Source organism: Lottiidibacillus patelloidae (genome assembly GCF_002262935.1).
GTDB lineage: Bacteria > Bacillota > Bacilli > Bacillales > SA5d-4 > Lottiidibacillus > Lottiidibacillus patelloidae.
Genome location: NZ_NPIA01000006.1, coordinates 173015 through 229903, shown reverse-complemented (window position 1 = coordinate 229903; position 56889 = coordinate 173015). Strand labels below are relative to the sequence as shown.

Sequence of the window (56889 nt, the reverse complement as noted above, 5' to 3'; positions counted from 1 at the left end):
CACTTTGTTTGAGATAAAGGAAACATCGAAAAGGAAAGGCGACTGTTCATCAACGATGGAACTGGAATACTACGAATGAGATAAAGGAAACACAAAAAGTGTAGCGTTTTGATGTTGACTTATCGTAAGTGAGTAGAATGAAGTTCTCAAGTTGATAGGAGCCTTTTCTAGACACCACTTCACTGATCGATGTTGACTTATCGTAAATAAGAAGTGTGAAGATTACTAATCGAATAAGAAGTGTGAAGATTACTAATCGTTGTGAGCCGCAGCTGGACAAAATAAGAAAAGCTGAAGCTTTCGTCCAGCACCAAAATGAAAAGTGTGAAGTTTTCTTATGACTAACAATGCTTTAAGAACAAAAAAAGACACAGACGGCGCACGCCTGTGTCAAAATATATATAACCTAAAGGGGGGTATTTACTATTTATAGTATACCTCTTAATTATTTCACAAATGTTACAGTGGAGTTAAAGAAAAATTACGATTACTTAGCTGCTAATTCTTCCATTAATTCCTCAATGTAATGTTGTGCTGTTTGTGCAGCAATACTACCATCACCAGTTGCAGTTACAATTTGACGAAGAGATTTTTCACGAACATCTCCTGCCGCAAAAATACCAGGTACACGAGTCTCCATCTTTTCGTTCGTCTCAATATACCCTGCATCATTCGTAATTCCTAATTTTAAGACAGATTGATTTAACGGTAACATACCGATGTAAATAAAGACTCCATCCGTTTTAAATTCTTTTGTTTCTCCATCTTCCGTACTCTTTAAAGTAACACTTCCAACTTTACCGTTATCGCCATTAATTTGCTCTACTTCATGGTTCCAAATAAAGTCAATTTTTTCGTTATCAAAGGCACGATCTTGAAGTATTTTCTGTGCACGAAGCTCATCGCGACGGTGAACGATAGTTACTTTAGATGCGAAGCGAGTTAAATAAACTCCTTCTTCAACAGCCGAATCTCCTCCACCAACAACTACAAGCTCTTTCCCTTTAAAGAAAGCCCCGTCACATACAGCACAGTATGATACTCCGCGACCACTTAATTCTTTTTCACCAGGTGCGCCTAATTTTTTATATTCTGCACCAGTAGTTACGATAACTGCACGCGCTTTATATTCCTTTGCACCTGCAATGACAGTTTTATATTCTTTACCATCAATAATTTCTTTTATATCACCGTATGCATACTCAGCACCGAATTTTTTCGCATGCTCAAACATTTTTGTCGAAAGATCAGGCCCTAAAATATGATCATAGCCAGGATAGTTTTCTACTTCTTCTGTATTTGCCATTTGCCCACCAGGCATACCTCGTTCTAACATCAATGTATCTAAATTTGCACGCGATGTATAAACAGCGGCTGTCATCCCGGCAGGACCAGCACCAGCAATAATTACATCATAAATTTTATCTTCACTCATGAATAACACTCCTTAATACTCACTGTAATTCCTTATACTAATATCTAATCAAATTGCGAGTGCAATGTAAAAATAAATGCTCAAAACAGTGCGATCTATTCGTTAGTGTTCTCTTCTATTGATAAGATATGTTCTAATTTTTTAAAGTGATTGCGCAGTGTTGAAACAGACACATTGCATTGCTTGGCGATATCACTTTGCGTCACTTTCATATTTGTTTTTTTGCGCAAATAATATATGACTGCACTTGACCATGCTTCTATATTCTTCACTTTTACATTTAAGAAAATAATAAACCACGTGTTAAATACATCTTCTAACGAAAGCTCTTTATATTGCTCTAAATTCTCTAAAAGAGTAAAACTTTGTACGACATGTACATCAATGTGATTAAGATCGCCGTTGCTCGTTAACTTCAAGTGAAATAACTCTGCTAATTGACGACATAACATCGGTTCTTTTTTATTAGCTGCATACGTAAGAAGTGCTTTCTCTGATTCTTGATCACTTAATTTATAAATAGTAAACAAAATACGGCACTTTGTTTTCATTGAAGCGTTATAAAGTTTATGAACTAAAGCTGACCTAAATGATGGTGAGTTTTTTAACTTATCCAATACAGATAATGCTTCAGAAAAATCAAAAGAAGAATTCTCCAACTTTTCTTCTGAAAGAACCGCTTCCTTTGGTGATAAAAATGGATCAGGTAAAGAAGTTAAGCGATCCTCATCTTCCTCTTCAAAAGCGCGCTTCCATACTTTTTCAGCCACCTGTTTTTTTCCAAGCTGAACAGCACATACCGTTAGCCAATAATAATACATCGGATTTCCATCGTAACCAACTTTATATAATGAATATAACCACTTATAACCTAAATCATATTGTTTTAAGATCGCGAAAGTAATCCCTAACTTATGGCGTTGCTCTTCATGGAAAGGGTGAACATTTTTCAATAATTCTACAACTTCTTCACTCGTCGTTTTCATACCAGAATAATGGTAAATGACAGCTAAATGACATAGTGCTTGGACATTACCTTCATTGCGTTCCAACACATTAAATAGCGTTTCAATTGCTGTTTCAATTTGATGACTATAAAAATAGGCTAGTGCCATTTGATTATAAGCTGGCCAATGGTTTGGATGTTCCGCAATCAGTTTTTGTAAATCTTCGATTGCTGCGTAATATTGGCCACTTTCAATTAGCCTATTCGCTGCTTCTTGTTTCATAATTAATTCTTCTTCATCCCAGTTAGGTTCATCTGTACCGAGCTCTTCGTATATCATTTCTAATAAATCTTGTAGCTCAAGCTCATACTCACCATTAGGGTTTGTTTTCAAGTATTTTTTCGCATATCCTTCCGCTTGACGAAAGTCACCTAAATAAGCGTAATTTGCTGCTAATAAATAGAAGCATTCCGCCATGTTCGCATCGAGGTCGCGTAATATATAATGTAATAATTCAATTGAACGGTTTAATTCTCCTAAGTCAGCCAGTACCACTGCTAATTGGCACTGATAAGATGCTTGGTTAGGATCAAAATGAACTGCTCTCTCAAAGTTTTTTTTCGCTTTAGATAAGTCTTGTTCATAATAGGCACGTTGACCACGTTTAAAAAAGTAACTGCCATCTTGGATAAAATTAACAACCTTTTTATTGACTCGTTTCCCCATAGAACCTCCGAGTTTTTTTCAATATTGTTCCAGTGAAGAGTATAGCACAAAATCGTACGAATAGTGATGGTAAAATTGTTGCATTAGTGGCATACATAGGAAAAACCGCCTCACTGAAGCGGTTCATTTTTTTGCTTTTGTTCCATTTCTTCTTTCGTATATATAATTTTCATTGGATTACCGCCAACAAATGCTCCAGCTGGTACATCTCGGTGGACAAGCGTTCCTGCAGAAACAATGGCTCCATCTCCTATACTCACTCCAGGAAGTATTGTTGAATTTGCCCCAACCATTACTTTATTTCCAATTACTACTTCACCTATACGGTATTCTTCTATTAAATATTCATGAGCTAAAATGGTTGTGTTGTAGCCAATAATGGAATTACTACCGACAGTTATTTTTTCGGGAAACATAATATCTGGCATGACCATTAAAGCAAATGCTGTTTGCTTACCGACCTTCATACGTAAGAATGTTCTGTAAAGCCAATTTTTAATACTTAATAATGGGGTATATCGTGCAATCTGAATAATAATAAAATTTTTAAATACTTTCAAAAATGGGACAGTATTATAAATTTGCCAAAGAGAATTTGCATTTTCAACTTTATAGCGTTTAGTTTTTCTCACTACTTTTTCACTCCGAGAATATCGAGTAAATCAGACGGATGATCTAACATGAAGTCAGGGTTATACTTTTGTAAAAATTCTTTTCCTTTAACTGCCCAAGATACACCTGCTGTTTTCGTCCCAGCATTTTGACCAGCTTCAATATCATGGTAGTTATCGCCGACCATAATTGTTTTCTCTGGTTTGGAACCTAATTCTGCAAGCGCCTTTTCAATCGGTTCTGGATGTGGTTTCGGATGTTCGACATCATCAAGTGTAATAACACAATCAAAAAACTGTTCGAGCTTCGTTAATTTTAAGCCCATTGTCACGGGAACTCGAACTTTTGTCGTAACAATTCCAAGCTTATAGCCCTCTTTATGTAATCGTTCAACTAACTCATAAATCCCTTCAAATTCCGTCACAAGTTCATCATGTTTCGCTAAATTAAACGTCCGATATGTTTGGCACATTTCTTCTGCTTTTTCTGGTAAGACCGACTCAAAACTATCATAGAGTGGTGGCCCAATAAATTGCAGCACATCTTCACGGCTATATTCATTCGGCTTATATTTATCAAGCGTATGTAAAAACGAAGAGATAATTAAATCATTCGTATCAATTAACGTACCATCTAAATCAAATAATAGTGTATCAATTTTCATTATGATGCTCCTTCTTCTTTGACAATGTTTCTTTTTCCTTCATATCTTTTCCAAATGAACGCAATGACAATCGTCAAGATAATTGCTGTTATTAAGCGCACTAGAAGAAGCGGCCAAACTGGAATGCCTAATGGAATAAAAATTAGTGTATCTTCTATTACTGCATGACAGGAGACTAGAAAAATAAAGGCTAAATATAAATCTTTCTTGGCCACGCCATCTTCCTTTACAGCTTGAATCATAACGCCTGCTCCATAAGCTAATCCAAACAATAATCCTGCAGCTAGTGTCGTCGCAGTATTTTTTTCCATACCTAACAACTTAGTAACGGGTTCCATCCATTTTGAAAATGTTTGTAGCCAGTGCCAATCTTTCATATATTGAATGGCAATCATTAATGGAATAACAATTAATGCAAGTTGCAGCGTACCGAGAAATGCTTTTTCCAATCCAAGTATTGTAATGTTAAACCAGCCTGTAACTTCCTCCGTAGGTGTAATAAAGCCGTAGCTTGCGATTTCACTGCCACCTTTCCAAACGAGGTTAATGACAAAAGCTGAAAAGAAAGATAAAAACAGGCGTACAGCTACCATTACGGAAAACTTCACACCAACTCTTGTTGCAACAGTTGATTCAATTATTAAGTTATGACTAAAGGAAAGCATAACAGCCAAAATAAATACTTCTTTTACAGATAACTCCATCGTTAAAATTGCGCCGATACCTGCATATAAGTTCAAGAAGTTCCCTAATACAATTGGAATTGCCGCTTCCCCCGGAAGACCGATCCAACTCATCATCGGTGTTAATGCTTTCATTAGCAATTGTAATACTGGAGTTTGACTTAAAATTGTTACTAAAACGGTTATCGGAAAAATGACCTTTCCTAATGTCCAAGTCGTCTGTAAACCGACATTTAGACCTTTTTTAAATGAACTCATTTCCGCCATCTACCCTTCGTGTAAATATCGCTTGTTAGAGTATCCTTTTTTGCGACGGTAGATGATTAAAGCAACAGCTAAAATAATTAGTCCAATAGAAATTGCTTGCGCGACACGTAAGCTTTCTGTCAGCATTAAACTGTCTGTACGTAAACCTTCAATGTAAAAGCGTCCGAATGAATACCAAATGACGTATGTTAAGAATATTTCACCACGAGGTAAATTTACTCTTCTAAGAATTAGTAATAATGCTAAACCAAGGAAGTTCCATACTGATTCATATAAAAAGGTCGGGTGAAACCAAATTCCGTTCGAATGCATTTGATCCATAATAAAGTTAGGTAAGATTGAATAAAAAAGATCAACTTGTTCTTGTGTTAACGGACCACCATGAGCTTCTTGGTTCATAAAATTTCCCCAACGTCCAACTGCCTGGCCTAAAATAATACTAGGTGCTGCAATATCTGCTAGTTTCCAAAATGAAAGTTTTTTCACTTTCGCAAAGACTATCGCAGTTAAAACTGAGCCAATTAATGCGCCGTGAATTGCTAATCCGCCTTCCCAAATCGCAAAGATTTTCCCAGGATTCTCAGCGTAAAAGTCCCATTTAAAAATTACATAATATAGACGCGCACAAAGTATCGCAATCGGTGCTGCAATCATTAATAAATCAATAAAAGTATCTTTAGGTAACTTTCGCCTATCGCCCTCTCTAGTAGCTAATAATAAACCTAATAGAGCTCCTGTTCCGATAATGATTCCATACCAATAAACAGTTAATGGACCTATTTCAAAAGCTATCTTACTTAATGGTTCAATCCCGTCTCTCATCGTTCTCCCTCTTCTCTACTTATTTATCTTTTTCTATTTCACTAGTTAACCTTGTTGAAAATTGTTCGGCTGCATTAACACCCATCATCTTCATTCGGAAGTTCATTGCTGCTACTTCCGTAATAACAGCCAAGTTTCTTCCTGGTCGAACTGGCACTGTTGTTTTCGTAACATATGTATCAATAATTTTGATCTTTTCATCCTCAATACCTAAACGGTCATAAAGCTTTTGAGGTTCCCACGCTTCTAAATGAATGACTAAGGAAATTTTCTTATGACTTCTAACTGCTCCAGCACCAAACAATGCCATAACGTTAATAATACCTAATCCTCTAATTTCTAATAAGTGGCGAATCATATCAGGAGCTGAGCCAACTAATGTTTCATAGTCTTCCTGCCTAATATTAACTGCATCATCTGCGATTAGTCGATGACCCCGTTTCACCAATTCAAGTGCTGTTTCACTTTTACCAACACCACTAGCACCCGTAATTAAAACACCGATCCCGTAAATCTCAACCAATACTCCGTGTTTTGTCGTCGATGGTGCCATCATACCTTCTAAGTAGTTTGTTAATTGACTACTTAACTTCGTCGTTTTTAAAGCCGAACGAAAAATAGGTACTCCACTTGCTTGAGCTGCTAGTATTAACTCTTTTGGAGCTTCATTTTCTCTTGTCAGGATTATTCCAGGTGTTTCTTTTTGACAAAGTTGATTAAAACGTTCCATTCGAACTTCAGATGGGAGCTCGTTAACAAATGATAATTCCGTTCTACCGAGCAATTGGATACGCTCTGGAGCATAATGTGTGAAATACCCTGCCATTTCAATCCCTGGTCTTGAAATATCACTTGTTGTTATTTCTCTCTCTAGTCCATCTTTACCTGCAACTAGTTCAAGGTAAAACTTTTCCATAATATCTTTCATTTGGACATTACTCAACAGATGTATCCCTCCATTATTTTGTTAAATCTTCCATTATTGTAGCATTTATTACTATTATTGACGAATGTTTAAACAAAGCTCCAGTAATATCATTTTTTTAAATTCGCAAAAAAAAAGACCCTTGGCATGAACCAGGATCATTTGCTAAAAATATTCATTATCTTATTCTACATACCAAACTGGGTCAGTTACAAAACTTCCTTGGATACCTAAACTTCCAATATCATTTATTAGTCGACCACCTGCATCATCCAAGCGCCAATAGTGAACTAATCCAGGCTCACTACCCGTTGAAATAGCTTCCATATCCACTTGTACTTCAGTTACAGATTGCGCTATATTCCATACTCTCACATCGCGAATCGCACCTTTAAAGTAGCGTTTCGTCGAATAATTAGCATCATCATTATGCTTACCAATTGCAATGAAGTCGCTAGCATCAAGAATACTAGGTACTTGAATATCAGACGCATCACTTGTGTAAATTAAGTTGCCATCAACATACGCTTTTATCAGTAACTCCGTACCTACAACATCATACACGACAGCAACGTGGTACCATGTATCGGCGGCAAACGAAAAAGTGTTTTGATCAATGAAGATAAAGCCGTTTTCATATTCGATATTCATTTCAGATCCACTGTTCCAGACATTTACGCCAAAGCCATTTCCATGGTGGCCTGGTCTATCATTACTAATAACATTATTAGGGAAGGATGTTCCGTCACTTCGAAGTTCTGGTTTCACCCAAGCACTTAATGTTAATGGATATTGTTTCAGCGCATCACTTTGCACCTCAATTTCATCATTTGTTCCGTCGAAGCTTAAAGCATGAATAAAAGTTTGCTCAGGTTGAGCATCACTTGGTTTCGGATTATTTTTTACTTGTTCCGCATTTACAGTGATATTTAAATCTACTTCTTTCCCTTGATAGAATGATTGATCGGGAACATCATAGTCTTTTGGAAAATCATAGATTACTTTCACCCATATTTCTGCATTCGTATCCATTAACCAATTTGTATCTCCTGGAATGAAAGGTGTCCATGTTACGCCATTATCAACAGACTTCTTATATAAAAAGGACAGGCCTTTAGAACCACTTTGATCCCCGCCATTTAAAAGTAACCCTGAAAACGTAGGATTGAAGTCTACTCTAGCTTTTAAAGTACCACTGTTAGTAACTTTAATTATTTCACTACCACTATCTCCTGGCTTTATATTAGTAAGGTTTATGAAATAATTCGTGCCAGTTGTTCCATCACTTTCTTTATCTAAATTAACTTCAAGTGTTCCTGTAGACAAAGAATTACTAACACTTTTACTATCTTTTAAAAACGCTTGTGTACCAGCAATTGTTAAGACCATCCCGAAAGTTAATGCCAAAAATGCTATAACAACTTTTTCTTTAAACATAACAACCTCATCCTCCTTCCTATATGTATGAGGGTGTTTTACTATTAAAGGTAATTCAAATAAATGGAAGATAAGCTATAGACCATATTTGCGCTATAGCTTATTCTCTAATATTTAGTTGCTTCCGAATAATTTAGTATGGATGATGAAGTTTGAAGGTGTTGCAGGTGAACTTGTAAAAGGATATTGGTTCAAAGAATCTGTTCCATAGCCTAGAACTCTATTAACACCTGTTACATCAGTTCCCCACATACTTCCTTCAGACCAACCAATTGCATCGCTATTTTTAGAGATATCTATGATTAGATTGTTTCCATCCCAGACAAATTCACTTAGCACAAAATCATACCAACTATCGGTTGCCCAACTACCCGTTGGAATATCACTATGATGTACTAAGGTCAACCCTTCTTGCCAGTATGACAGTTCAGTCAGGGTTGTGTTTTTCAACCTTATTCTAAAATCTCCAATATTTACATTAGCGTCAGGGTAGCTAAATCCAGATTTAAAAGCTATTTTCTCTAAGTATGCGCCTGGGGATAAGCCTAATGCTTCTAATTCCTCTTTATAAACTATGAATTGATATCGCTGACTCGCATGCCAATTATTAAATGGTAGACTTCTCCAGTCGTTATCATACGTTGGACCTGCATTCAAATAGTCTATTTGCCCCGACACAACAGTACCATTATTCTTTGTTTGCTCTGCACTTAACATAATTTTCAAGGCAGCCGTTGTACCTTGATAGATATTTTCAGTATCAATTGGTAAATGGACATCTACTTTAATCGGAATAGAAGCTCCAGCTGCTAACACTAAATTGGCATTATTTGGGTTCGTAATTGGCGTCCAAATATCATCACCATTATCATCCACACCGTCGTGTTTATAATAAGAAACTTCTAATTTTTCACCTAACGTCCCCGCATTTATATCAAATTCGTGAGCTAGATCAAATCTTAATTCAAGTGTTCCTGCATTTGTTACCGTCATCATTCTTTCTTCCTTATCACCTGGCGCCATATTTGTCACTTCAAAATAATACTCACCTTGCGTACTATCCTTATCTAAGGAAATGGTAACTGTACCAGATGTAAAAGGGCTTGCATTCGTATCTTGAGATGTGAATAATGCACTTGTTCCAGATGCAATCAGCATTAAGCCGACTAAAAATGTCGATAGAATAGAAACTAAACTTTTTTGCAACATTAACTTACCACCCCTATTTTTATATATGGCTTAAAATTAAATTTTAGCTATAGACCAAAATAAGGCCTATAGCTAATTCCTTCACATCTACTGGAAAGAGATTTGAAGTTGATTCATGTCATGCCAAACATAACCAACAACTTCTCCATTAAAGCGAATACCATTAATATTCATTACTGATGGGAAATTGACAACTCCTAATTCATCTAAAACCTGTTCGTAAATAGTGCCATTAGACCAAATATCCACCCATTGGTTTGCATCTACGTCAAACACTTGAATAGAGAAAGCTTGATTCCCATAATAATGATGATGTCCCAGTGCATAACCTGACCCAGTAAAATCCACAGAGCTAATACCATTTAAGGTTGAGAAGTTCATTGATGCATCATCAAAAGAATGCTCCCATGAACCAGTACCAACATATCCCTCATGATAAGTGATTGGGTTTTCCCCCCAAGTAATTGTAGTTTGAAGTGGGTTATTTTTTGTTTGTTCTCCAGATGCCAAAATGTTAAGTATAGCTGTATCACCTTGGTATGCATTTCCAGTACCAATTGGTAAGTGAACTTCTACTTTAATTAATTGTGAATCACCGCTAGCCAGTTCAAAGTTAGCATTTTCAGGCTGTGAAATTGCTGTCCAAATTTCGTTATTATTACCATCAAGACCATCATACTTGAAATAAGAAACTGTTAGGGCATCCCCTAAAGTCCCACCAGCAACATCCCACTCATGAGTAATATTAAATCTCATATTTAATGTTCCTGTATTTGTTACTGTCACTTCTCTTTCTTCCGTATCTCCAGGTGCCATATTTCCTACATCAAAATAATGGTTTGTTTGTTGATCAAAGCCACTTAATTCTAAAATTACAGTTCCAGAAGTAAATGGATTTGCATTCGTATCTTGAGATGTGAATAACGCACTTGTTCCAGAAGCAATCAGCATTAAGCCGACTAAAAATGACGAGAATAACATTACTATTTTTTTCTTAATCAAAAAATCACTCATTTCTTAGTATTCATTTTTTATTAATTGTTTGCTAGTTGCTCGGCGAAGATTGAGAAATCAAAAACAAATGTTTGACCTTGTATTTGATTTCCGGCACCTTTTGCCAATGTAACTCTATACTTTAATGTTGCTGTTCCACCAGAATAAATATTAAATACTTTATCTGATGGAATAGTGAACCCACCATCTTCTAATAAAGCGTTAATTCGCCCATTATAAAGGACCGTATTTGTTGCAGTATTTATGATTCGAACGTTTAATTTCTTGATGAAATGTGCGTATCCAGGGTTAGACTCTCCACTAGTAACTGTAGCGAAAAGTTTAGTTACTTTTGCATCAAGAGAGCCATCATTTTTAACTACTAAACTTCTAATGATATTGTCTCCCGGAGCAATTCCACCAACACTTTCCGTTTCTGTATAGGCGTTTACTCCCATGGATGGATCGCCATAAAACATTGGCGCAGTCGTAACTGTGTCATTATTTCTTTGTTGCGAGATTACTAAAGTGCCTGATTCAAAGTTATTTCCATCATTGCTAGCAGAGCTAGTATAAAGCGCAGATGTCGCTGAAGTAACTGCTGCAGCTATCATAAGGACGACTACAAATGAAAATATGGCTAGTTTTTTTGCTTTAGACATACTACTTATCTCCTTTCATCCCCTTAAAAATAGGTGGCCTTAGTTATGCCACCCAGTAATGTTTGTTGATGTTTATGGTAAATCGTTATTTCTTGTTTGTACTGCGTCGACTTTAAGTTCCATCGTTGCACTAGTACCTTGATACTCATCTCCAGTAACTAAAGGTAATGTTACAACCACTTTGATTTCAACACTGCTGTCTGGGTCAGTTGCTGGGATTTCAATCGGTCCTGTTACTGCAACCCAATTATCATTGTCGTCTTTTTCATAGTAAGTAACATCTAATGCATCTCCCAGTGTGCCAGAAGTGAACATATGGGAAACGTCAAAACGTAAATCTAGTGAACCTGTATTACTTACTGTCATAACTGCTTCTTCTGAATCACCTGGTGCCATATTATCAATATCGAAGTAATACTCACCTTGCATGCTATCCTTATCAAGTTCTACTACTAACGTACCTGAAGCAAATGTGTTCCCTTCGTTTGTTGCAGTTGACGTGTAGATTGCACTAGTCCCTGCACCAATTAAGCTTGCGCCAAAAATTGCTGAAAATACAGCCATGCCTAACTTTTTCTTTAACATGTTATTCCTCCTAAAATTTTTATATATTGTAAAATCTTCCTTCGAAGACTAACAACCAAAATAGCATTCTATTTACTAGCCTCTGTTTGCTCTTTTTGTTTTTGTTCTAAGTTGCTAATTAACTTCCAAATATTCATTAGCTGCCAACCGATAATTAAAATCCCTGGAATAATCATGAACAGTACTGCACCCATTTTGCTATTAATAAAAGAGAAGATATAGCCTATGATCGGGATATGAATATCTGCATATTTTCCAACAACATTAATATCAGGAATTGGAGCTAAATCTTTGCTATCGTTGTTATCACCTTGTGTGATATATTTCACTCTGACGTCATTTATCGGTTCAACCTCTAAAATTCGGTGAGTCACTAACTGATTAGGATCATCTAAAGACTTATAAGTAATAATGTCACCAGGCTTCAATGCTGATTTATCTTCAACATCCTTCATGGCAATAACCGAGCCAGTATGTAATGTTGGTTCCATCGATCCAGATGTAACGATTAAAAATTGATGCCCCGCTATTTTCGGTGAACCAGATATTTTCATATATAATGCAGCTGCTACAACTACGATTAATACTGCTAGTAGAGTAATTGATATAGTTTTACTTATAATTCTTGAAGCTTTATGGTTTGCTAATGTTTTATAAATTTTTGAAAGATTGCTAAGAATATTTAATATAAGTGCTAAAAATGTTGACATACGTTTTAGTAATTTTTGTTTCGATTTTCTTTCTTTTTTTGACCTGCTAAGTCTCTCCATCACCGTAACCCCAATCTTTTTTTATTGATTAAAATTGTCAGCTGCTTTAATGACATTTCCTTTATTCTCAACCTGATCTTTGTATTCGCTTGTTGTGTTGTTAATAGAATTGGAATAAAAGATTATTAAACCAATTGCCATCATGATTAGAAGTTGTAAAACAATGAATCTTTTAAATCTATTTTGTTGCTGAATTCTTGTCACTCTTACTCCCATAGTTCCCCTCCTCAATGATTCTTTCTGTCTGTCTATGATTCACGTTGTATCTCAATCCAAGTAGTTACTATCTATGTATTTCCAACTATTTAAAAAAATATAAGCCTATTACAAAATATTTATTTTTTCTAATACATAGGGCTTACTTTTTATCACCACTTTTATTTTGCGCAAGCTTGAAGTATTTTAAGGGAATAATAGTTTCTAAAATTTTCACATAAAACCACAAGATATTTTGTCGGTAAATAGATTTTTAAGGAACAAGACAATAAAATATGGAAGATATGAAAAGAAATAGTCAATTAGTATAAGAGATAGAAATGCTTGATAGTGAAGGATAATACTATTTGAAAAATATATTTTTGCAAAAAAAAAGTAGCTAGTTATTAACTAGCCACCCTTTAACGTTAAATAAACTTATTTCTTTTTTAGTAGAGGTTTAGCAATTGTTTTTCGAATCACTACATGTAATATTGCAAGTAATATTGATAAGAGGATCGTCATTCCGAAAGTAGCTATATGAAAGGAGCTACCCATTAGTACATCTGTTATATACAACATGAAGCCGTTAATTATAAACAAGAATAATCCTAAACTTACGATAGTCAAAGGTAATGTAAAGAAAACAATGACTGGTTTAACAATGGCATTAACAACAGATAGAATCGCACTTGCAAGAAGTGCCGCCCCGATTCCAGTAATTTCAACAGAAGTAAATACATTTGCAAATAGTAGTAGTAAACCTGTTGTGATTAATACATTTATTATCCATGATTTCATCATATCAACCTTTACTTAATTGTTTGGATGGACAACTTCAATTGATCCAGCAGTTGTCTCTACATCTATTGTTAAGCGGTGTTCAGTAACATCTTTTGTTGTAAAGTGAATCTCTTTTTTCACAACTTCTTTCTTTTCCTTAATTATTTCCATCTTATCTAATTTACATGACATACCACCAAACATCGTTTCAACTTCGCCTTCAATGTTCATCCCGCGCGGTAAAGTTACGCAAATTTTCCCAGCTTCAGATTTACAACGAAGTTCTCCTGTTAATGGTTCATTTAACTGATACGTAATTTTCCCGCTAGTTGTCTGTAAATCTGTTTTATTGTAACTTCCTTGCATGTCTATTTTCCCATTAATTGTTTCTACTTCACAAACATCTCCAAAACAACGGTCAACCTGTACTTTTCCATTAATTGTTTCCGCCTCTATGTTTTCACCATTGATGCCCTTTAAGAAAATACTTCCATTTACTGTTTTAAACTTCAAGTTTGCAACATCACACGACGTATTTTCAATCTTTCCGTTATACGTATGTGCTTCAAGGCTCTCATACACATGAGTTGGTAATTCAATCGTCATATTTGCTTTTATTTTCCTATTTTTTAAAGCGATTCGCAAACTACCGTCTTCCTCAACAACACGAAGTGCTTCAGCAACTTTGCTTCTCGCTGAACTTTCTTCCTTTTCCCCGTAAACACTAGCGTCACAGAAGATTTTGACCTTTCGATCTGATCGAGGTTGAAAAGTAATACTTCCGTTCGATACATTTACTTTGACGTTTTTTATTTCTCTTTCCACCGTGTGTTCCTCTGTAACATGCACTGCTTCACCGAAATTGAAATCTAAATCAATTTCCTTAAGTTTTTGCACTGCCTTTTCTAATACACGACCAACCGTTGCTACTAGGGACTCTTGCTTATACTCTCCATTTTCGACAGTAGCATTGATTTTTTCACTTCTTTCTAATGCTTGTAACGCTTGAAACCCTTCTTCACTAGTTAAATGCCCACTTGCAATAGCTTCAAGAATCTTTTTCTTTTCTTGTTCCATTTTATGACCTCCTAGTTTTTATAGTTTCATTATATTACGACCATGTAAAATAAAACTCATCCTCCAGTAGGAGTTTTACACCGTCTAAAATCGCAAATTAAAAGCTAAATTATACTCTGTCTCTATTCCTGATTCTACTCCATGCCCTTTTAGGTCATACGATATATAGTGAAAAAATTATTTTCTTTTAAACATACGTTTAAAAAAGCTCCGCTATTTCCTGTTAAGCCATGGATAAAGGTTACATGTTCTTTTTCTACCAACACATCTATCCACCCCCATTTCATTATATCTTTTATACAGAGTTATGGAAAACTTTAGCAAGCTAAGTTACCTTTATAAAAAAAGCATGTAAACAATAGTGTGGTTTACATGCTTTAGTTAATTTCCTATTAAGTTGTAAGCTCTTTAATACGAGTGTCCATTCGGGCACGATCACGCTCTAAAATTGGTTTTAAATATTTTCCAGTATGCGATTTTTTCTTTTTCGCAACCGCTTCAGGTGTTCCTGTCGCGACAACAGTACCACCTTTATCTCCACCTTCTGGACCGATATCAATAATATAGTCAGCTGTTTTGATTACATCCAAGTTATGCTCAATTACTAATACTGTATCGCCATTTTCAACTAAACGTTGTAGGACTACTAACAGACGCGAAATATCATCGATGTGAAGTCCGGTCGTTGGCTCATCTAAAATATACAAGGAACGCCCAGTTGAACGACGGTGCAATTCAGAAGCTAATTTTACACGTTGTGCTTCTCCACCAGACAGCGTTGTTGCTGGTTGTCCTAAGCGCATATAACTTAAGCCAACATCGTATAAAGTTTGCAGTTTACGTTTAATCTTTGGAATGTTTTTGAAAAACTCTAGCCCGTCTTCAATTGTCATCCCTAAAATATCAGAGATGTTTTTATCCTTATATTTCACTTCTAACGTTTCCCGGTTGTATCTTTTCCCATGACAGACTTCACAAGGTACGTAAACATCTGGTAAGAAGTGCATCTCAATTTTAATGATTCCATCACCGCGGCAAGACTCACATCGACCACCTTTGACATTAAAGCTAAATCGACCTTTTTTATAGCCACGAATTTTCGCTTCATTTGTTTGTGCAAATACATCACGAATATCATCAAACACACCCGTATATGTTGCCGGGTTAGATCGTGGTGTTCTTCCAATTGGTGATTGATCGATATCAATTACTTTATCAATATGTTCTATTCCTTTTATTTCTTTATGCTTCCCTGGTTTTGCTTTCGCTCGATTCAGTTTTTGTGCTACTGCTTTATATAATATTTCGTTAACGATTGTACTTTTTCCTGAACCAGATACACCCGTTACCGCAGCAAATAGTCCTAACGGAATATCGACATCAATATTTTTTAGGTTATTTTCCTGCGCACCTTTGATACTGATCATACGTTCACCCGGCTCGCGACGCTCCGTTGGTAAAGCGATAAACTTTTTCCCTGATAAGTACTCACCTGTTAACGAGTTTTCATCTGCCATAATTTCTTGTGGCGTGCCTTGTGCCATAATTTGTCCGCCATGCGCACCTGCACCTGGACCGATGTCAATAATGGTATCCGCAGCAAGCATCGTATCTTCATCATGTTCAACAACAATTAATGTATTACCGAGCTCACGCATATTGTGCAATGTTTGCACTAAGCGGTCATTGTCTCGTTGATGCAAGCCAATGGAAGGCTCATCTAAAATGTAAAGGACACCTGTAAGCTTCGAGCCGATTTGTGTTGCTAATCGTATACGCTGAGCTTCCCCACCTGAAAGTGTTCCTGCTGAACGACTTAAGGATAAATAGTCTAAACCGACGTTAACTAAGAAGCCTAGACGATCACTAATTTCTCTCAAAATCATCCGAGCAATTGTTTGTTCTTTTTTCGTTAACTGCAGACCATCGAATGCGTTTTTCGCATCGGCAACAGATAACTCCGTCAATTGACCGATATGTTTATCATTAATTTTCACAGCTAAACTTTCTTTCTTTAAACGGTAGCCTTTACATTTCGGACATGCATTTTGCGACATGTATTTTTCCATTTGCTCTCGAATATAGTCACTACTTGTCTCTTTATATCTTCTTTCGATGTTGCGAACTACACCTTCAAATTGAATGTGACTTTCACGTACTTGGCCAAAGTCATTTTCATAACGGAAGTAGATTTCATCTTCTTTACTACCATAGAGGACGCGCTCCAATAAATGTTCTGGAATATCATCAACTGCAATATCCATATCAATACCGTAATGATTGCAAACACTTTCTAATAGTTGCGGATAATAGGTCGAACTTTGCGCTTCCCAAGCAACAATGGCATTATCCTTTAATGATTTTGATTTATCAGGAATCACTAAATCAACATCGACTTCCAAGTTAGTACCTAGTCCGTCACAAGTTCCACAAGCACCAAAAGGACTATTAAATGAAAACATTCGTGGTTCAAGCTCTCCGATTGAAAATCCACACTTCGGACAAGCATGGAGCTCACTAAACATCAGCTCTTCCTCACCAATCACATCAATTAACGCTTGTCCTCCAGAAAGTCTTAAAGCAGTTTCAACTGAGTCAGATAACCTTGAACGAATTCCGTCTTTTATAACAATGCGGTCAATGACAACTTCAATGGAATGCTTTTTATTTTTTTCTAACGTAATCTCTTCGGATACTTCTCGCATTTCACCATTCACACGAATTCGAACGTAACCTTGCTTCTTCATGTCCTCTAACGTTTTCGTATGTTCACCTTTACGCCCAGATACAATCGGGGCTAATACTTGAAGCTTCGTTCTTTCAGGATATTTTAATATACGATCAACCATTTGCTCGATTGATTGTGATGAAATTTCGATCCCATGCTTTGGACAAACTGGACGTCCAATACGGGCATATAACAAACGTAAATAATCATATATTTCCGTAACCGTTCCTACCGTAGATCGAGGATTTCGACTCGTTGTTTTTTGGTCAATTGAAATTGCTGGAGATAGCCCTTCAATTGAGTCAACATCTGGCTTGTCCATTTGCCCTAAAAACTGACGTGCATAGGCTGATAATGATTCCACATAACGACGCTGCCCTTCGGCATATATCGTATCAAATGCTAACGAAGATTTCCCAGAACCAGATAAACCGGTAATAACTACTAATTGGTCACGAGGGATTGTTACATCAATATCCTTTAAATTATGCGCTCTCGCCCCTTTAATGACTATGCTTTCTGTTCCCATTCTCTATGTCACCCTTCCGCTTTCAACTCTAATAAAAGATCTCTTAATTCCGCAGCTTTCTCGAAGTTTAACTCGCGAGCAGCTTCCTTCATTTCTTTTTCTATATTGACAATCATTTTTTCTCGTTCTTTTTTCGTCAGCTTTTTCGGTTTCTTTTCCGCTGAATATGCTGCCTCATCCTCTGCAGCCATTGTCGCTTGAATAACATCTCTAACTTCTTTCTTAATTGTTTTTGGTGTTATCCCGTGCTTTTTATTATACGCCTCTTGTACTTCGCGTCGTCTCGTCGTTTCACCGATGGCAATTTCCATCGACTTCGTGATCCGGTCAGCATACATAATAACTCGACCATTCTCATTTCGAGCTGCACGTCCTATCGTTTGAATTAACGAACGTTCTGATCGAAGGAAGCCTTCCTTATCAGCGTCTAGTATAGCTACGAGAGATACTTCTGGTATATCTAACCCTTCTCGGAGTAAGTTAATGCCGACGAGCACATCATACTTCCCAAGTCGTAAATCACGAATAATCTCAATCCGTTCGAGCGTTTTAATTTCTGAGTGTAAATATTGAACCTTTATTCCAATTTCTTTTAAATAGTCCGTTAAGTCTTCACTCATCTTTTTCGTAAGTGTCGTAACTAAAACTCGCTCATTCTTCTCAATACGATCGTGAATCTCATCGATTAAATCATCAATCTGACCTTCAAGTGGTCGGACATCGATTAATGGATCTAACAAACCAGTTGGACGAATAATTTGCTCAACTACTTCTGGTGTTTTCTCATGTTCATATGGTCCTGGTGTAGCGGAAACAAATACAATTTGATTAATTTTTTCTTCAAATTCCTCAAATCTCAATGGGCGATTATCAAGCGCAGAAGGTAAGCGGAAGCCGTGGTCAACTAACACTTGCTTTCTCGCTTGGTCTCCATTAAACATGGCACGTACTTGTGGCACGGTAACGTGTGATTCATCAACAACCATTAAAAAATCTTCTGGAAAGAAATCGAGCAATGTATATGGCGTAGATCCTGCTGGCCGCAATGTTAAATGACGAGAATAGTTTTCGATTCCGGAACAGAAGCCCATTTCATGCATCATTTCAATATCATAGCGAGTACGTTGTTCCAAGCGTTGGGCCTCGAGTAACTTATCATTATCTCGCAGTTCCTTTAGGCGTTCTTCAAGCTCTACTTCTATATTTTTAATTGCCAATTTAAGCTTTTCTTCACGGGTTACGAAGTGAGATGCTGGGAAAACAGCTATGTGTTGACGCTCTCCATAAACTTCTCCTGTTAATGCATTAACTTCCGTAATTCGGTCAATTTCATCACCGAAAAATTCAATACGAATACATTTTTCATCTCGTGATGCTGGGAAAAGTTCGACAACATCGCCGCGTACACGGAACGTTCCACGTTGAAACTCAATATCATTTCTCGTATATTGTATATCAACTAAATCTCGTAACAATTCGTCTCGTTCTTTTTCCATGCCAACTCTTAGTGAAACAACTAATTCACGATATTCTTCTGGTGACCCTAAACCGTATATGCAAGATACACTTGCTACAACAATGACATCTCTTCTTTCAAATAACGCAGATGTAGCTGAGTGTCGAAGTTTATCAATTTCATCGTTTACACTTGAATCTTTCTCAATAAACGTATCCGACGATGGTACGTAAGCTTCCGGTTGATAGTAATCATAATAACTAACAAAATACTCAACAGCATTATCCGGAAAAAAATCTTTAAACTCACTATATAATTGTCCGGCTAATGTTTTATTATGGGCAATAACTAATGTAGGTTTATTTACTTCTTTTATTACATTTGAAATGGTAAATGTTTTACCAGTTCCCGTTGCACCTAGCAAAGTTTGGTGTTCTTTACCTGCTTTAAGTCCAGCAACAAGCTCTTGTATTGCTCTAGGTTGGTCTCCTTCTGGTTTGTAGTTCGATTTCAGCTCGAACTTTTCCATGAACATGTCTCCTTTACGCTCTGTATTAATTATTAAAATTATATCACAACTACATAATAAACGAACAAACATTCGTACTTCATTTTGAATTACATTTTCATTTTTTCTACGTTTCTTGTAAACTAAACATTAGAATATCAATTTAAAGAAGAGAGGCTTTCATTTGCTGGCTTTACTATTATTTTTACCGATCGGAATTGCCATCGGTGTACTAGGTGGTTTTTTCGGTCTCGGTGGAGGTATTTTACTTACACCAGTCTTATTATTGCTTGGGATATCTCCAGTTGAGGCAATTACGACTGGTTTATTATTTTCTATCGGGACATCGATCTCATCTGTCTGGGGACACCTAAAATTAAACAACATCATTTGGAAAGCTGCCATTCCAATTGGCTTAAGCGGAATTGTCGGAACGCAATTAGCAAGACCACTTGTCATGTATTTTGAAAAGATTGGTATAGGAGATACTGTTTTATCTACACTTTATCTCGTCATCTTATTATACTTTGCCATTTCGATGATTCGTCCTGGGAAAAAGAATGAGGGCAGACTGAATAAAGAGGATACTTTTTCTATGCCCCTGCTAATCATTGTTGGTCTAGTCGGTGGATTTTTATCGTCAAGTTTAGGAGTTGGTGGTGGCTTTATCATCGTACCACTGTTAGTAAGCTTAGCTAACTTTCCAGCAAAACAAGCAGTCGGTACTAGTGCTGTATGTATCTTTTTATTTGTTACTGCAGGCTTTTCCTCGTACATCATGCATGTAGAAATCGATTTATTATTAGGTTTGTTTTTAATTATCGGTGCATTAATTGGTGGCCAATTAGGAGCAAAAACGACATCACATTTTGCTAACCAAGAAATGCGGAAAATGCTCGGTGTTTTATATGCTGTTACATGGTTCTCATTATTACTTAAACTGTTTAATTTAGAAGTCGTTGGTTTTGTCATCTTGGCAAGTTATACTACATATTTATTAGCACTATTTACAATTCGCACTCTTAAAGCTAAAAAGATGCTTGAGGAAAACTAAAAAGATTTATTGGTACTGCGGAGTGTTTAAATTGAATTTTTTTGCGTAGTCAAAATACGGAGACTTCTACGGGAAAGCTCGAGGCCACTGAAAAACTTCTGTTAAATCATAATATAAAATATAAATATCATTGGTTGATTGGAGAGAAAGGAACGAGACTCCTGCGGGAAAAGCAACAGCTGAAGACCACGCAAGAATGCGTTCTTTGCTTTCTTACGAGGCTGAGGACGTGCCAGTGGAAAGCGAGGAATTTTGACGAAGCATTTATATAATTCCTTAAGAATAATAAAAAGCCGAAATCATTCAATTTGAATGACTCGGCTTTTTAATGTGAGGATGAAACTTCTATCCCAGCCCCATTACTATTATTTCCATCTTCGCGTAAATTTTTTCTCGAGTTTAAACGAATAAATTGTCCCTACAAAAAATGAAGCTAATCCTATTAGCAATAAATATACATCTCTGTCAAAGGCACGCAAGACAAAGATTATCATTCCTAATGCTAAAAGTATGCCAACCCATTTGTTGTAAGTTACTCGGGTAAATAATGCGACGAGAGTGAACGGTGCAACGAATGCAAAAAGCAATTCAATTAACCAAGTATCCAGTTCATTCTCCCTCCTTTTATGTAGCAACTTCTTCTAATTTCAATTCGAATTTTTCATCAATAAAAATTAATCCTAATTCGTGGTGGTCTCCTTCAAAAAGTGCACGATTAGCGAAACGGATTTCACCAGCGTCGTCCAATACTTCTAATTTACAGAAAGCTGAGTTAATCTGCAAGGCTGCGTAAAAGTCATCTTCGTTCGTCACCTTTCTCCCATTTACTTTATGGATAGCCTCACCAACTCGAATATTCATTTTCGCAGCAGGAGATTGAGGAATCACACCTAATACCATTAAACCTTCTTTACGGTTAGTAAAGAAATGTGGCCTGTTTTGGTCTACATATCTTTCATATAAGTAAAGGCCTTCACGGCATACAAGCGCTAAACCGACAGTAATTGGGATCATTAGTGGATAATAATAACTTATAGCTGTTGCTACTAACACAACTACACCTAATAATAACACACGTAAGCCCGAGTTAAAGATTGCTTGCTCAGGTAATTTACCTTTTACTAATTGATAAAAGCCAATAATGAATGGAAACATAATAATTGTATAGCTTTCACCTGCAACTGTTAACGATGGCCACCAATTTGGCGAGAACATCCCACTATTTTGCGGCACGAAAAAGATTAAAGGAAAAAGCCATAGTTTATTAGATTCATGTGCACCAATTAGCCTACCACGTTTACTTAGTAAATGGAAAGGAGACGTTTTCTTTGTACCACTTTTCATTATCAATATTGCTTCTGCAATTAGTAACATTGCGAGTAATACTAAAAGTTGTCCATATGTTCTAGCTTGAACCGAAGAAAAAATATTATCTATTAAACTAATACCAGTTGTAACATGTGGTAGAATCATCAACATCATAATCGCAAATCCTAAGACGAGCGAAGGTGATAAAAGTCTAGGTCTGCATGGCAATAACAAGACAAAGTATACTGCCGCTAAAACGACTAGCACTTGGAAGGAAAAAGATATTCCGATAAATAATGCAACAACAGAAAATACTAAACTTAATATTATGCCAAACCCGAATGCTGTTTTCAGATCTTCAACTACATCAAAGACACGGGTTTGAAACTCCGTTCGTTCTTTTTTAACTCGTTTTATTCCCATATAAATGGATACAACTACTAAAAGATAAAAAATTGGATTAATAAACACATATCCGATCGCTTTCGCTATCGCAGCTACTAGTTCCATGCTCTCACCTACTTTATGACTTTCAGACTATTTACTACTATTTTACCACATAACTATTATTTTTTTACTAGACCATAGAAAAAAACATCCATTGATCTCCCAATGGATGTTTTCGACATAACTAGCTTTTTTCCTCTATTTTGTAATAAGTTGAATTGCTGCTTGTAATTGATAATCGTATTGCGGATTACGAATGCGTTCAATGATCTCTTCTTCAAGAACTCCTGCTGTTGCCACTGTAATATCACCAGTTGGTTCAAGGTTATTCATTTCTTGGAATGCTTTTACAGCTAAAACTGTTTTTTCACTGAAATAGCCATCTGTTCTACCTGGATCAAATCCTAATCCTTTTAGCATTTCTTGTGCGCTTTTTACTTGGTCATTATACATATCGTACGTTAACTTCTCTTCAATAAAAATACGACTTGTTTGGAAGAATTCAGGTTGCTTTACTTCTATCGTTGGCTCAATACCAGTCTTATGAATCCAATTTCCATCAGGTGTTAGCCATTTATATAATGTCATCTTTAATTGACTGCCGTCACCGACTTCTAATGCTTGTTGAACGGTACCTTTACCGAAAGAGTTTTGACCGATTATTTCATATCCTCCAGCTTCTTTTAAAGCACCTGCCAAAATCTCTGATGCGGATGCACTACGTCCATCGATTAATCCAATGATAGGATATGGCTTTTTGTCTTTTAATGTTGTGAAGGCTTGATCTCGTTCACCATCACGCGTTTCAATTTGGAAGATTGGTTTATCGCTAGGAATAAGTTCATAAAGCATCTCTTTTACCGCATTTAAATAGCCACCAGGATTTCCACGAACATCAATAATTAACCCCGTTATTCCTTCATCCTCCAGTTTTTTCAGTTCTTTCTTAAACTCCGCTGCTGTATTTGCTGAAAATGAAGTAATTTCTAGAATACCGACTTTTTTTCCGTTTTTTTCCACCGAACTTGCGTTTACAGTGATAAGCGGAATCGTATCACGTGTTACAACGATAGAAATTGGATCTTTCACACCTTGGCGAACAATCCCTAATTTGACATCTGTTCCTTTTTTTCCACGAATCTTTAAGACAGCTTCCGTTAAACTTAAGCCTTCAACACTTTCACCGTCTATTGAGACAATTTGGTCACCAGGTTTTAATCCAGCCTTTTCAGCAGGTGAACCTTTAAATGGCAGGACAATTTTTATCTTACCGTTGACCATACTTACTTCTGCACCGATACCTTCAAATGAAGAGCTAAGTGATTCTACAAATTGTGCCGCTTCATCTTCGTCCATATAGGAAGTATATGGATCATCTAACTTATCGACCATTCCTTGAATTGCCCCTTCAATGAGGTCATCCTTAGAAACTTCCAGGACATATCTGTCTGAAATCATTTGAAAAACTCGGGCAATTTTTTCAACCTCTGAAATTTGCTCCTCTGTTATCTTGCCATTTCCGTCTTGTTCATCGTCGTTCGTTTTACCTGTCCCATCAGTAAATGGAATGTTAGGCTGATTGTCACCTGATATCATTAACCCTAATGCTAATCCGGCAGTACCAGTTACTAACGATACAGCTATAACTAACGCAATAATTTTAGCTTTAACATTCATACGCACACCTCGATTTCTGCAGGAAGTTTCTTTTCCTAATTATGCAATTGTCCTTATTATACCAATTTCATCTTATATACACTACTCATATGTGCAGCTCGTACGTTTTATGAACTATTTATTTACTCTTTCACATTAACGTCATTTAGAAACTTATGTTTTTATAGGTAATAAATAGAAATAGAATGCTATAATATACAATACTAGAAATAGAGTTAGAGTTAGAAAGAGGGATAATTTTGAAAGAGTTTCCTATCATCGAAACGGAGCGATTACTTCTCAGAAAAATTGAACAACATGATGCACATGCTATTTATTCTTATTTTTCTGATGATGATGTCACAAGAAATTACGGAATGAGTACATTTACAACTATCGAACAAGCTGAAAAACTAATTTTAGCTTTTGATATGATGACTTTAGAAAACAAAGGGATTCGCTGGGGAATCGTTCGTAAAGATACAAATGAATTAATTGGATCAGGTGGTTTCCACAATGTATCCGGTCCTTATAAACGATGTGAGATAGGCTATGAAATTGCAAAAAAACATTGGCGACAAGGCTTTGCGACAGAAGCATTACACGCAATGCTATCGTATGGATTTATGACTTATAATCGTATTGGGGCAATTGTCTTACCTGAGAACAATGCATCTTCCTTGTTACTTGAGAAAAACGGCTTTATGAGAGAAGGTCTATTAAGAAATTACATCATACAAGATGGTGTCGCACGGAATGGATATATGTACTCAATATTAAAAGAGGAATGGGTGATTTAGTATCCCTGTTATAGAAGGGACTTGCCCCTTGAAAAGTGAAGAATTTAATGATGTATATTAATATTTTATAATATAAGAACAACCGAACCATCCAGATCGTATCGTAAATCTGAATGCGCTCGGTTATTTTTATTCTTCATTCTTTTTGTACCAGATCTTAGTCTTTACCTTTATTTTAAGTCCATCAGTTCACTTAATCGATTTGTCACTAAGACTTCCATCGTCTTAGTAAACGCACACATTTCATCTGGAGAACAATTCCACGTATAAACTACTCGTTTCCCATCTGTATCTTCCCCAGATAAAACAAACGAACCTAAGTCTACTTTTTCACCGTCCACCTCAATTGTAGCACCTGTTTTCTTTTGCTTTTTCTTTCCATCAAAAGAAATGACGGTAGGTTTCTTTTTATCATTTGACATGAAGGCACCCCCTGTTACATGTATATCTTATTGAGAGAGTTTTATGTCAAACGAGAGATATTACTTCATTGTAGCAAGCCATGCTGCAACAATTTCCGCATCTTCCCCTTGTAACAACCCACCGGCCATTGACCCTTGTCCGTTATGAATTATTGATAAAATTTCAGCTTTCGTTTTGCGGCTTCCTATTTCTTTTAAAGAAGGACCAGCGCCGCCACCAAGGTTTGCACCATGACAGCCAATACATGCGGAATTTTGATAAATTTCTTCCGCACTAGCTATATCTACCGTTCCAGCCGTTCCATCTTGTCCATCAGCTGGTGCTTCGTCGATTACTTCCTCTTTTCCACCACAACCTGACAGAATAAGGGCAAAACTAAACAACAGAATGTACCATTTTTTCATATGCTCGCCTACCTTTTCCAAAGATAAGGTTATTTTACCGTTATTGGAAAATATTATTCAACGAATTTTTATGCACGTTTAAATCCTTCTCCAAGTACTTCCGAAGCATTCATCACAATGACAAAAGCGGAAGGATCGATTTTCTTTACGGTTTGCTTCAACTTTGTAACTTCCTTCTGGTCTACTACACATAATAGAATAGGTCGTTTGTCTTCAGTATATCCACCTGTACCAGATACAGAAGTAACCCCACGATTTACTTCTTTAAAGATACCTTTTCGTACTTCATCCTCTTTATCCGTAATAATCATCGCCGTTTTTGCATAGCCTAAGCCCATTTGCACTAAGTCTATCGTTTTTCCTGTAACATATAGTCCAATTAACGCATATAGCGCTTGTTCAATACCAAATGCAAAACCTGACGAAATTACGATTAAACCATCAATTAATGCGACACTCAAACCGAGTGATATACCAGTAAATTTATGCAAAATTTGAGCAGCTAAATCAACGCCACCTGTCGAAGCTTTTCCTCTAAAAACGATTCCAAGTCCAAGTCCAACTCCAATACCACCAAACAGAGCTCCTAATAACGGATCAGTAGTTGCTGGTTCAATATTTTCCGTCAACTTAACGACTAAAGGTAAAAATAATGTTCCAACTAATGATTTTAAGCCGAATGCTCTTCCTAAAAAGAAAACACCTGCAAAAAATAGCGGGATGTTTAATGTTGCCTGAACTAATGCAGGGTCCCAACCAACTGTCCAGTCCAAAATTGTACTAATTCCACTAACTCCACCGGAAGCTACTTTATTAGGTAATAAAAAAATGTTAAACGCTACAGCGACGAATGCTGAACCTAATAATACATAAAAGTATTCCAATACTTTTTCTAGTTTTGGATTCATCACATATGTCTTTCTTCTGTCTCGAGTCATAATGTCAACACTCACTTTTCATAATATTTCAAAAGTATAACCTTAACGAGTATACATCTTAACTTATTATTTGTGAAGGTAAAAAAAATAACCCTTTCACAAGGGTTATTTCATTTATCTATTAATTTTAGAACGTAAATAACCATCTATAAACGGGTCTAATTCTCCATCCATAACACTATTGACATTACCAACTTCAACGCTTGTGCGATGGTCTTTTACCATTGAGTAAGGGTGGAAAACATAAGAGCGGATTTGACTTCCCCAGCCAATTTCCTTCTGCTCACCACGAATTTCATTTAGTTCTGCTTGTTGTTCTTCAATCTTCTTCTGATAAAGCTTAGCTTTAAGCATTTTCATCGCTTGTTCACGATTTTTAATTTGCGAGCGCTGTGTTTGACATTGCACTACTGTATTTGTTGGTAGATGTGTAATACGGACAGCTGAATCCGTCGTGTTAATGTGCTGACCACCAGCACCACTCGCACGATACGTATCTACTTTAATATCTTCTGTACGTACTTCAATTTCCACTTCATCATTGAACTCTGGGACAACTTCACATGATACAAATGACGTATGACGTCTACCTGAAGAGTCGAAAGGTGAGATTCGGACTAAACGATGAACGCCTTTCTCTGCTTTTAAGTATCCGTATGCATTATGTCCTTTTATTAATAATGTCACACTCTTTACTCCAGCTTCATCACCTGGCAAATAATCAATTGTTTCCACTTTATAGCCTTTTCGTTCAGCCCAACGAGTGTACATACGTAATAACATCGATGCCCAGTCTTGTGACTCAGTACCACCTGCACCAGGGTGAAGTTCGAGAATTGCATTATTTTTATCATATGGCTCACTTAATAGAAGAGCTAGTTCAAACTCATTCATTTCTTTCGTTAGCACTAATAATTCTTTTACTAATTCCTTCTCAAGATCTTCATCCGCTTCTTCTTTAACTAGTTCATAAGAAACTTCTAAATTTTCGTATGCATCAGCTAAGTCAGAAAATTGCCCGACTTTATCTTTCAAGTCATTCGCTTCATTAATAACTGTCTGCGCAGCTTGCTGGTCATCCCAGAAGTTTGCTGCCGACATTTTTTCTTCTAATTCTTCAATTCGAGTTTTTTTTGCATCGAGGTCAAAGAGACCCCCTAAATTCATTTATTCGTTTTTCTAATTTCGTTAACTCTTGCTTAATTTCCACAAGTTCCACGTTGTAGCCACCTCTATAGTATGTGTTTCTTATTTTGCACAGCAGTTTTTATATTTTTTCCCACTTCCACATGGGCAAGGATCATTACGACCTACTGTTATCTTTTTAACAAACGGCTTCCGCTTTTCTTCTTTTCCACTTACAGGACGTACAGCTCTTCCTTGTGCTACTTGTTCACGTTCAATATTACCGGCCATTTTCGCCTTATTGATGTAAATTGCCGCTTCTTCTTCAATTGAAGCAATCATTTCTTCAAACATTGCGAAACCTTCCATTTGATATTCGCGTAGTGGATTAATTTGTCCATACGCACGAAGGTGAATTCCTTGGCGTAATTGATCCATTGAATCAATATGATCCATCCATTTGCGGTCAACCGCACGGAGTACGATTACTTTTTCAAACTCTCGTAAACGGTCTGTCTCAAACATTTCTTCTCGCTCATCGTAGTTCGCAATTGCTTTCTTATATAATAATTCAATCATTTCTTCCGGTTCTTTACCACGTAAGTCTTGCTCTGTTACATCACCTTCATCGAGGTAAGTTGCCGTTGCATATTCTGCAATAGCTTTAATATCCCATTCTTCTGGAACTGAATTTGGTGGTGTATGTGCTGTTACACTTCGTTCAACTGTACCTTGAATCATTCCTTCGATGTGGCTACGTAAGTTTTCCGCTTCTAGAATAACTTTACGTTGATTATAGATAACTTCACGTTGTTGACGAAGAACGTCATCATATTGAAGTAATTGTTTACGAGCATCAAAGTTATTACCTTCTACTCGTTTTTGCGCTGATTCAACAGCACGAGTAACTAACTTACTTTCAATTGGTTGCTCGTCATCCATTCCTAAGCGATCCATTAAACTGCGCATATTCTCAGAACCAAAACGACGCATTAATTCATCTTCCATCGAAATGTAGAATTGAGAAAATCCTGGGTCACCTTGACGACCAGAACGACCACGAAGCTGATTATCAATACGACGTGATTCATGACGCTCTGTCGCAAATACACAAAGTCCACCAAGGTCTTTAACGCCATCGCCTAGTTTAATATCTGTACCACGACCAGCCATGTTTGTCGCAATAGTAACTGCACCTTTTTGACCAGCATTAGCAATAATATCAGCTTCTTTTTCGTGCTGTTTTGCGTTTAAGACATTATGTTTAATGCCACTCTTTTTTAGTAAACTAGATAAGTATTCGGATGTTTCAATATCAACCGTACCTACAAGAATTGGTTGGCCTTTTTTATGACGTTCATTTATTTGCTTAATTAGTGCTTTAAACTTACCTTCCATCGTTTTGTATATTAAGTCTGGCTTGTCTTCACGAGCAATTGGTAAATTCGTTGGAATAACTAAAACATTCATATTATATATGTTTTGGAATTCTTCTTCTTCCGTTTTTGCAGTACCAGTCATACCAGATAATTTATCATACATACGGAAGTAGTTTTGGAACGTTATTGTTGCTAAAGTTTTACTTTCATTTTGTATTGCGAGACCTTCTTTTGCTTCAATCGCTTGATGAAGCCCATCGCTATATTTTCGACCTTTCATTAATCGGCCCGTAAAGGAGTCGACAATTACTACACCTTCATCTTCTTGCACAACGTAATCTACATCACGTTGCATTGTGTGGTGCGCGCGTAACGCTTGGTTAATATGATGGTTAATTGTTACATTGTTTACATCAAACAAGTTTTCAATTTTAAACGATTGCTCTGCTTTTGAAATACCTTCTTCTGTTAATAGAACACTCTTCGTTTTTTCATCGTAAGTAAAATGAGTGTCACGTGTTAATGTACGAACGAAGCGATCTGCATCGTGGTAAAGTTGTGCAGATTTTTCAGCAGTACCTGAAATGATTAATGGTGTACGAGCTTCATCTATTAAGATAGAGTCTACCTCATCGACAATCGCATAATGCAATTCACGTTGTACCATTTGTTCTTTGTATAGGACCATATTGTCTCGTAAGTAGTCAAAGCCAAATTCATTATTTGTACCGTATGTAATATCTGCTGCATACGCTTCTTTCTTTTCTTGACGGGACATAGAGTTTAAGTTTAAGCCTACAGTTAAGCCAAGGAAATTGTAGAGTTCACCCATTTCCTCTGCATCACGACTAGCTAAGTATTCGTTTACGGTAATAACATGAACACCTTTACCCGTTAATGCGTTTAAATAAACAGGCATTGTTGCAGTTAACGTTTTACCTTCCCCTGTTTTCATCTCTGAAATATTACCTTCATGTAATGAAATAGCTCCAACTAATTGCACTGGATACGGGCGCATTTTAAGGACACGCTTCGATGCCTCTCTTACAACAGCAAAAGCTTCAGGTAAGATTGCATCAAGTTCTTCACCATCTGCAATGCGTTTTTTGAACTCTTCTGTTTTTTGTTTAATTCCATCATCAGATAACTTTGAAATATCCGTTTCTAATGCCTCAATTTTATCGACTATCTTTTGCAATCTCTTTATTTCGCGTTCATTCGTATCCATGAATTTTTTTAGTAATCCCAGCATCTCTAACGCTCCTCAATAATCGTTTTTATCTATGTTTATAGTAACAGTTTGTTAGCATAGTGACAAGAAAAGTAAAAAGCACAGCTCGTAAGCTGTGCTACGTCTTTTCATTTAATTATTATACGTCTTTATGACACATCACATGTATGTTTAGTTCGGCTCAATTAATCCATATCTGCCGTCTTTTCGACGGTACACAACGTTTGTGTTACCAGTTTCAGCATTCGTATAAACAAAGAAACTGTGGCCTAACATATCCATTTGTAAAATAGCCTCTTCTGAGTCCATCGGTTTTAGATTAAAACGCTTTGTACGAACAACCTCGATATCTTCATCAATGTTTTCGTCTTTTCCTACTGTTGCAAATAAGTATTTTGTGTCAGTTGGCTGACGAAATTTTCTGTTAATCTTTGTTTTATGTTTGCGAATTTGTCGTTCAAGCTTACTGACGACAAGATCGATAGCCGCGTACATATCCTCATGCGTTTCTTCTGCACGAAGCAATAAGTTTGGCATCGGGATTGTTACTTCAATTTGCTGCTCATCATTATAAACCTTTAGTTTTACATGGACATCTGAGTTAGGGCTATCAAAATACTTTTCAAGCTTACCTACCTTTTTTTCCACGTACTCATGAAGAGCTGGAGTTACGGTTATGTTTTCACCACGAATGTTATAGATCATTTAAACTCCTCCTTTTGCGGTATTTAATAACATATTCTACATTATCCATTTAAAGTCCTTCTTAAACATGTTTTATTTTTTAAAAATACTGATAATTAGCGATAAATGGATATTTAAACTAACTTATGTTTATCTCAAAATAATATGATTACGATCAACCAAGGTAAGAAGCTTTTTCATTATTTGAAGTTTCACATTGGAAAGTCGGATTTTCTTCTATCTTTTCTATTTAATATTCTATTCCACGTGTTATCAACCAGTGGAAGCAACCAGCGGTCCAATCCAATCTTTCCAGCATTAGCCCCTGCTACTAGTAAAAAGACTGTGATTAATACCATTTGTGGGTTTGTGCTAATTGTTCCAGAAAACAGAAAAGCGAAGTTCATTACTGCTCCCATTAATGCTGCAAAGGTTGTGAAAGATCCTAATAGTAACGCAATTCCTACTAGTAGTTCACCCCACGGTACTAAAAAGTTAAACAACTCTACATTTGGAATCGCGAAGCTCGATAAGAAGTCAGCCCACCATCCTTGTACAGATGGGTGTTCACCACTTGCTTTCTTCACTGCTCCTTTTAAATACCCTTCCGCATTAAATTCACCAGTTACTTTCCCCCATCCAGCAGTTAACCAAGCCCACCCGAGGTAAAATCGTAAAATTAAAAATATTAATGGCATAAAACGATTTTTTCTTAAAAATGTTACAAACATCAAAATCACCCTTCTTCCATCATATAAGTTTTTTTCCTTACTTATATGCTATTACTTCTTTCTTGTTCGGTAAGTGAGCAATGTCACACAGACTATTAAATCCCCCTGAAAAAATGTTTTTTTAGATGAAAAAATGCATTTTTGCCCCTACTTTTTTTAGCATATTAAGAATATCTCAACTTTTTTTCGCAAAAAAATGCCCCTCCTAATTAGAGGGGCATATAATAGTTTTCTTTCATAATTTTTAATTAAATTTAATTAAAGCTTAGTTACGTTAGCAGCTTGTGGTCCACGATCGCCATCAACAATATCAAATTCTACATCTTGGCCTTCTTCTAATGCTTTATAGCCATCCATTTGTATTGCTGAGAAGTGTACGAATACATCTTCTCCGTCTTCACGTTCAATAAATCCAAAACCTTTTTCACTGTTAAACCATTTTACTTTACCTTGCATACTACTTTCACAATCCCTTCTTCATGTAAAGATATATTCCTGGGTAAGACACCCATATTTTGACTATAAAATAAGAAAATTCCATTGTCAATTCTTATCAAATAGTTATATTACTGTATGCCCTATAACATTTTATTATTACTAACTAACAAATAAATTTCTTATCATACAGTGCAAAAAAGTTAATTTTTGATATTTTAAAAAAATAAAGGGTTTTAACAATTCTTAGCAAATACCTAATCTTTAGGAGGGGAAAATATGAAAAATACTAAATTTATTAAGTTCATTTTTAGCTTTTTATTGGTAGTTACTTTATTACTACCAACTACATCTTATGCCTATCCACCACAAGTTAATCAATTAAGTTATGTTGCATTAGGAGATTCATTAGCTGCCGGCTATACACCTTATCAATCGATAGATAAGGGATACCCAGACTATGTCAAAGAGGCTCTTTATAATCTCGGGTATGAAGTAACCTTAAACAAGGATTTCGCTGTAGGTGGGTATACGACAGCAAATGTTCTAGCTGATATGCAAGTACCTGACGTCCAACCAGCAATCTCACAAGCTGATATTATTACTATTAGTGCTGGAGGAAATGACCTTCTAAGTCAATTAGAAATTACTCAAACTGGAGTAACATTGGACCCTACTAAGGTCCCTTCAATTCTTAATAATATTGCGACTAACTTAACTGGAATTGTAACTTCTATTAAAACATTAAACCCAGATGCACAAATTTATTTAATGGGTTACTTCAATGCTATGCCTTATTTACCAGTTGAACAGCAACAACAGCTTTTACCAATACTCGAACAAATAAATGGTATTATAGAAGCTGTTGCATTACAAAGCGGATCTACTTTTGTTCCTACTTTTGATGTAATTGCTGAAAATACTCTTGAATATTTACCAAATCCACAAGATGTACATCTTAGCTTAACGGGATACCAAGCAATTGCAGGTGAATTTATTCAAGCAATGGTGGCAAACCTACCTGCTTTAGAGAAAATTTCTAATAGAGTTTTTGGTAGCGATAGATACGAAACTTCAGCTGCTATATCATCTTCAGGATGGCCAACTGCTGATACAGTAATCATTGCTAGTGGTGAAGATTTTGCAGATGGCTTAAGTGGTGCTCCACTATCATATAAATTGGATGCCCCTTTACTGTTAACTCAGTCTCATACATTACCAACTGTAATCAAAAACGAAATCATTAGATTAGGAGCTTCAAACGCAATCATCTTGGGAGGAAATGTTGCCGTTTCAGATGATGTTTTTAATCAATTAGAAGATCTAGAATTAAATGTTAGAAGAATAGCTGGAGCAAACCGCTATGAAACAGCTGCTAATATTGCACTTGAAATTGGTTCAAATGCAGATTCGGCAATTTTAATAAATGGAGAAGCTTTTGCTGACGGAACTGCTGTCGCTTCTTTTGCCGCACAACTAGGTTACCCAATCTTATTTACAAAGAAGGACATATTACCTGTTGAAACGTCCAATATCATTGATGGACTAACTAACATTATAGCAGTTGGTGGTACTGATGTTATTTCAGATGAGTTGCTTGGACAGCTACCAAATAAAACTAGAATTGATGGAAAAAATCGATTTGATACTGCAATAGAAGTAATAAAACACTTCGGTTATGAAAAACATACAGCATATGTTGCAAATGGATTTGGATTTGCTGATGCTTTGACTGGCTCCGTTTTGGCAGCTAAGCATGACTCTCCGATTATCCTTGTCTCTTCTTCAAGTATCCCAGAAGAAGTAAGTAATTACTTATCTCAGAAGATTATTACAGAATATATTTTCTTCGGTGGTAGTTCAGCAATAGAAGATAGTTTATTAATAGATATCTTGCAATAATATTTTGAGAGGTTTAGCTATTAACCAAGTGGCTAAACCTTTTTCCTATCTAGCAAGTGTTAACGAAAATACACGAGCAACTCCTCTGTCTTTTAAAGCCTTCGCAGCATGCCTTATTGTCGCTCCAGTTGTATATACGTCATCGATAATTAATACTTCTCCTCCCTTTAGAATACTATGCGGCAGATCCTTACATGCAAACATCGGCTTTTTGTAAGAAAATCTCTTCTTTTTATCTTTTTTACTTTGTTTTTTATCAGAAGCTAATCTTGTAAGTACATTATGAATAGGTACTTTTAATTGTTCTGCAATACCCACTGCTTGATTAAAGCCTCTTGCATATTGCCTCTTTTTACTTAGCGGTATTGGAACCGTTGGTAAACCACTAAAATCTTCATTATAAACTTTTTGAAGCCTCAACTTGAACAGCTTTACAAGCTCATAATCACCACGATATTTATATTTTGCTATCACATCTTTTAAAAACTCATTGTAATAATATAACGATCGATTTTTGGTCAGAACTCCATGCCAATCACTATTATTTTCCCACCTTTTACAATCAACACATACTTGCATATTCCTCTGCAGTCTTTTATGACAAATAACACAGGAAAATTCACTAGTTTTCTCAAGTAAACTTTCACAATAAGCGCAAATTGTTCGCGTTTCTTCACATAGTAAAATATCCCAACCTAAAACATCAATTGCATTACCACACCATCTGCAGTTTGACATTTCCTCTTATCCCTCATTTAAAAGACCTAGTTCCTTTCCTTCCTTGTTCATTGCGAGTATTTCCGCTCTGGCCTCAACCATTGCCCGACTTTTACCATAATGAAAAAATACTACATCTCCAATTGGGTAATCTTGACTCCTGCCAACTCTCCCTGCTATTTGAACTAATGCACTTCGAGAAAAAACACTTTCCTCAGAACCATAAACTGCAACGTGTAAATTAGGAACCGTGACTCCTCTTTCTAATATTGTCGTTGTAACTAAACACGGTATTTTTCCTTCGCGAAATTGCTGAACTTTTTCTTTTCGGCTTTTGTCTTCTGCATAAACTGATTCAATGCGACCATCTAGTTTCTTTAATATTGTTACTAGCTTTTTCATGACCTCTACTGAAGGAACGAATACGAAAATTGGGTTACTTGCGTCAAGTCTTTTCTTAAGCCAGTTATATAGTTTTTTTGTTATATTGTTTTTAGCTAGCTTTTTTTTCCAGTCTCCAATCCAACAAAAAGATGGAACTGGTAAAGGGGATCTATGGTACCGAGCTGGTATTTTTATTGTCGGAGTGTTTACTCTAATTGCTTTTCCTGGTGTAGCAGATAAAAGAACGGTAGACGCAACCTCTTTTTTAGCATTTTGAACCGCAACAGTAAGCATTTCGTCATAAGAGTATGGAAAGGCGTCTACTTCATCAATAATAATGGCATCAAAGTATTTATAGTAATGAATTAACTGATGTGTCGTTGCAAGTACAAAATTTGAGATTTTTCCTCTATCGTTACTTCCCCCGTAAAGTGATATAACCTCTACATTTGGAAAGACGTTTTTAAATCGAGGTGTAAGTTCGTGTATAACATCGACTCGTGGACTAGCTACACAAATTTTCATGTTCATTTGTAATGCCTGTTTTATTCCACTAAGCAACACTTCTGTCTTTCCAGCACCGCAAACCGCCCATACTAAAAGATCTTCTTGTTTCAATATTGCGTTTACTACTCTTTCTGATGCTCTCTCTTGCCCAAGGGATAACTTTCCTGTCCAATTCATTTCTATGTTACCTATTTCTGGACCTTTACACTTAGGACCACACCAAGAAACGAGCGCAGTACACATTGCTATTCGCCCCATTAAAATACATTTACGACAATACTTGCACTTTAAAGAGCATCGAGCGCAAGGATAGCTAGCAAAAAAGGCTTCGTCATTATTACCACAGCGATTACACTTCAGGGCGTTATTATCTTCTGTAATTCCTTTATGGTATTTAATGTAGCCGTTCTCAACGTGTTCATGAATTTCTTCTAAAGGTACATCTAACTGTTCTAATAATAACCTTCTACCTTCTAACTTTCCTTGAAGTTCTCCATTAAAACGGTAATTAACATTAATAGGATTTGTAGACCATTCTTTTATAGAACTTATTGGCAAACCATTAGTTTCATTATTAGAAACAGGTCGAATAAATATCTTTTCATTAACAGAAAAAGAGGCAAACTTCATGGAAGCTCGCCCCTGATGTAAACCACGAATAACTCACCTCCAAAAGTTAGTTATTTGTCATTTACCCTTTTTACAGATTAATTAAACAATAATCGTTTATTATTTTTTATACCAAGCCATACCAATTGAACCTTCACCTAAATGTGTACCTATAACTGGTCCAAAATGACTCACAACAACTTCAGCATTCGGATATTTCGCTTCAATTTCAGCTTTCAATGCACAAGCTTCTTCTTCACGTTGTGAATGGATAACCGTAGCTTTAACTTGAGAACCATTTATATCTTCATCAAAAAGTTCAAGTATTCTTTTAATTGCTTTTTTTCGTGTACGAATTTTTTCAAATGGAACGATTTTTTTATCTACAAAACTCAATAGTGGTTTGATTTTCAACATGCTACCAACTAAAAGTTGCGCAGCATTTAGGCGGCCACCACGATGGAGATGGCTTAAATCATCTGCCATAAAGTATACTTTCATACTTTCTTTTATTTCTTCAAGGCGAGTTATTATCTCACTTACTGTTTTACCTTGTTTAGCCATTTTCGCAGCTTCTAAAACGTAAAATCCTTGAGCCATAGCACTTATTTCTGTATCAAATGCATGCACTTTTATTCCATCTACCATGTTTCCAGCTGAAACGGCAGACTGAAAAGTACCACTTATACCACTTGATAAATGAATAGAAATTACTTCATCATAATCTTCTGCTAACTTTTCATACATTTCTAACAGGTTGCCAATAGCTGGCTGTGACGTTTTTGGTAATTGGTCACGTTTTTTTATTTCTTCATAAAACTGGTCTGTTGTAAGTTCTAATTCTTCTTGGTAGGACTCGCTTCCAAAAATAACGTTTAGTGGAACCATATATATATTATGTTCTTCACGGACTTCCTTTGGTAAGTAAGCAGTACTATCCGTTACAATAGCGATTGTCATCAATTATTCCTCACTTTATTCAGCTTATTTTCTTCTTATTGTACATGAAGTACAAAGCAATTTCATTATTAATTTCCAAGTTAAAGAACACTCTTTCAAATTCAGACAAAGAAAAACCGTCTCTTTTCTATAGAGACGGAACATTAGAAAATTATCTCCAACTTAGGAAACATATACCCAACTTTTTTTTATCGCCAATAAAACAGCTTTCGTACGATCTTTAACTTTAAGTTTCATAAGGATATTACTAACATGATTCTTTACTGTTTTTTCACTAATATATAAAATTTGACCTACCTCACGATTACTTTTACCTTCTGCTAGTAACTGTAAAACTTCACATTCACGACGAGTCAGTAAATGCAATGGCTTACGATATTCTTTTTGTTCCATTTCGGTATTTGAATCGTTTATTTTTTTATAAGAGGTAATAAACTTCTCCATTATATTAATCGGAAAATAGTACCCTTCAACCATAACTTTTTGAAGTTGTTCTTTCAAAGTTGTTAAAGGGTAAGGTAAAATACTTGCCGCTCCATTTCCAATTGCAAAGCCCACTTTATCAGCATCTATATCCTCAGTTATTACAACAATCTTTAAATGCGGGAAGTCTCTCTTAAGCAGTGGAAGCATTACCATTTCGTTATTGCCAATTAAAATGAAATCCACCTTATTATCGCCAAGTGCTTTTAGTACATCATTTAATGACGTTTCATTGATTAAACATTGAAAACCATTCGTCAATTCGTTTTTAATATCATGTTCAAGCTCTAATTGTTTCGTATAGATTCCATATGTTAAGTATTGATGATCATCCAAAGTATTTCCTCCTTAAAACAAAAGCATTGTATAACAAAGTTTGTTGCTTTTATGATATGATTCGTAAGAATATAGTATTTTATGGGGATAGAAAAATTATCGGCCCTTTATAGGAGGTTTAACATTATGCGTAACTCTTATTATACAGTAAAAGGGTTGGGACAACAGGAAATAAACATCCAAAAATCACGATTTATTGCTTACGTAAATCGTGCCACAACGGAAGAAGAAGCACAACAATTTATACAAGAAATTAAAAAGAAGCATTGGGATGCTAATCATAATTGTTCTGCCTACTGTATAGGTGAAAATAATCAAATACAAAAGGCGAACGACGATGGAGAGCCGAGCGGAACTGCGGGTATCCCAATTTTAGAAGTGATAAAAAAACGAAACTTAAATGACACTGTCATCGTCATAACTAGGTATTTTGGTGGGATTAAATTAGGTGCGGGTGGATTAATTCGTGCTTATGGAAAGAGTGCCTCAGAAGGTATTAATACGACCGGAATAGTTAAGCGTGCGTTAATGACCGTCATGGAAACAAAAGTTGCTTATCATTGGCTTGGAAAAGTCGAAAATGAATTACGAGCAACGAATAATTATTTACTGAAGGAAATTCAGTATGCAGATGATGTAATTTTCAAAACATATATAGAGAAGGGGAAGGAAGAAGTATTCTCAGCGTGGATGATTGAAATGACAAATGGTCAATGTCAAAATTCCCCGGGAAATGTCACTTATTTGGAAGTACCTGCTGAAGATTAATGTCACAAACTGTCATTTCCTTAAGAACATTTTTACGATAAAATAAAAATGTAAGTAGCCGAAGATCCATATCACCACTAGATAACTATTTCGATCTGTAAAATAAAAGGAGAAACCATTTTGATTAATAAAATTATTCTTAAAAAGATACTTCTATGGACGCTTATACCACTTGCAGTTGTGGTAATTAGCGCTAGTTCTTACGCATTATATTTAACTCAAAAAGTAGCTGATGTCTTAGATGAGGGCTCAGATTCAAGAGTCGAATTAAACAGAGGAGAAACTTCTAGCAAACGGAAGCCTAACTCCGTTGTCGACCCTACAAAAGATAACATCTCTATTTTATTCCTCGGAATAGATACAAGTAACGCAAAAGGTCGAGGAGGAAAAGCTCGAACGGATGCAATGTTACTTGCTACTTTTAATGAAAAAGACAAATCGATACAAATGTTAAGCATCCCACGTGATACTTACGTTTATTTACCGACAATGGGATATAGTGATCGAATTAGTCATGCACACGCTTACGATGGAGTTGATGGAGCAGTAGCAGCTGTAGAAGAGATGTTAAATGTCCCTGTCGATTATTTCGTTCGTTTAAACTTTTATGGCTTTATTGAAATTGTTGATGCATTAGGTGGCGTTGAAGTATATGTACCGTTTACATTCCGTGAACAAGATAGTAATGATAATAAAGGTGCTATCTTACTTGAAAAAGGAAATCAACTATTAGATGGTGAGCATGCCCTTGCTTTTGCGCGAATGCGCAAATATGATAACGACTTTAAACGTGGGGATAGACAACAAGAAGTTCTAAAAGCAATTATTAATAAAACCGTTTCCTTAAAATCAATTACTAAGTACAGCACGATTATTGATGCTGTCGGTAAAAACATGGTTACTAATTTAAGCTTTAAGGATGTTGTTTCATTACACGACTACTTTACAAAAGGTTCGAAATTGAGTATGAATTCTATAAAGCTAACTGGTACTGATTGGTATAATACAGCTGAAAGTGGAAAGTATTACTTCCAGGTCAACGATTCTTCATTAGAAGAAGCATCCAAAGCATTAAGATTGCACTTGGAACTAGATGAAGAAGAAACATCTAGCGTTGCCGATAATAATTAATTGAATAAATAAAATAAAACCTTAGTCAATTAGATGACTAAGGTTTTTTTGTTACATATTATTCTTTTTATGCATAGTATAATAATATACCTATTTTAATATAGCTCTAATTCGCTTATACATAGTGATAAGCGGTCTGTGTCTTGATTGCATCATTCCAATTACTTCTGCGGAAACTTGGATAAGAATAATATAAAATAGCAAGATAATAAAACTAATCCATACTGCAACCTTTGCTAGTAGTAATGCCAATAAACTAAAAATGAAACTAATTAAATATATAGTCAATACTGTTTGTTTATGTGATAGGCCTAATTTTAACAATCTATGGTGTAAATGATTTTTATCTGGGCATGATATAGGTTGGTTATTAAGTTTTCTTCTAATCATCGCATATATTGTATCTGAAATTGGTACTCCTAAAATCAGTATTGGAACAATGACTGTAACAAAAGTTACTTGCTTTAATTCAGATAGCGAAACAATTGCTAATAAGTAACCTAAAAATAATGATCCAGAATCACCCATGAATATCTTTGCTGGATAAAAATTATAGAAAAGAAATGCCACTAAACTTCCACAAATCATTAGCAAAATTAAAGCAGCCATCATGTTACCAAGTGATAATGAAACCAAGAACAAAGCAAAGCTAGCGATACAAGCTACTCCAGATGCTAATCCATCTAAACCATCAATTAAGTTCATTGCATTTGTAATTGCTAATATCCAGAATATCGTTAAAGGAATTCCAATCCATCCGATATAGATAGACTCACTTGTAAATGGATTAGTGATAAACTCCATTTGCAGTCCAAAGAATATAGCGACTACACTCCCAAGCAATTGACCAAGCAGTTTATAATTAGGCGAAAGTTCAATTAAGTCATCTAATACACCCGTTAATACAATAATAAATCCACCAATTAAAATTGCATACCCTAAATTACTCCCAGCTAAATCAGTAAAATAAATCATAAGTAGGTAAACAATACTAACCGATAAATAAATGGCTACCCCGCCCATTCTAGGCATGATTTTTTCATGTACTTTACGTTCATTAGGCTTATCTACTGCACCAATTTTAATTGCGAATTTTTTTACTAAAGGTGTGCTGAAATATGTTAATAAAAATGTTGCTAAGCACGCAACAACAAAGAGAATAATCATCTATTTTACACCTACCGTTAATTTTTAGAAATGAACTTGATTTTTTACTAAATAGAATAAACTTTATAATGTGTAGGTCGTTTAATTAGTGAAAAAGTTACTAACTTTTAAAAATTAAAATAAATACTACAAATAAAACCGGAATATAAACATTTTCCTACGTAAACGTCTATATGTCAATTAATTTGTTAATAAATGTCTATTTAAAGGGTTTTACTTTATTTAGACAAGCTTATGTTTTTGTCGTTTATCTTATTGTCTGGTATTTGGGTCAAATTCATAATTGTTATTTATTGTGAACTTTTTTTACCTTTTGGGTATATTGTTTCTCTTCCAATTGAAGCATAATAAAAATCAAGACTTTTCATCATACTAATGGAGAAGACATTTCTTCCATCAATAATTACGTTATTGTCCATTATTTTTTCTAATACTTCCAAATCTATGTCTTGGAACTCTGGCCATTCAGTTAAGATGATTAGAGCATGTGCACCATTCGCTGCTTCCAAAATACTATTCGTCGTCTTTAAGTTAGGAATAATCTTTTTGGCATTTTCGCTTGCAATGGGATCGTAAGCGATGATATTGGCTTCACATTGTTGTAATTTATAGATGATGTCAATAGAGGGGGCACCTCTCATATCATCCGTATTAGGCTTAAAAGCTAACCCTAAGACGGCAATCCGTTTACCTTTAAGTTTTCCACCAATAGCTTCTTTTAATTTTTCAATGACTTTAAAACGTTGTTCATAATTCACTCTTTCAACATCTTTGACAATTTTAAAATCATACCCTACCTCTTCAGCAATTTTCACAAGTGAACTAGTATCTTTAGGAAAACAAGATCCGCCATAGCCAATTCCTGCATTTAAAAAGAATGGACTAATTCGATGATCAAGACCTATCCCTTCAGAGACTTTCGTCACATCAGCTCCTACCTTTTCACAAACATTTGCAATTTCATTAATGAAGCTAATCTTTGTTGCCAAAAATGCATTGGCAGCATATTTTATCATCTCAGAAGATTCTAAGTTTGTAACTACTACTTTTGTTTTAAATTTTTCATGTAATTTTCTCAACAATTTCTCAGCACGGTCTGTTTCAACCCCAAATACAGCCCTCTCCATATTAAAAGTATCAGAGATAGCAGAACCTTCCCTTAAAAACTCAGGATTAGAGGCAATATCAAAATTTGAGTGCCCTGCTTCTTTCGTTATTAGTTTTTTAATTTTTCTACATGTGCCTACAGGAACTGTACTTTTAATTGCTATTAATTTGTAGTCTGTTAGATATTTAGCAACAGACTTAGCTGCTTCTTTTAAATATGTTAAATCAGTTTCCCCATTAGAAAGTGGATCTGTTCCAACTATAAGGTAGACAATATTTGCCCCTTGTATACCTTGTTCGAATTCAATTGAAAATTTGAGTCGGTCTGCCTTTACATTTTTTTTTATAAGCTCTTCTAGACCTGGCTCAAAAATAGGGACTATACCTTTATTTAAACTTTCTATTTTTTCTTTATTTATATCTATACAAGTTACATTGTGTCCTATATCACTATAGCAAGCACCGGACACTAGACCAACATACCCTGTCCCAATAATACATATATTCATTTTTAAAACCTCACTTTTAGCTTGCATGCATTTACTAATCTAACTAGTTAATTCTAGCTAATTTATAAAAAGATATCATTTATTCTGTAAGTAAAACTAGTTACTTCCATAATGACCATTATTACATGTTCTCAAAAGCTTTTACAAAACATCTTTTTACAAAAATAAAAAAAGGACAAATAGCGAAAACCACTATTGTCCTAAAATGTATTATTTTTCTTGTTGTATTACAGGGAACTTATTCAATATTGTTTCTTGAACTAACGAACGAGTTTCAGCCCCTATAGCCCCAAGCCCACCTAAAAAGTAAACTTTAGGTAAATAAATTAATTCTTCATCCAAGTACTGCTTAAGTTCATTTGGTAAACCATCTTGCTTTATTAATATAATTGGCTTATTTTCTCTAGCAGCTAATGGCGATGCCGATAACGCATCTACAAATACGTCGCCTCTTGCGAAAAATATTTTATCACTCTTAATTTTAAGTGTTTTCGCAATCTCTAAGCTAGTTTCATAGCGACTTGAACCAGCAATTCGTACTACATTCGGTACTAGTTTGTTAATTTCGGCTTCTACCTCTTCAGAAATAGCACCTATACCGCCAATTATCGTTACTTTTGTAATGTCTTTTCCACTAATATATTCAGAAATATAATTGGATAATGTGTCTGTATTTGTTAAGAAAATTGGAATTTGATTACTTCCTGCATAAGGTGCAACACTTAATGCATCAGGTGACGCATTTCCATATTTATCTCTAGCTGCAGCAATGATAATTTCATTTGATGTAGCAGAAATTTCTTTTGCAATTAATGCAGCCGTCTCCATTCGGTTACCTCCACCAATACGAGTAACCGTGTATCCTTTTTCCTGCCCATCAAGAACTAATTGATCTTCAAGCTCTTTTGATATTACTCCATAACTACCTAAAATATAGATTTTTTTAGGCTTTAATCTTTCCATTTCTAAAGCAACTTCTGGTAATAAAGCATCACTTTTCGTTAAAAGCAGTGGCGCATCGAATTTCTTTGCTAAAACACTACCTGTTAAGGCATCCGGTGTTGCAAAGCCATTTGCTAAGATGATTGTGTCTGCTTGCTGCCAACCATCATTAGCAATTTTTATCGCTGTATCGTAACGACTCTTCCCAGCCAGCTCAACAGTTTCTACTTTCTTTTCAACATTAGCAAAATAGCTAGATGCAACGAACCCATTTTCTCCTGATTGTGTTTTAACAGGGTACCAAACGTAATGCTTTGTATTATTAGTGTCATAAATTACTTCTCCAGTAATTTCGACAATTTCTCCTACAGGTAACTGTCTAATTACTGATTCCTGTGCTTTTACAGTTGAAGGTTCAGTACGTAAGTTAACTTGACTTATTGGTTGCAACCAATTTTCCAATGTATAGCCATGGTGTGTTTTTCTATTTAAGTAAGGTAGGTCATAATGCATTTTATTATTAAAACGAATTACAGGACTATCTTCTTTGTAATAAAAATCAAGTTCTTCTATCGGGAATGGTGTTAATGTTATTTCACTATGCTTTGCTAAAAATTTATATACTCGGTCTTGATAAACTTCTTTCTTTCTATTAGGGTGATTTGGGTCATTTTGATACGACATACCATTATAAGCTAAGATAGCAAAATACCAATGATCTAAAACATCCCAAGCACCATCGTTAATAATGGGAGTAATTTTTCCGCCGTAATTCCATTTATCTTTTAAAATTTTTATACCTGACTCAATATTATACTCGATATCATTCTTTAATCTTACGATATCTTCATTTGCATTATTTGCTACTTCTGATTCAGAATATTTCGTGACTTGCATAATACCTATTCCTCTGCGATCAATATGACTAATGACAGGATCTCCAGCTTTCCATCTTCCATTAGGGTCGTCAGTTTCACGGAATTGTAACCAATTTGTCTCAGACCAAGCAATCGCTTTCACTAGTTCCGGAGGAATATTATATTCTATTGCTTTTTCGGTCAACATTCGACTAATTTCATCTGCAGGTGGATTGTAACTACCTTGAGACATAATATAAAAATTAGAAGTCCTATTTTCAGGTTGAATGTATTGTTGCTTATTTTCTGTAATTTGTTCACTAGTTTCTACTACTGAATCATTATTTAATTCATATGTTTTCACAATTTTCTTTGAAGGAGTAGATCGTGGATCACTTTCTTCATAAATTGCCCCAGTTACAGTTATTAGATTCTTATCTACTTCTACAATACCTTGATCATAGACAGTAGAAACATGGATTTGTTCGACAGCGTCGCTTTGAAGTTTTAAGACTGAGAAGTATGTAGTTCCAGCGCTTCCGTCGTAACGATATGGAAGAATTAAATATTCATTATTGCCATGTAAAAGGTATGTTACCTTTTCTAAACTAATAAAGCTTAAATTCTGGTGAAATAACTCGCTCTCGTTTCTACTAATCTCTACTATCGTTTCAACTTCATCAACCATATTAATAGAGATGACCATACCGTTATCAAGTAGAACTTCATTTTCTCCAGAACTGCTAAGGGAGAAAGTCTTAACATATGTTTCATTTGCTGCAGCACTGGTGGTGATTGAAAAAGTATAAACTAGTATACTGACACAAATTAACAAGGTGTTCCACATCCGAAGCATAGAGACTCTCCTTTCAAGTTATAAATAATTTTTTACTTAAACTAAAAATATCACACTATGGTTTATAAAAATAGAGATTAAATACCTATCTATTAATATAATTTTCCACAGTGCAGATATCATTTACCCTACTTAGCGCTAAATATTTATCAAAAATTACAAAAATTATATACTAGTATCTATTATACCAAGATTAATAGGAGAAAAAAAGGTGGATAGAGAGGAAATAAATTAAATTTAATAGATGATAGAGCTTGTATAGGACTTTAAACGTAAAAAACCGTTCGTCATAAGACGAACGGTTTTTTTAGTCTGTGAATCTATTAGTTTACGCGGCTGTTAAGTTCAGCACGCACACCAGAATTTACTGCATTATCTCCACCGATAACCTTCACTTCAGAAATATAATTCATGTATAAATATTTCGTTAAGAAAGTATCCATTTCAACTGATACAGAGTCACCAACAAGGATGAAAGTTCCACCATATAAAGCTACATATGGTGCAGCAGCAAGTGCATCTGGGAAGTTTTTACCACTAGCTACAAATAATACATCAGAACGGTCTGCAGATACTGCATATGCAAAACGGTTTTGAATTTTTGCGCCAGTGTCATAACGATTCACGCCACCGATACGTTCAATTTGGTTAGCAACTGCTTTTGCTTCAGCATATACATCAGCTGAAACTGCACTTGTACCACCTAGAACGAATACACGTTGACCAGTAAGAAGGTCTTTTGCTTCATCAGTTAAAGAACCTTTTACTAATACGATTGGCATGTTTCTTTCTGCAGCAATTGAAGCTGCACTTAAAGCATCTGCATAGTTCTCACCAGTAGCTAAGAATACACCATTTTGGTAAATTCCATTTGCATCTTCAAATCCTAATGCATTAACTACTGCCATGTTTGTTGCATAGCGGTTTTTACCAGCATAACGAGTGATGTTAGCACTATCAATACCGATAGTATTAAGCTCTGCTAATACATCATCTTTAATTACTCCAGTACCACCGATGATAACTACTTTTTCTGCACCTAAACGTGCAATTTCATGTGTTACATTATCAGATAACATACCATTTTTACCAACTAATAAAATTGGTGCTTCAAGAGAAGCTGCTAATGGACCAGCAGACAATGCGTCAGCATATCCATATCCAGTTACTAATACAACAGCCTTTTCAGGGTGATTTACATCGTAACCATTAGGGTACATTTCTTTTGAGATTTCTACTGATGTAGAAATACGGTTTGAACCAGCTACAACATCAATCTTGTCCATATCAGTTGTAATTGGAATGATTGATAATACCTCATTAGTATTTGCGTCTAATAAGAATACTCCTCCAAGGTACGACCCTGCCACATCAGGAGTAGTAATTGTTACATCAGCAGATAATTGCTGACCAACTTCTAAGAAGTGTGTTCCAGTTGGAACTGTTACATTACCTTCTCCACCTAAAGCATCATATGGTAATACGCTTGCATTTGTAATTGTTAGATCAAAGTCAGTATATTCATCCATTGTTGCATAACCATAAACTTCAATTAAATAATCACCATCAGGTAAGTTATTTAACGTTACACTTTCATTTGAATCAGCTCTACCAGAGATCGCAAGCAGATCTGAGATATAACCATTTTCGTCTAAAGAATAAACGTATAGGTCAATATCGTCGCCAGCATCTGATGGGTTAGATGTATCAACTTTTAACAATACATTGTTTTTCAACGATACTACTTCATAGTAATAACCGTGATTTCCAACTGTTTGGCGTGTTGTTTCTGGCATTGCAGAAGAGAATTTACCACCAGCAAGTTTAACATCTCTTTCAGTAGATAAATAGCTATCAAATGTTACAGTTTCAGTAGTAGTGTGACCACCATCTACTAATCCTAATTCGATATTACCGTTGTTTACTACTCCTTGTACGAATGTACGTAGGCGGAATTCATTTATTCCTGTTCCACCAGGAGAACCATATACTGCAACTTCCCAAACACCTGGTTTAGGACTTGTGTATACATTTTCCTCAACTACTAGTCCACCATTACCGAAACCAGCATAACCTTGGTATGCACTTACTTCTTTTCCATCTGGATTAAATACCATCATACGAACGCGACCCTTGTATTCGCCGCTTTCCATAATTGCATTTAATGCAAAACGGATTTCGCTTGTACCTGGTTTTACGTCAAAATAGTAGTTAGTAGTTTGAGAAGCTAGTACTTCTCCTACATTTACTGTGCGATGGTGGTTATCAGAGTTAAACTCTTGGCCAACTACAATTGTTTGATGTGAACGCATTTCTACATAAGGAGTAGACGCATCATCAATTAAAATTGTACCGTCATTTACTCCAACAGACATTAAGTCTTTGTTGTAATGAACAGTTACAAGTGTGCTTTCACCTGGATTTAACGAAACTGAAGTCGTTAATGGTGTAGCCCAATCAGCATTTGAAGTTAATGTTAAGTCTTTCGCTTCATCTGTATTATTTTCGATTAAAACGTCAACGTATTCAGGAAGGTCTTTATTACGAACGTATAATCCTGGACCACCTGCTACTTTTTCACCGTGGTAGTATGTTACATCCACATTTTTAATGTCCGTGATAAAGTGAGTGCTTAAGTAATCATATGCAGCTTGTACATCAATTAATCCAGCTCCAACTTCAACACGAGTATAACCATCAAGTGGTTGAGCAGTTTGAATTAAAGCTTCTAAAGCAATTTCATAATTGAAAGGAATGCGATCTTTTTGTACTGCATGTTTTAATGAAGCAAGCGCACCTGCAACATATGGAGATGACATACTAGTACCTTGCATACGAGCAATTCCATATCCACCAGCATAGAATGGTAGGTGAGATGGGAATGCTGCCCATGCAGAACCTGGCGCTACGATGTCTGGCTTTTGCTTTCCATCTTCAGCAGGTCCTTTAGAAGAGAAGTACCATAGACCTTCTCCAAAACCTTCATATGGCATGTAACCATATTGGTTTTCCCACATTGTACTGTTAATGTAAGCACCAACAGAGATTGCTTTTAAAGCGTCTCCAGGAGATCCTACTGTGTCTAGTCCAGGACCAGCGTTACCAGCAGAAGTTACATAAATCGTATCGTATTTTTCACCCATTTTTTCAATGATTTGCGCATAGATACCTGAACCATCGTTTACATCCGGTTTAGAACCTAAACTCATGTTTACGATATCTGCTCCAAATCCACCTTCAGATACAGGAAGTGCTGCATAATACATTGCATTTGCAATTCCATAACCGAATGCACGTGCATTTGAGTCGAATACACGTAAACCAACTAAGTCAGCATTTGGTGCTACACCTGGAGCCCATTGACCATAACCACCAGCAGCCATCCCAGATACGTGAGTACCGTGACCGTCACCATCAAAGAAGATGTTTACGATTGGGAAATAGTTACTGTAGTCAAATGGATGGCTACCATCATACGTTACATCATTATGACGTAATTCTAATTGACCAAGACCACTATCAACTGTGTGTGGAGATACTTGGAAGCTAGCAGAAAATTCAGTATTACCGAAGTATCCTACATCGCCCATTCCATATGCAACTTCATCAGTGAAGTCGCTATTTTGGTTTGTATCAATGTAAATCATGTCATCAACTAAAAGTACTGCAAACTCACGGTCATAATAACCATCATCATTCATATCTTGGTAGCCTTGTGGCCATAAATATCCAAGATAATAAACATCACTAGCAGCATCCATTCCTGTAGTGTTATAAGTTATATCATTCATACCTGTAGCATAGTTATAACCATCAAAAGAATCGCCTTCTGGATATGCATCTAGGAATAATACATCCCCTTCAGCAAATCCATAGTTTTTACCAGAAAAAGTGAAGTCTCTTGAACCAATAACACGTCCGTCGAATGCTGGGTGTCCAGGATCAATACCAGTATCAAGTACTGCTATAGTTACGCCTGTCCCATCGTATTCTTTATGGAAACCATCAACATTTGTCACATCATGTGTATTACCCATGTTTGGTTTAAAATCACTTGCATCAACTTCAGTTTCACCAAACTCTGGATCAACAACACGGTCTAATGTGTATTCAGAGTTTTTCCCTAAAGTAGCTACTCCCTTTAGATTGAAAACATCCATAATCTTACGTGTAGGTACCTCTGCTAAATAAATAAAATTCCCTGTGTTGCTTAAAACTTCTACACCTAGGCTTTCAAGTTGTGCAGTCATGTCAGCTTGTCCTAATTCATTAGCGACAATCATTAACTCTTGCACTTCTTGATCACTTGCTGCTAAAGCATAAATTTCTTTAGAAACTAGTGAATTAATTGAAGTTTTAGCATCTTTTGTAGGTTTCATTGCTGCTGCATCTACAGATGTAGGACCTGCAAACGTTCCGACGAACGATGAAGCTACTAAAGCTGTACTAGCAACAACTGAAAAAATCTTGTTTTTCAATGCCATGTACTTTTTTCCTCCCTTGAATATGTTATAGAACATTTTCTGAAAAAGAGAATAAGAGAAACATATAAATCTCTTAAATTATGTATTCAGAAAATTAATTCTATTTAAATTCTATAACTATTGGTATATTTAGTCAACACAAAATTTTCTGACAAAATACGACCTTTGTATTATATAAATAATATTAATGGTTTATAAAAGTAGCTATTTTTTGTAAAAAAGTGGTAAAAATACTTATGTAATAGACAAAGCAATAAAAAAAGCCCTGAGAAACTTATTCAGGACTTTGTAACATTTTGTCAATATTCCACGCTTTTTTTATAGTAATTGCACTATTTCCACCGAAGATCCGATAGTTTGTAACATTATTATCTCTAGCGTATTGAAGAAATTGATTTAATATAGATGAATTCGTTTCTGGTTTCACTAAAAATACTGGATTATTATTCTTCCCACCAAGGGCGCTTCCAGCTAAAGCATCTGGGAAATTTTCACCTGTTGCAAAATACACTTCTCTTGCATTAACTACGCCAAAATATTTAATAACTTCAAAACTAGTTTCATACCTGTTACTACCAAAAATTCTAGTAGGGCTAGGTAAACTTTCTATTACTTCCTCAGAGATCACTCCAGTTCCACCTATTACATACGTTTCTGTAATTTGATAATCTTGTATATATTGAAGTACCTCATTTTTTATCTTATTTTTACTCACGTATAAAATTGGAATATTTAATTGCGCCGCATAAGAGGATACTGAAAGTGCATCAGGAAAGTTTTCTCCGGATACAATGATTGCCTTCTTCGATTGATATGGGATTAGTTCATTTAGTTTCACCGCTGTTTCATATCTACTACTTCCGGAAACTCGATGCACTGTTAATTCTAAATTTCTTAAATCTTCTGCAACTGTTTCTGTGATTGCACCTTCTCCACCTATAATAATGACATTAGTTGCTTGCAATCTTTCAAGTTCAGCAACATTTACTGGATTAATAGTTGCTTTACGCTGCAATAATAAAGGGCTGTCTAAATAGGTTGTTAATGGTGCCGCAGCTAAACTATCTGGAAAGGTATTTCCACTGGCAACGATAACAAATTTGCCAGTAACTTCTTGTCCATCTATTACTATTGTTTTTTCTTTAAGTTGACTCCATCCCGTTTTCGAGATTTCTACTGCAGTGTCAATTGCACTTTTTCCATATATTCTATTTTTATTATATACATGCAACAGTGCTTTTTCCGCATGAACTGCTCCATTACCTAAACTATATTGACTAACAATTGGTACTGCTGTTTCTTCAATCATTTGCTTTATTTGATCATTAGAAAGCCAGGGCTCTTGTTGTCTTATCATTGCAGCTATTGAAGTTACAATTGCTGTAGACATGCTAGTACCATTTTGATAATTGTAACCATCAAGCCAAGTACTATATATACCTACTCCTGGTGCAACTACATCTACTGTAATTCCATAGTTTGAAAAGTTTGCTTTTTCACTATTCGTTTCATTTGTTGAAGCAACTGCTAGCACTTCTTTATAATATGCTGGATACATAATATCAGAATCATTGTCATTCCCTACCGCACAAACTACTAAAATATCATTTTCATAGGCTAATTTAATCGCATCTCTTAATGATTTCATATTTACATAGCTTCCTAAGCTTAAATTAATTATGTCGACATTTTTTTCTACTGCAAACTCAATTCCTTTTATTAAGTTTGAAATGTTACCACTATTTCCATCCAATACTTTAATAGGCATCATCTTAACATTAAGTGCAGCTGATGCAATTCCGACTTCATTATTCGTTAATGCACCAACAAGACCGGCTACATGGCTTCCATGACCGTGCGTATCCTCTGGTGGATTTCCTTCTTCAATAAAGTTATATCCTTCCACTAGTTGACTTGCTAAATCGGGATGATCTAAATCTACTCCAGTATCAATAATTGCTATGACGATTTCATCTTGAGGATTGTAATGCTGCCAAGCTCCTGGGATATACATCATATTAAATAATTGCTCTTGTTCAATGTAATTTGGGTCATTTACTGACGTTTCCGCTAAATATATTGGAGCATCATATTCTACATATTGTACGTTAGGATTTTTCTCTAATCGAAATACTCTTTTTTCTAACTCATGACTTGCTACATTTAAGATTACAACCTTTTTATCACCTTTATATTTTACAATTAATTTGGCTTCATCCCCTGCATGTCCAACAGTAGTGAGCAATATAAAAGCCACTAAAAGTATTGTAGTTGTTGTTATATACTTCATAGTCTTTGCCAGCATCTCTTCACCTTCATTACAGTTGAATTTTTATACTATTCTAACATTAATACTACAGTCATCTTCGGACTGTTGCAAGAAGGTAAAATATTACTTAAAGAAAAACAAATAACCTTGCCATTGGACAAGGTTATTGCAAAGGAAACTTTTCGTTTATTAAACTGTGTCTAACTTCAGAAGGAATAATACTATATCCACCTAAAAAGTTGAAGTTTACTGGACCATTCACTTCCGTTTGTAACCATGACCTTACTCCATTTGGTATCCCGTTATCGTTAACTAAAATAATAGGTCCTTTATTTCTAGCAGCTAATGGAGCTCCCGAAAGTGCATCAACAAAGCTCTTTCCACTAACGACATATACCTCATTTGAATTTAATTGATCTTTATAATGCTTCGCAATCGCAACACTTGTATCATATCGGTTACTACCAGATACTCGCTCAACCACTTCGACACCAATTTCTTTTAACCTCTGTACGACTTGTTCAGAAACAGCACCTGTACCACCAATGATTGTTACTTTAGAAATATTTCCTTCCTTAATATATTGTTCTACTTCTAATGGAAGTTTGTTCGCCTGCGTTAAAATAATTGGTGTTTGACTTAAACCAGCGTATGGAGCAACAGATAACGAGTCAGGAGAATTTTCATTACCACTAGATAATATTATTTCTCCCTTTGTTTGACCTATTGATTTAGCTATTTGAGCAGATGTATCATAGCGAGACTTCCCTTGGATACGCTCTATATCGTAACCTTTTGCAATTAATTCATCTTCAACACTTTTAGAAATTGCACCTTCTCCACCTAACAAAAAGATTTTCGTAGGCTGTAATCGTGTAATTTCTTTTTCTACACTTTCAGGCAACTTAGTATTATTAGTTAATAATAAAGGAGAATCGTATTTTTTAGCTAAAACACTTCCCGCTAATGCATCGATTGAAAGATCACCTCTACCTAAAATGACATAGGATGCTCCTTCTGGCCAACCTTGTTCTGAAATTTTCACACTTGTATCGTAGCGCGACGTCCCATAATATTCTTTAGGAGTAATTTCCTTAACAAAGTCACTAACTACATAACCTTTTTTACCATCTTTCGTTTGTACTCCAACCCAATCATACCCGTCAGCAGTTACTTTTTCTCCATTCATAATAAAGGAGTTTCCGGAATTGAATGTTGAAATGATTGGACTATTAGTTGTTGGACGTTCTCTAAAGTTAACATTTTTTAGTGCTGTTCCTATTTGTTTCGGCGACATGTTTTTGTCCATAATTACTAGTTCTTCTTTAATCATTTCCTTAAAACTAACCCATAAATCTGGTGTTTCTTGCCCTAAACTCCAATGCCCCGTACCTTTAATATTATATCGGTCGACAAGCTCAACTTTTTGTGCAATGGATTGTTCATTTTCATACCATATGGTATATGTTCCTGGCGCTAACGTTCGTCCGCTGACAGTTATTGTAGGATCCCCTTGATTAATTGTTACAATAGCTTTCATCGACTTAGACTTTTCATCATATGTTGTTACATGACTATACATGGCTAGCATTTTAGCCACTTGATTATTTGTAATTCCATATCCACCTATCGCATCTCCACTACGCCAATACCGACCATAGTGAGCAATTCCGAGGACAATTTTTTCAGCAGGAACCCCTTCGTTCAACGCAAATTGAATGGACCTCTCAACGAAACTGTAACTAGCTACCGGTCCTGGCTCCCCACCATAATAGCTTTCATCATAAGACATAATCATTAAATAGTCTGAGTACTGGCTAAGTTTATTATAGTCATAAGACCCGTGCCATCCTCTAGACCAACCGTTAGGATTTGCAGCAACTGCAACAGTAACAAGTTTTTCTTTAGGAATTTTTTCTCTTAATAAGCGAACTAAATCCGTGTAAGCATCACGATCAATGTCAGAAACATTTTCAATATCAACATTTACACCGTCCAAATTATATTTATTTATTGCATTTGCAATTTCCGTAGCAAGGTTTTCACGATTTACTAATGCAGCTCTTCCAATTTCTCGATCCCAATGATTGCTTAAAAATGGAACAACTTTAATCCCACGCTTGTGCATTTCTTCAATAAAATAAGTACTTAACTTATCTGACAGTTTTAAAGAACCATCAGAATTAATATCAAAATAACTTGGGGAAACTTCATTCATTGATCCTGATGTTTTATCTACACTATTGATCATCGTATTAGAAGAACCAAGATATAAATAACCCATATTGTAAGCAGATCCTGCTTCTGCTTTGTGCTGACTATCAAATGCAAAAGTGGTAAGAATCATCGTTCCAGCAACTACTTTAACTGTCGCAGCTTTCACATTAGGAATATGACTCTTAATATATTGTTGAACTTGAGCTTGCAAGCTCTTCTTCTTTCCTTCTTTTAGAGAGCCTAATTCATCTGCAAACTCAGTTAAGTTTTCATTTAAATATAATATAATTGTAGGTTTCCCATTTTCGTATACTACTTTATATCGCTGGAACAATTCCATTTTAACCGCTCCTATTTCAGACTTCTTTTTATATTTACCATTTAAGGAAAATATATTATAAAAAAATCCCCTTCCATAATATAGAAGAGGAGATTTAACTATTTTTTTAAAGAACGAATAAACACACCGAATGCTCCACCTACAAAATCCAAAATGACATCTTGTACAAGCGGCGTTCGATTTCCTGTAAAGTGTTGGTGAATTTCATCTGATGTCGCATAAAAAGCAAGGAATAGTAATGAGTAAATAATGGCTTTTCTTACATTTACACCTTCATGTAGTAAAGCACGATAAAAAAATAAGCCTAGTAAGGCAAAAATGAAAAAATGAGCTCCTTTTCTAATAAAAAACTCTACAAATTGTTGGACACCTAATCTAGAGATACTTATTTCACTAGTGGCATATTCAAAAGAAACACTATCTGCTGTTTTTTCAACTAAAGATAAGTCAACCTTACTCAATATTCCAGGTTTTAAATCTTGTTTTTCATAAGGTTGTGATGAAAAGAAAAAGATCACACTAGCAATAATAACTACCGGAGACCATAACTTTATTCGTTTAACGTATGTATGATTCATGCAGTAACTCCTTTAACAATAATTTCCTTTACCAAGTGCTATTTTAACACGTCACTTCCATTCCTGCTAATTCAAAAAGCACTCCCAACGACAAAAGAAAAAACCATACTTAGATTACAGTATGGTTTACATATTTACTTTATTTGTAGACTGTTGTGAACCAAGGAACCGTCTACCAATAAAATATATAATTGTTATTACACTTAAAATTAACAGTACTCTAATAAAGGTAAATGGGTGTTTTTCTATTTGTGCAATCCCTTCAAATATAAGTAAATATCCTATAAATACGACAAGACAATTGAGGAATATCGATGGGGTATCTTGCCGTTGTTTGTACAATAAAAGAGCTACTAATATAAGCCACATAATAAATACAAATAACATGGAAAATATCCCCTTTCCTCTTAACTACTTTCATTATACATGACTACTATAATAAATGTTTATATATTTAGAAAATTCATTGTCTACATTATAATATTTTTTGCATGAATTGTCTTTTATAAGTTTGTCAGTCACATTATTTGTCAAAACTAATAGCGTAAACACAAACAAAAGGACTGGTTCCCATGCGCTTAATTGGCAAACTGATTAAACTTACTTTTCTTACTGTTTTATGCTATGGAGCTATCATCGTTTATGAAGATTTTCAGCATCTCCTATGGCCAGCAATTGATAGGCAAGAAGACATTATCTCAAACGATTACGACATTACCTTGATAAATGAACCAACTGGTCCACACAATGAGTCACATACGAATCCCAAACAAAATAGTTTAAAGCCAGACAGTGATGTAAAGTATAGCCCTTCTGAATCTGAAATTAAAAAGCGCTACAGTGCCGCTTTTGAAGAACTTTATTCCCAAGTAAACAACAAAGTAACTGAATTAATGCAAGCTGCTTACAAAGAGTATATGCAAAAAAAAGAGAGGGGAGAAGATATTTCTTATCTATACTTCTTTACGAAATATAATCGGGCAGCTAAAAATTTAGAAGAAGCTACTGATGAAGCATTTTACTCTATTTATGATTCATTTGTAGATGAATTAAACACTTACGGTTATGACACCGAAATTGCCAATAACTATAAATCTACATATGAAAATAAAAAGTCGTCAATTCGGACATCTATAAT

46 protein-coding genes (1 of these 46 running past the window's edge) are annotated in these 56889 nt (G+C 35.5%); 6 read left to right on the top strand and 40 right to left on the bottom strand.

Annotation, left to right across the window (positions count from 1 at the left end; all coding sequences use genetic code 11):
- Positions 1-487 precede the first annotated feature (487 nt).
- The 18 genes from trxB to uvrB form a co-directional block, all read right to left on the bottom strand.
- Positions 488-1435: a thioredoxin-disulfide reductase gene (gene trxB / locus CIB95_RS12315; RefSeq protein WP_094925602.1), complete on the bottom strand. Its 948-nt coding sequence runs from the start codon at positions 1433-1435 to the stop codon at positions 488-490.
- Between the two features lie 95 nt (positions 1436-1530).
- The gene (locus tag CIB95_RS12310) at positions 1531-3108 is read right to left on the bottom strand and encodes a tetratricopeptide repeat protein (RefSeq protein WP_094925601.1); all 1578 of its coding nucleotides are present in this window, start codon (positions 3106-3108) and stop codon (positions 1531-1533) included.
- Between the two features lie 110 nt (positions 3109-3218).
- The gene (locus tag CIB95_RS12305) at positions 3219-3740 is read right to left on the bottom strand and encodes an acyltransferase (protein WP_094925599.1); all 522 of its coding nucleotides are present in this window, start codon (positions 3738-3740) and stop codon (positions 3219-3221) included.
- The gene (ppaX, locus tag CIB95_RS12300; protein ID WP_094925598.1) at positions 3740-4384 is read right to left on the bottom strand and encodes a pyrophosphatase PpaX; all 645 of its coding nucleotides are present in this window, start codon (positions 4382-4384) and stop codon (positions 3740-3742) included. The genes CIB95_RS12305 and ppaX overlap by 1 nt, the downstream gene beginning before the upstream one ends.
- Positions 4384-5325 (bottom strand): nucleoside recognition domain-containing protein, encoded by a 942-nt coding sequence (locus CIB95_RS12295; protein WP_094925619.1) that lies wholly within the window; start codon positions 5323-5325, stop codon positions 4384-4386. The genes ppaX and CIB95_RS12295 overlap by 1 nt, the downstream gene beginning before the upstream one ends.
- A 9-nt stretch (positions 5326-5334) precedes the next feature.
- Complete coding sequence (gene lgt, locus CIB95_RS12290) at positions 5335-6156, bottom strand: prolipoprotein diacylglyceryl transferase (RefSeq protein ID WP_094925596.1); 822 nt, start codon at positions 6154-6156, stop codon at positions 5335-5337.
- 19 nt (positions 6157-6175) lie between these two features.
- Positions 6176-7099 carry an HPr(Ser) kinase/phosphatase gene (gene hprK / locus CIB95_RS12285; protein WP_094925595.1) on the bottom strand — a complete coding sequence of 308 codons (924 nt, stop codon included), beginning with the start codon at positions 7097-7099 and terminating at the stop codon, positions 6176-6178.
- Between the two features lie 165 nt (positions 7100-7264).
- Positions 7265-8518 carry a TasA family protein gene (locus CIB95_RS12280; RefSeq protein WP_094925593.1) on the bottom strand — a complete coding sequence of 418 codons (1254 nt, stop codon included), beginning with the start codon at positions 8516-8518 and terminating at the stop codon, positions 7265-7267.
- 114 nt (positions 8519-8632) lie between these two features.
- Entirely contained in the window at positions 8633-9727 is a 1095-nt protein-coding gene (locus CIB95_RS12275) for a TasA family protein (RefSeq protein ID WP_094925591.1), read from the bottom strand.
- An 87-nt stretch (positions 9728-9814) separates the two neighbouring features.
- Positions 9815-10729, bottom strand: a complete 915-nt coding sequence (locus CIB95_RS12270) for a TasA family protein (RefSeq protein ID WP_158217631.1) — start codon at positions 10727-10729, stop codon at positions 9815-9817.
- Between the two features lie 32 nt (positions 10730-10761).
- The gene (locus CIB95_RS12265; protein ID WP_094925587.1) at positions 10762-11382 is read right to left on the bottom strand and encodes a M73 family metallopeptidase; all 621 of its coding nucleotides are present in this window, start codon (positions 11380-11382) and stop codon (positions 10762-10764) included.
- Between the two features lie 72 nt (positions 11383-11454).
- Positions 11455-11967, bottom strand: a complete 513-nt coding sequence (locus CIB95_RS12260; protein WP_094925585.1) for a TasA family protein — start codon at positions 11965-11967, stop codon at positions 11455-11457.
- Between the two features lie 68 nt (positions 11968-12035).
- Positions 12036-12737, bottom strand: coding sequence for a signal peptidase I (locus CIB95_RS12255; protein ID WP_094925583.1), 702 nt, complete (start codon positions 12735-12737; stop codon positions 12036-12038).
- A gap of 21 nt (positions 12738-12758) precedes the next feature.
- Positions 12759-12953, bottom strand: coding sequence for a hypothetical protein (locus CIB95_RS12250; protein ID WP_094925581.1), 195 nt, complete (start codon positions 12951-12953; stop codon positions 12759-12761).
- A 417-nt stretch (positions 12954-13370) separates the two neighbouring features.
- A complete protein-coding gene (locus CIB95_RS12245) occupies positions 13371-13736 on the bottom strand; it encodes a phage holin family protein (protein WP_233144130.1) in 366 nt (121 codons plus the stop codon).
- 12 nt (positions 13737-13748) lie between these two features.
- Positions 13749-14792, bottom strand: a complete 1044-nt coding sequence (locus CIB95_RS12240; protein ID WP_094925577.1) for a DUF4097 family beta strand repeat-containing protein — start codon at positions 14790-14792, stop codon at positions 13749-13751.
- Between the two features lie 392 nt (positions 14793-15184).
- Complete coding sequence (gene uvrA, locus CIB95_RS12235) at positions 15185-18049, bottom strand: excinuclease ABC subunit UvrA (protein ID WP_094925575.1); 2865 nt, start codon at positions 18047-18049, stop codon at positions 15185-15187.
- Between the two features lie 8 nt (positions 18050-18057).
- Complete coding sequence (uvrB, locus tag CIB95_RS12230) at positions 18058-20034, bottom strand: excinuclease ABC subunit UvrB (protein WP_094925573.1); 1977 nt, start codon at positions 20032-20034, stop codon at positions 18058-18060.
- 163 nt (positions 20035-20197) lie between these two features.
- Between uvrB and CIB95_RS12225 the strand changes: the two genes are divergently transcribed.
- Positions 20198-21067, top strand: a complete 870-nt coding sequence (locus CIB95_RS12225) for a sulfite exporter TauE/SafE family protein (RefSeq protein WP_158217630.1) — start codon at positions 20198-20200, stop codon at positions 21065-21067.
- Between the two features lie 365 nt (positions 21068-21432).
- Here CIB95_RS12225 and CIB95_RS16625 read toward each other — a convergent pair whose 3' ends face one another.
- The 3 genes from CIB95_RS16625 to CIB95_RS12210 all read right to left on the bottom strand — a co-directional run bounded on the left by CIB95_RS16625 (position 21433) and on the right by CIB95_RS12210 (position 24499).
- Positions 21433-21654 carry a DUF2198 family protein gene (locus tag CIB95_RS16625; protein ID WP_158217629.1) on the bottom strand — a complete coding sequence of 74 codons (222 nt, stop codon included), beginning with the start codon at positions 21652-21654 and terminating at the stop codon, positions 21433-21435.
- A 37-nt stretch (positions 21655-21691) separates the two neighbouring features.
- The gene (locus tag CIB95_RS12215; RefSeq protein ID WP_094925567.1) at positions 21692-22885 is read right to left on the bottom strand and encodes a PDZ domain-containing protein; all 1194 of its coding nucleotides are present in this window, start codon (positions 22883-22885) and stop codon (positions 21692-21694) included.
- A 135-nt stretch (positions 22886-23020) separates the two neighbouring features.
- Positions 23021-24499 (bottom strand): S41 family peptidase, encoded by a 1479-nt coding sequence (locus CIB95_RS12210; RefSeq protein WP_094925565.1) that lies wholly within the window; start codon positions 24497-24499, stop codon positions 23021-23023.
- A 239-nt stretch (positions 24500-24738) separates the two neighbouring features.
- Here CIB95_RS12210 and CIB95_RS12205 point away from each other — a divergent pair, with 239 nt between their 5' ends.
- Entirely contained in the window at positions 24739-25278 is a 540-nt protein-coding gene (locus CIB95_RS12205) for a GNAT family N-acetyltransferase (RefSeq protein ID WP_094925563.1), read from the top strand.
- Between the two features lie 170 nt (positions 25279-25448).
- Here CIB95_RS12205 and CIB95_RS12200 read toward each other — a convergent pair whose 3' ends face one another.
- The 8 genes from CIB95_RS12200 to CIB95_RS12165 form a co-directional block, all read right to left on the bottom strand.
- Positions 25449-25700 carry a DUF3931 domain-containing protein gene (locus tag CIB95_RS12200; protein WP_094925561.1) on the bottom strand — a complete coding sequence of 84 codons (252 nt, stop codon included), beginning with the start codon at positions 25698-25700 and terminating at the stop codon, positions 25449-25451.
- 60 nt (positions 25701-25760) lie between these two features.
- Positions 25761-26105: a c-type cytochrome gene (locus tag CIB95_RS12195; RefSeq protein ID WP_094925559.1), complete on the bottom strand. Its 345-nt coding sequence runs from the start codon at positions 26103-26105 to the stop codon at positions 25761-25763.
- Between the two features lie 68 nt (positions 26106-26173).
- Positions 26174-27043, bottom strand: coding sequence for a YitT family protein (locus CIB95_RS12190; RefSeq protein WP_094925557.1), 870 nt, complete (start codon positions 27041-27043; stop codon positions 26174-26176).
- A 114-nt stretch (positions 27044-27157) separates the two neighbouring features.
- Positions 27158-28262, bottom strand: a protein-coding gene (gene prfB, locus CIB95_RS12185; protein WP_142296509.1) for a peptide chain release factor 2 whose coding sequence is annotated in 2 segments (ribosomal slippage) — positions 27158-28189 and positions 28191-28262 — 1104 coding nt in all. Because the reading frame shifts where the segments join, the coding sequence is not laid out codon by codon here.
- Positions 28263-28291: 29 nt separating this feature from the next.
- Positions 28292-30799, bottom strand: a complete 2508-nt coding sequence (gene secA / locus CIB95_RS12180; protein ID WP_094925555.1) for a preprotein translocase subunit SecA — start codon at positions 30797-30799, stop codon at positions 28292-28294.
- A gap of 150 nt (positions 30800-30949) precedes the next feature.
- A complete protein-coding gene (gene hpf / locus CIB95_RS12175) occupies positions 30950-31483 on the bottom strand; it encodes a ribosome hibernation-promoting factor, HPF/YfiA family (RefSeq protein ID WP_094925553.1) in 534 nt (177 codons plus the stop codon).
- Positions 31484-31674: 191 nt separating this feature from the next.
- Positions 31675-32193, bottom strand: a complete 519-nt coding sequence (locus tag CIB95_RS12170) for a DoxX family protein (RefSeq protein ID WP_094925551.1) — start codon at positions 32191-32193, stop codon at positions 31675-31677.
- 258 nt (positions 32194-32451) lie between these two features.
- A complete protein-coding gene (locus CIB95_RS12165) occupies positions 32452-32649 on the bottom strand; it encodes a cold shock domain-containing protein (RefSeq protein ID WP_094925549.1) in 198 nt (65 codons plus the stop codon).
- Positions 32650-32907: 258 nt separating this feature from the next.
- Here CIB95_RS12165 and CIB95_RS12160 point away from each other — a divergent pair, with 258 nt between their 5' ends.
- Entirely contained in the window at positions 32908-34530 is a 1623-nt protein-coding gene (locus CIB95_RS12160; protein ID WP_094925547.1) for a cell wall-binding repeat-containing protein, read from the top strand.
- A gap of 45 nt (positions 34531-34575) precedes the next feature.
- Here CIB95_RS12160 and CIB95_RS12155 read toward each other — a convergent pair whose 3' ends face one another.
- From CIB95_RS12155 to CIB95_RS16530, 4 genes are all read right to left on the bottom strand, one after another.
- Positions 34576-35268 carry a ComF family protein gene (locus CIB95_RS12155; RefSeq protein ID WP_094925546.1) on the bottom strand — a complete coding sequence of 231 codons (693 nt, stop codon included), beginning with the start codon at positions 35266-35268 and terminating at the stop codon, positions 34576-34578.
- A gap of 6 nt (positions 35269-35274) precedes the next feature.
- A complete protein-coding gene (locus CIB95_RS12150; RefSeq protein ID WP_094925544.1) occupies positions 35275-36768 on the bottom strand; it encodes a DEAD/DEAH box helicase in 1494 nt (497 codons plus the stop codon).
- 99 nt (positions 36769-36867) lie between these two features.
- Complete coding sequence (locus tag CIB95_RS12145; protein ID WP_094925542.1) at positions 36868-37707, bottom strand: DegV family protein; 840 nt, start codon at positions 37705-37707, stop codon at positions 36868-36870.
- A 162-nt stretch (positions 37708-37869) separates the two neighbouring features.
- The gene (locus tag CIB95_RS16530) at positions 37870-38526 is read right to left on the bottom strand and encodes a response regulator transcription factor (RefSeq protein WP_269845009.1); all 657 of its coding nucleotides are present in this window, start codon (positions 38524-38526) and stop codon (positions 37870-37872) included.
- A 126-nt stretch (positions 38527-38652) separates the two neighbouring features.
- On the opposite strand from CIB95_RS16530, the gene CIB95_RS12135 reads away from it, so the two are divergent.
- Positions 38653-39294, top strand: a complete 642-nt coding sequence (locus tag CIB95_RS12135; RefSeq protein ID WP_094925540.1) for a YigZ family protein — start codon at positions 38653-38655, stop codon at positions 39292-39294.
- Positions 39295-39414: 120 nt separating this feature from the next.
- Entirely contained in the window at positions 39415-40425 is a 1011-nt protein-coding gene (locus tag CIB95_RS12130) for an LCP family protein (RefSeq protein WP_233144129.1), read from the top strand.
- 90 nt (positions 40426-40515) lie between these two features.
- On the opposite strand, the gene CIB95_RS12125 is transcribed toward CIB95_RS12130, so the two are convergent.
- The 7 genes from CIB95_RS12125 to CIB95_RS12095 form a co-directional block, all read right to left on the bottom strand.
- Positions 40516-41592 carry a glycosyltransferase family 4 protein gene (locus CIB95_RS12125; RefSeq protein ID WP_094925536.1) on the bottom strand — a complete coding sequence of 359 codons (1077 nt, stop codon included), beginning with the start codon at positions 41590-41592 and terminating at the stop codon, positions 40516-40518.
- A 290-nt stretch (positions 41593-41882) separates the two neighbouring features.
- Complete coding sequence (locus tag CIB95_RS12120) at positions 41883-43208, bottom strand: UDP-glucose dehydrogenase family protein (RefSeq protein ID WP_094925534.1); 1326 nt, start codon at positions 43206-43208, stop codon at positions 41883-41885.
- 210 nt (positions 43209-43418) lie between these two features.
- Entirely contained in the window at positions 43419-45863 is a 2445-nt protein-coding gene (locus tag CIB95_RS12115) for a cell wall-binding repeat-containing protein (RefSeq protein WP_094925532.1), read from the bottom strand.
- A 323-nt stretch (positions 45864-46186) separates the two neighbouring features.
- Positions 46187-50347: a cell wall-binding repeat-containing protein gene (locus CIB95_RS12110; RefSeq protein WP_158217628.1), complete on the bottom strand. Its 4161-nt coding sequence runs from the start codon at positions 50345-50347 to the stop codon at positions 46187-46189.
- Positions 50348-50621: 274 nt separating this feature from the next.
- On the bottom strand, positions 50622-52652 hold the full coding sequence (locus CIB95_RS12105) for a S8 family serine peptidase (protein ID WP_094925528.1): 2031 nt from the start codon (positions 52650-52652) through the stop codon (positions 50622-50624).
- Positions 52653-52779: 127 nt separating this feature from the next.
- On the bottom strand, positions 52780-55173 hold the full coding sequence (locus CIB95_RS12100; RefSeq protein WP_094925526.1) for a cell wall-binding repeat-containing protein: 2394 nt from the start codon (positions 55171-55173) through the stop codon (positions 52780-52782).
- 98 nt (positions 55174-55271) lie between these two features.
- Positions 55272-55751 (bottom strand): VanZ family protein, encoded by a 480-nt coding sequence (locus CIB95_RS12095; RefSeq protein WP_094925524.1) that lies wholly within the window; start codon positions 55749-55751, stop codon positions 55272-55274.
- A gap of 572 nt (positions 55752-56323) precedes the next feature.
- Here CIB95_RS12095 and CIB95_RS12085 point away from each other — a divergent pair.
- A protein-coding gene (locus CIB95_RS12085; RefSeq protein ID WP_094925520.1) for a hypothetical protein crosses the window boundary here: on the top strand, positions 56324-56889 show its 5' portion. The gene runs 25 nt beyond the window's last position; 566 of the gene's 591 nt are visible here — the first part of the coding sequence; the start codon lies at positions 56324-56326; its stop codon lies off the right edge, out of view.

What these genes read in the sequence shown, in the direction of transcription:
- trxB (WP_094925602.1), bottom strand. Translation starts at nt 1,435, where the DNA reads ATGAGTGAAGATAAAATTTATGATGTAATTATTGCTGGTGCTGGTCCT.
- CIB95_RS12310 (WP_094925601.1), bottom strand. Translation starts at nt 3,108, where the DNA reads ATGGGGAAACGAGTCAATAAAAAGGTTGTTAATTTTATCCAAGATGGC.
- ppaX (WP_094925598.1), bottom strand. Translation starts at nt 4,384, where the DNA reads ATGAAAATTGATACACTATTATTTGATTTAGATGGTACGTTAATTGAT.
- CIB95_RS12295 (WP_094925619.1), bottom strand. Translation starts at nt 5,325, where the DNA reads ATGAGTTCATTTAAAAAAGGTCTAAATGTCGGTTTACAGACGACTTGG.
- lgt (WP_094925596.1), bottom strand. Translation starts at nt 6,156, where the DNA reads ATGAGAGACGGGATTGAACCATTAAGTAAGATAGCTTTTGAAATAGGT.
- CIB95_RS12280 (WP_094925593.1), bottom strand. Translation starts at nt 8,518, where the DNA reads ATGTTTAAAGAAAAAGTTGTTATAGCATTTTTGGCATTAACTTTCGGG.
- CIB95_RS12275 (WP_094925591.1), bottom strand. Translation starts at nt 9,727, where the DNA reads ATGTTGCAAAAAAGTTTAGTTTCTATTCTATCGACATTTTTAGTCGGC.
- CIB95_RS12265 (WP_094925587.1), bottom strand. Translation starts at nt 11,382, where the DNA reads ATGTCTAAAGCAAAAAAACTAGCCATATTTTCATTTGTAGTCGTCCTT.
- CIB95_RS12260 (WP_094925585.1), bottom strand. Translation starts at nt 11,967, where the DNA reads ATGTTAAAGAAAAAGTTAGGCATGGCTGTATTTTCAGCAATTTTTGGC.
- CIB95_RS12255 (WP_094925583.1), bottom strand. Translation starts at nt 12,737, where the DNA reads ATGGAGAGACTTAGCAGGTCAAAAAAAGAAAGAAAATCGAAACAAAAA.
- CIB95_RS12250 (WP_094925581.1), bottom strand. Translation starts at nt 12,953, where the DNA reads ATGGGAGTAAGAGTGACAAGAATTCAGCAACAAAATAGATTTAAAAGA.
- CIB95_RS12245 (WP_233144130.1), bottom strand. Translation starts at nt 13,736, where the DNA reads ATGATGAAATCATGGATAATAAATGTATTAATCACAACAGGTTTACTA.
- CIB95_RS12240 (WP_094925577.1), bottom strand. Translation starts at nt 14,792, where the DNA reads ATGGAACAAGAAAAGAAAAAGATTCTTGAAGCTATTGCAAGTGGGCAT.
- uvrA (WP_094925575.1), bottom strand. Translation starts at nt 18,049, where the DNA reads ATGGGAACAGAAAGCATAGTCATTAAAGGGGCGAGAGCGCATAATTTA.
- uvrB (WP_094925573.1), bottom strand. Translation starts at nt 20,034, where the DNA reads ATGGAAAAGTTCGAGCTGAAATCGAACTACAAACCAGAAGGAGACCAA.
- CIB95_RS12215 (WP_094925567.1), bottom strand. Translation starts at nt 22,885, where the DNA reads ATGGAACTAGTAGCTGCGATAGCGAAAGCGATCGGATATGTGTTTATT.
- CIB95_RS12210 (WP_094925565.1), bottom strand. Translation starts at nt 24,499, where the DNA reads ATGAATGTTAAAGCTAAAATTATTGCGTTAGTTATAGCTGTATCGTTA.
- CIB95_RS12200 (WP_094925561.1), bottom strand. Translation starts at nt 25,700, where the DNA reads ATGTCAAATGATAAAAAGAAACCTACCGTCATTTCTTTTGATGGAAAG.
- CIB95_RS12195 (WP_094925559.1), bottom strand. Translation starts at nt 26,105, where the DNA reads ATGAAAAAATGGTACATTCTGTTGTTTAGTTTTGCCCTTATTCTGTCA.
- CIB95_RS12190 (WP_094925557.1), bottom strand. Translation starts at nt 27,043, where the DNA reads ATGACTCGAGACAGAAGAAAGACATATGTGATGAATCCAAAACTAGAA.
- secA (WP_094925555.1), bottom strand. Translation starts at nt 30,799, where the DNA reads ATGCTGGGATTACTAAAAAAATTCATGGATACGAATGAACGCGAAATA.
- hpf (WP_094925553.1), bottom strand. Translation starts at nt 31,483, where the DNA reads ATGATCTATAACATTCGTGGTGAAAACATAACCGTAACTCCAGCTCTT.
- CIB95_RS12170 (WP_094925551.1), bottom strand. Translation starts at nt 32,193, where the DNA reads ATGTTTGTAACATTTTTAAGAAAAAATCGTTTTATGCCATTAATATTT.
- CIB95_RS12165 (WP_094925549.1), bottom strand. Translation starts at nt 32,649, where the DNA reads ATGCAAGGTAAAGTAAAATGGTTTAACAGTGAAAAAGGTTTTGGATTT.
- CIB95_RS12160 (WP_094925547.1), top strand. Translation starts at nt 32,908, where the DNA reads ATGAAAAATACTAAATTTATTAAGTTCATTTTTAGCTTTTTATTGGTA.
- CIB95_RS12155 (WP_094925546.1), bottom strand. Translation starts at nt 35,268, where the DNA reads ATGTCAAACTGCAGATGGTGTGGTAATGCAATTGATGTTTTAGGTTGG.
- CIB95_RS12150 (WP_094925544.1), bottom strand. Translation starts at nt 36,768, where the DNA reads ATGAAGTTTGCCTCTTTTTCTGTTAATGAAAAGATATTTATTCGACCT.
- CIB95_RS12145 (WP_094925542.1), bottom strand. Translation starts at nt 37,707, where the DNA reads ATGACAATCGCTATTGTAACGGATAGTACTGCTTACTTACCAAAGGAA.
- CIB95_RS12135 (WP_094925540.1), top strand. Translation starts at nt 38,653, where the DNA reads ATGCGTAACTCTTATTATACAGTAAAAGGGTTGGGACAACAGGAAATA.
- CIB95_RS12125 (WP_094925536.1), bottom strand. Translation starts at nt 41,592, where the DNA reads ATGATTATTCTCTTTGTTGTTGCGTGCTTAGCAACATTTTTATTAACA.
- CIB95_RS12120 (WP_094925534.1), bottom strand. Translation starts at nt 43,208, where the DNA reads ATGAATATATGTATTATTGGGACAGGGTATGTTGGTCTAGTGTCCGGT.
- CIB95_RS12115 (WP_094925532.1), bottom strand. Translation starts at nt 45,863, where the DNA reads ATGCTTCGGATGTGGAACACCTTGTTAATTTGTGTCAGTATACTAGTT.
- CIB95_RS12110 (WP_158217628.1), bottom strand. Translation starts at nt 50,347, where the DNA reads ATGGCATTGAAAAACAAGATTTTTTCAGTTGTTGCTAGTACAGCTTTA.
- CIB95_RS12105 (WP_094925528.1), bottom strand. Translation starts at nt 52,652, where the DNA reads ATGCTGGCAAAGACTATGAAGTATATAACAACAACTACAATACTTTTA.
- CIB95_RS12100 (WP_094925526.1), bottom strand. Translation starts at nt 55,173, where the DNA reads ATGGAATTGTTCCAGCGATATAAAGTAGTATACGAAAATGGGAAACCT.
- CIB95_RS12095 (WP_094925524.1), bottom strand. Translation starts at nt 55,751, where the DNA reads ATGAATCATACATACGTTAAACGAATAAAGTTATGGTCTCCGGTAGTT.